At 43.4% G+C, this 54,438-nt stretch carries 57 protein-coding genes; 40 read left to right on the forward strand and 17 right to left on the reverse strand.

Annotated elements, in window-relative coordinates; translation table 11 throughout:
- Positions 1 to 179 precede the first annotated feature (179 nt).
- The 3 genes from ANME2D_RS13585 (at position 180) to ANME2D_RS13595 (ending at position 2,684) form a co-directional block, all read left to right on the forward strand.
- Positions 180 to 1,151, forward strand: a complete 972-nt coding sequence (locus ANME2D_RS13585) for a hypothetical protein (protein ID WP_048092740.1) — start codon at positions 180 to 182, stop codon at positions 1,149 to 1,151.
- 91 nt (positions 1,152 to 1,242) lie between these two features.
- Positions 1,243 to 2,031 carry a signal peptidase I gene (locus ANME2D_RS13590; RefSeq protein WP_048092743.1) on the forward strand — a complete coding sequence of 263 codons (789 nt, stop codon included), beginning with the start codon at positions 1,243 to 1,245 and terminating at the stop codon, positions 2,029 to 2,031.
- A complete protein-coding gene (locus ANME2D_RS13595) occupies positions 2,028 to 2,684 on the forward strand; it encodes a hypothetical protein (protein ID WP_048092745.1) in 657 nt (218 codons plus the stop codon). The genes ANME2D_RS13590 and ANME2D_RS13595 overlap by 4 nt, the downstream gene beginning before the upstream one ends.
- A 6-nt stretch (positions 2,685 to 2,690) precedes the next feature.
- Here ANME2D_RS13595 and ANME2D_RS13600 read toward each other — a convergent pair whose 3' ends face one another.
- On the reverse strand, positions 2,691 to 3,398 hold the full coding sequence (locus ANME2D_RS13600; protein WP_052368937.1) for an HhH-GDP family DNA glycosylase: 708 nt from the start codon (positions 3,396 to 3,398) through the stop codon (positions 2,691 to 2,693).
- Between the two features lie 93 nt (positions 3,399 to 3,491).
- Between ANME2D_RS13600 and ANME2D_RS13605 the strand changes: the two genes are divergently transcribed.
- Positions 3,492 to 5,036 carry a stage II sporulation protein M gene (locus ANME2D_RS13605; protein ID WP_048092747.1) on the forward strand — a complete coding sequence of 515 codons (1,545 nt, stop codon included), beginning with the start codon at positions 3,492 to 3,494 and terminating at the stop codon, positions 5,034 to 5,036.
- A 23-nt stretch (positions 5,037 to 5,059) separates the two neighbouring features.
- A complete protein-coding gene (locus ANME2D_RS13610) occupies positions 5,060 to 5,872 on the forward strand; it encodes a lipoate--protein ligase family protein (protein ID WP_048092753.1) in 813 nt (270 codons plus the stop codon).
- Here ANME2D_RS13610 and larC read toward each other — a convergent pair.
- A complete protein-coding gene (gene larC, locus ANME2D_RS13615; protein WP_048092755.1) occupies positions 5,829 to 7,019 on the reverse strand; it encodes a nickel pincer cofactor biosynthesis protein LarC in 1,191 nt (396 codons plus the stop codon). The two genes, ANME2D_RS13610 and larC, sit on opposite strands and share 44 nt — an antisense overlap.
- 341 nt (positions 7,020 to 7,360) lie before the next feature.
- Between larC and ANME2D_RS13620 the strand changes: the two genes are divergently transcribed.
- The 21 genes from ANME2D_RS13620 to ANME2D_RS13715 all read left to right on the forward strand — a co-directional run bounded on the left by ANME2D_RS13620 (position 7,361) and on the right by ANME2D_RS13715 (position 27,949).
- Positions 7,361 to 7,666, forward strand: a complete 306-nt coding sequence (locus ANME2D_RS13620) for a PBECR2 nuclease fold domain-containing protein (protein WP_048092757.1) — start codon at positions 7,361 to 7,363, stop codon at positions 7,664 to 7,666.
- A complete protein-coding gene (locus tag ANME2D_RS13625; RefSeq protein WP_081810297.1) occupies positions 7,654 to 7,917 on the forward strand; it encodes a DUF2283 domain-containing protein in 264 nt (87 codons plus the stop codon). The genes ANME2D_RS13620 and ANME2D_RS13625 overlap by 13 nt, the downstream gene beginning before the upstream one ends.
- 59 nt (positions 7,918 to 7,976) lie before the next feature.
- Complete coding sequence (locus ANME2D_RS13630) at positions 7,977 to 8,198, forward strand: type II toxin-antitoxin system HicB family antitoxin (protein WP_048092759.1); 222 nt, start codon at positions 7,977 to 7,979, stop codon at positions 8,196 to 8,198.
- Positions 8,199 to 8,227: 29 nt separating this feature from the next.
- The gene (locus tag ANME2D_RS13635; protein ID WP_048092763.1) at positions 8,228 to 8,428 is read left to right on the forward strand and encodes a type II toxin-antitoxin system HicA family toxin; all 201 of its coding nucleotides are present in this window, start codon (positions 8,228 to 8,230) and stop codon (positions 8,426 to 8,428) included.
- 341 nt (positions 8,429 to 8,769) lie between these two features.
- Positions 8,770 to 9,540 carry a hypothetical protein gene (locus ANME2D_RS13640; RefSeq protein ID WP_048092765.1) on the forward strand — a complete coding sequence of 257 codons (771 nt, stop codon included), beginning with the start codon at positions 8,770 to 8,772 and terminating at the stop codon, positions 9,538 to 9,540.
- 214 nt (positions 9,541 to 9,754) lie between these two features.
- Complete coding sequence (locus ANME2D_RS13645) at positions 9,755 to 11,146, forward strand: carboxypeptidase-like regulatory domain-containing protein (protein WP_048092767.1); 1,392 nt, start codon at positions 9,755 to 9,757, stop codon at positions 11,144 to 11,146.
- 2 nt (positions 11,147 to 11,148) lie between these two features.
- Positions 11,149 to 15,264, forward strand: coding sequence for a CARDB domain-containing protein (locus ANME2D_RS13650; RefSeq protein ID WP_048092769.1), 4,116 nt, complete (start codon positions 11,149 to 11,151; stop codon positions 15,262 to 15,264).
- An 8-nt stretch (positions 15,265 to 15,272) separates the two neighbouring features.
- Positions 15,273 to 15,827 (forward strand): hypothetical protein, encoded by a 555-nt coding sequence (locus tag ANME2D_RS13655; RefSeq protein WP_048092770.1) that lies wholly within the window; start codon positions 15,273 to 15,275, stop codon positions 15,825 to 15,827.
- A gap of 38 nt (positions 15,828 to 15,865) precedes the next feature.
- Complete coding sequence (locus ANME2D_RS13660) at positions 15,866 to 16,216, forward strand: hypothetical protein (RefSeq protein WP_048092772.1); 351 nt, start codon at positions 15,866 to 15,868, stop codon at positions 16,214 to 16,216.
- On the forward strand, positions 16,216 to 16,671 hold the full coding sequence (locus ANME2D_RS13665; RefSeq protein WP_048092777.1) for a hypothetical protein: 456 nt from the start codon (positions 16,216 to 16,218) through the stop codon (positions 16,669 to 16,671). The genes ANME2D_RS13660 and ANME2D_RS13665 overlap by 1 nt, the downstream gene beginning before the upstream one ends.
- Before the next feature lie 222 nt (positions 16,672 to 16,893).
- Positions 16,894 to 17,061, forward strand: a complete 168-nt coding sequence (locus ANME2D_RS18180) for a hypothetical protein (RefSeq protein ID WP_157834131.1) — start codon at positions 16,894 to 16,896, stop codon at positions 17,059 to 17,061.
- 148 nt (positions 17,062 to 17,209) lie between these two features.
- Positions 17,210 to 20,023: a CARDB domain-containing protein gene (locus ANME2D_RS13670; protein WP_048092779.1), complete on the forward strand. Its 2,814-nt coding sequence runs from the start codon at positions 17,210 to 17,212 to the stop codon at positions 20,021 to 20,023.
- A gap of 8 nt (positions 20,024 to 20,031) precedes the next feature.
- Positions 20,032 to 20,520, forward strand: a complete 489-nt coding sequence (locus tag ANME2D_RS13675) for a hypothetical protein (protein WP_048092781.1) — start codon at positions 20,032 to 20,034, stop codon at positions 20,518 to 20,520.
- 48 nt (positions 20,521 to 20,568) lie between these two features.
- Positions 20,569 to 21,036 (forward strand): hypothetical protein, encoded by a 468-nt coding sequence (locus tag ANME2D_RS13680; protein ID WP_048092783.1) that lies wholly within the window; start codon positions 20,569 to 20,571, stop codon positions 21,034 to 21,036.
- 126 nt (positions 21,037 to 21,162) lie between these two features.
- The gene (locus tag ANME2D_RS13685; RefSeq protein ID WP_206741778.1) at positions 21,163 to 22,473 is read left to right on the forward strand and encodes a hypothetical protein; all 1,311 of its coding nucleotides are present in this window, start codon (positions 21,163 to 21,165) and stop codon (positions 22,471 to 22,473) included.
- Positions 22,461 to 23,225, forward strand: a complete 765-nt coding sequence (locus ANME2D_RS13690) for a hypothetical protein (protein ID WP_048092787.1) — start codon at positions 22,461 to 22,463, stop codon at positions 23,223 to 23,225. Before ANME2D_RS13685 ends, ANME2D_RS13690 begins: the two co-directional genes overlap by 13 nt.
- A gap of 166 nt (positions 23,226 to 23,391) precedes the next feature.
- A complete protein-coding gene (queA, locus tag ANME2D_RS13695) occupies positions 23,392 to 24,396 on the forward strand; it encodes a tRNA preQ1(34) S-adenosylmethionine ribosyltransferase-isomerase QueA (protein ID WP_048092792.1) in 1,005 nt (334 codons plus the stop codon).
- 1 nt (position 24,397) lies between these two features.
- Positions 24,398 to 25,495: a tRNA guanosine(34) transglycosylase Tgt gene (tgt, locus tag ANME2D_RS13700; protein WP_048092794.1), complete on the forward strand. Its 1,098-nt coding sequence runs from the start codon at positions 24,398 to 24,400 to the stop codon at positions 25,493 to 25,495.
- Positions 25,496 to 25,655: 160 nt separating this feature from the next.
- Complete coding sequence (locus ANME2D_RS13705; protein WP_048092796.1) at positions 25,656 to 26,900, forward strand: glycosyltransferase family 4 protein; 1,245 nt, start codon at positions 25,656 to 25,658, stop codon at positions 26,898 to 26,900.
- Complete coding sequence (locus tag ANME2D_RS13710) at positions 26,866 to 27,585, forward strand: polysaccharide deacetylase family protein (RefSeq protein ID WP_048092798.1); 720 nt, start codon at positions 26,866 to 26,868, stop codon at positions 27,583 to 27,585. Before ANME2D_RS13705 ends, ANME2D_RS13710 begins: the two co-directional genes overlap by 35 nt.
- A gap of 79 nt (positions 27,586 to 27,664) precedes the next feature.
- Complete coding sequence (locus tag ANME2D_RS13715; protein WP_048092800.1) at positions 27,665 to 27,949, forward strand: DUF1540 domain-containing protein; 285 nt, start codon at positions 27,665 to 27,667, stop codon at positions 27,947 to 27,949.
- A gap of 203 nt (positions 27,950 to 28,152) precedes the next feature.
- Here the strand turns inward: ANME2D_RS13715 and ANME2D_RS18185 are convergent, their stop codons facing one another.
- The 5 genes from ANME2D_RS18185 to ANME2D_RS17520 form a co-directional block, all read right to left on the reverse strand.
- Positions 28,153 to 28,323 (reverse strand): hypothetical protein, encoded by a 171-nt coding sequence (locus ANME2D_RS18185; RefSeq protein ID WP_157834132.1) that lies wholly within the window; start codon positions 28,321 to 28,323, stop codon positions 28,153 to 28,155.
- Between the two features lie 95 nt (positions 28,324 to 28,418).
- Positions 28,419 to 29,192 (reverse strand): phosphonate ABC transporter, permease protein PhnE, encoded by a 774-nt coding sequence (gene phnE, locus ANME2D_RS13720; RefSeq protein ID WP_048092807.1) that lies wholly within the window; start codon positions 29,190 to 29,192, stop codon positions 28,419 to 28,421.
- Positions 29,192 to 29,908 (reverse strand): phosphonate ABC transporter ATP-binding protein, encoded by a 717-nt coding sequence (locus ANME2D_RS13725; protein ID WP_052368938.1) that lies wholly within the window; start codon positions 29,906 to 29,908, stop codon positions 29,192 to 29,194. The genes phnE and ANME2D_RS13725 overlap by 1 nt, the downstream gene beginning before the upstream one ends.
- Before the next feature lie 4 nt (positions 29,909 to 29,912).
- Complete coding sequence (locus ANME2D_RS13730) at positions 29,913 to 30,863, reverse strand: phosphate/phosphite/phosphonate ABC transporter substrate-binding protein (RefSeq protein WP_048092811.1); 951 nt, start codon at positions 30,861 to 30,863, stop codon at positions 29,913 to 29,915.
- A gap of 83 nt (positions 30,864 to 30,946) precedes the next feature.
- Complete coding sequence (locus ANME2D_RS17520) at positions 30,947 to 31,408, reverse strand: DUF1894 domain-containing protein (RefSeq protein WP_081810298.1); 462 nt, start codon at positions 31,406 to 31,408, stop codon at positions 30,947 to 30,949.
- Positions 31,409 to 31,655: 247 nt separating this feature from the next.
- On the opposite strand from ANME2D_RS17520, the gene ANME2D_RS13740 reads away from it, so the two are divergent.
- Complete coding sequence (locus tag ANME2D_RS13740) at positions 31,656 to 32,864, forward strand: hypothetical protein (protein WP_048092813.1); 1,209 nt, start codon at positions 31,656 to 31,658, stop codon at positions 32,862 to 32,864.
- A gap of 152 nt (positions 32,865 to 33,016) precedes the next feature.
- Here the strand turns inward: ANME2D_RS13740 and ANME2D_RS13745 are convergent, their stop codons facing one another.
- The 3 genes from ANME2D_RS13745 to ANME2D_RS13755 all read right to left on the reverse strand — a co-directional run bounded on the left by ANME2D_RS13745 (position 33,017) and on the right by ANME2D_RS13755 (position 35,980).
- Positions 33,017 to 33,829 (reverse strand): ZIP family metal transporter, encoded by an 813-nt coding sequence (locus ANME2D_RS13745; protein ID WP_048092815.1) that lies wholly within the window; start codon positions 33,827 to 33,829, stop codon positions 33,017 to 33,019.
- A gap of 75 nt (positions 33,830 to 33,904) precedes the next feature.
- Positions 33,905 to 34,465, reverse strand: a complete 561-nt coding sequence (gene dps / locus ANME2D_RS13750; protein WP_048092817.1) for a DNA protection during starvation protein — start codon at positions 34,463 to 34,465, stop codon at positions 33,905 to 33,907.
- 225 nt (positions 34,466 to 34,690) lie between these two features.
- A complete protein-coding gene (locus tag ANME2D_RS13755; RefSeq protein WP_048092819.1) occupies positions 34,691 to 35,980 on the reverse strand; it encodes a Fe-S-containing protein in 1,290 nt (429 codons plus the stop codon).
- A gap of 282 nt (positions 35,981 to 36,262) precedes the next feature.
- Here ANME2D_RS13755 and ANME2D_RS13760 point away from each other — a divergent pair, with 282 nt between their 5' ends.
- Positions 36,263 to 37,408, forward strand: a complete 1,146-nt coding sequence (locus ANME2D_RS13760; RefSeq protein WP_048092821.1) for a TolB family protein — start codon at positions 36,263 to 36,265, stop codon at positions 37,406 to 37,408.
- Here ANME2D_RS13760 and ANME2D_RS13765 read toward each other — a convergent pair whose 3' ends face one another.
- A complete protein-coding gene (locus tag ANME2D_RS13765; protein ID WP_052368939.1) occupies positions 37,409 to 38,524 on the reverse strand; it encodes a CorA family divalent cation transporter in 1,116 nt (371 codons plus the stop codon).
- Positions 38,525 to 38,916: 392 nt separating this feature from the next.
- Between ANME2D_RS13765 and ANME2D_RS13770 the strand changes: the two genes are divergently transcribed.
- The 5 genes from ANME2D_RS13770 (at position 38,917) to ANME2D_RS17085 (ending at position 44,714) form a co-directional block, all read left to right on the forward strand.
- Positions 38,917 to 39,954, forward strand: coding sequence for a flippase-like domain-containing protein (locus ANME2D_RS13770; RefSeq protein ID WP_081810299.1), 1,038 nt, complete (start codon positions 38,917 to 38,919; stop codon positions 39,952 to 39,954).
- Positions 39,951 to 40,490, forward strand: a complete 540-nt coding sequence (locus ANME2D_RS13775; RefSeq protein ID WP_048092824.1) for a cob(I)yrinic acid a,c-diamide adenosyltransferase — start codon at positions 39,951 to 39,953, stop codon at positions 40,488 to 40,490. The genes ANME2D_RS13770 and ANME2D_RS13775 overlap by 4 nt, the downstream gene beginning before the upstream one ends.
- 85 nt (positions 40,491 to 40,575) lie before the next feature.
- Positions 40,576 to 40,935 carry a nucleotidyltransferase domain-containing protein gene (locus ANME2D_RS13780; RefSeq protein WP_048092826.1) on the forward strand — a complete coding sequence of 120 codons (360 nt, stop codon included), beginning with the start codon at positions 40,576 to 40,578 and terminating at the stop codon, positions 40,933 to 40,935.
- The gene (locus ANME2D_RS13785; protein ID WP_048092829.1) at positions 40,907 to 41,326 is read left to right on the forward strand and encodes a HEPN domain-containing protein; all 420 of its coding nucleotides are present in this window, start codon (positions 40,907 to 40,909) and stop codon (positions 41,324 to 41,326) included. The genes ANME2D_RS13780 and ANME2D_RS13785 overlap by 29 nt, the downstream gene beginning before the upstream one ends.
- A 64-nt stretch (positions 41,327 to 41,390) precedes the next feature.
- Positions 41,391 to 44,714: a TIR domain-containing protein gene (locus ANME2D_RS17085; protein ID WP_052368940.1), complete on the forward strand. Its 3,324-nt coding sequence runs from the start codon at positions 41,391 to 41,393 to the stop codon at positions 44,712 to 44,714.
- Positions 44,715 to 44,724: 10 nt separating this feature from the next.
- On the opposite strand, the gene ANME2D_RS13795 is transcribed toward ANME2D_RS17085, so the two are convergent.
- Positions 44,725 to 45,057 carry a hypothetical protein gene (locus ANME2D_RS13795; RefSeq protein WP_157834133.1) on the reverse strand — a complete coding sequence of 111 codons (333 nt, stop codon included), beginning with the start codon at positions 45,055 to 45,057 and terminating at the stop codon, positions 44,725 to 44,727.
- 95 nt (positions 45,058 to 45,152) lie between these two features.
- Between ANME2D_RS13795 and ANME2D_RS13800 the strand changes: the two genes are divergently transcribed.
- The 4 genes from ANME2D_RS13800 to ANME2D_RS13815 all read left to right on the forward strand — a co-directional run bounded on the left by ANME2D_RS13800 (position 45,153) and on the right by ANME2D_RS13815 (position 49,051).
- Positions 45,153 to 45,362 (forward strand): hypothetical protein, encoded by a 210-nt coding sequence (locus ANME2D_RS13800; protein ID WP_048092838.1) that lies wholly within the window; start codon positions 45,153 to 45,155, stop codon positions 45,360 to 45,362.
- An 84-nt stretch (positions 45,363 to 45,446) separates the two neighbouring features.
- The gene (locus tag ANME2D_RS13805) at positions 45,447 to 46,784 is read left to right on the forward strand and encodes a DEAD/DEAH box helicase (RefSeq protein WP_048092841.1); all 1,338 of its coding nucleotides are present in this window, start codon (positions 45,447 to 45,449) and stop codon (positions 46,782 to 46,784) included.
- A gap of 2 nt (positions 46,785 to 46,786) precedes the next feature.
- Positions 46,787 to 48,271 (forward strand): DUF790 family protein, encoded by a 1,485-nt coding sequence (locus ANME2D_RS13810; protein ID WP_048092844.1) that lies wholly within the window; start codon positions 46,787 to 46,789, stop codon positions 48,269 to 48,271.
- Positions 48,272 to 48,376: 105 nt separating this feature from the next.
- Positions 48,377 to 49,051 carry a DUF1614 domain-containing protein gene (locus ANME2D_RS13815; protein WP_052368941.1) on the forward strand — a complete coding sequence of 225 codons (675 nt, stop codon included), beginning with the start codon at positions 48,377 to 48,379 and terminating at the stop codon, positions 49,049 to 49,051.
- Positions 49,052 to 49,056: 5 nt separating this feature from the next.
- Here the strand turns inward: ANME2D_RS13815 and ANME2D_RS13820 are convergent, their stop codons facing one another.
- Positions 49,057 to 49,677 carry an NAD(P)/FAD-dependent oxidoreductase gene (locus ANME2D_RS13820; protein ID WP_048092846.1) on the reverse strand — a complete coding sequence of 207 codons (621 nt, stop codon included), beginning with the start codon at positions 49,675 to 49,677 and terminating at the stop codon, positions 49,057 to 49,059.
- 11 nt (positions 49,678 to 49,688) lie between these two features.
- The gene (locus ANME2D_RS13825; protein ID WP_048092848.1) at positions 49,689 to 50,108 is read right to left on the reverse strand and encodes a ferritin-like domain-containing protein; all 420 of its coding nucleotides are present in this window, start codon (positions 50,106 to 50,108) and stop codon (positions 49,689 to 49,691) included.
- 91 nt (positions 50,109 to 50,199) lie between these two features.
- Here ANME2D_RS13825 and ANME2D_RS13830 point away from each other — a divergent pair, with 91 nt between their 5' ends.
- Positions 50,200 to 50,967, forward strand: coding sequence for a V4R domain-containing protein (locus ANME2D_RS13830; protein ID WP_048092850.1), 768 nt, complete (start codon positions 50,200 to 50,202; stop codon positions 50,965 to 50,967).
- Positions 50,968 to 50,993: 26 nt separating this feature from the next.
- On the opposite strand, the gene ANME2D_RS13835 is transcribed toward ANME2D_RS13830, so the two are convergent.
- Together ANME2D_RS13835 and ANME2D_RS13840 are read right to left on the reverse strand one after the other, a co-directional pair.
- On the reverse strand, positions 50,994 to 52,133 hold the full coding sequence (locus ANME2D_RS13835) for a bactofilin family protein (protein ID WP_048092851.1): 1,140 nt from the start codon (positions 52,131 to 52,133) through the stop codon (positions 50,994 to 50,996).
- Between the two features lie 65 nt (positions 52,134 to 52,198).
- The gene (locus ANME2D_RS13840; protein WP_048092853.1) at positions 52,199 to 52,609 is read right to left on the reverse strand and encodes a ferritin-like domain-containing protein; all 411 of its coding nucleotides are present in this window, start codon (positions 52,607 to 52,609) and stop codon (positions 52,199 to 52,201) included.
- A gap of 74 nt (positions 52,610 to 52,683) precedes the next feature.
- On the opposite strand from ANME2D_RS13840, the gene ANME2D_RS13845 reads away from it, so the two are divergent.
- On the forward strand, positions 52,684 to 53,139 hold the full coding sequence (locus ANME2D_RS13845; RefSeq protein WP_048092855.1) for a YqaA family protein: 456 nt from the start codon (positions 52,684 to 52,686) through the stop codon (positions 53,137 to 53,139).
- Here ANME2D_RS13845 and ANME2D_RS13850 read toward each other — a convergent pair.
- Positions 53,126 to 53,893: a DUF166 domain-containing protein gene (locus ANME2D_RS13850; RefSeq protein WP_052368942.1), complete on the reverse strand. Its 768-nt coding sequence runs from the start codon at positions 53,891 to 53,893 to the stop codon at positions 53,126 to 53,128. The two genes, ANME2D_RS13845 and ANME2D_RS13850, sit on opposite strands and share 14 nt — an antisense overlap.
- A gap of 218 nt (positions 53,894 to 54,111) precedes the next feature.
- Between ANME2D_RS13850 and ANME2D_RS18500 the strand changes: the two genes are divergently transcribed.
- Positions 54,112 to 54,438: COG3415 family protein (locus ANME2D_RS18500; protein WP_048092857.1), on the forward strand; the 327-nt coding region annotated here is incomplete at its 3' end.

Genomic DNA, 54,438 nt, shown 5'->3' on the forward strand with positions numbered 1-54,438 from the left:
CCCCATTTAATAATCTGCTTGATGGTTCTTAAAAATTACGGAGAACTTAGAATCATGCTATAGGATGTAAGGGTATCATACCTTTCTACATTCTTATGCCAGAAAAACGGCATAGGTGCAGACTTGGCATAAGCTAGGGATGCATTTTCGCCTTGAATATAGGATAGAGGTGAATAGAAATGGGAAACACTAAATATTTAATGGTGCTTGCCATAGCTGCAGTTGGGCTTTTTGCGATGCCTAACCTGCTTGCTACATATGCAGGCACACACACGGTTGAATATAACGATCCCAACATAGCTTCGGGATCAAGTGGTAAGGCTCTTGATTGCAGAGAATGCCACCAGTACATTTTTGATGCTGCGGCTTTAGCAAGTGCTAATGCTGGAAGTATATGGGTCAAGCATGGTCAGGCAGCAGATGATACGAATTACACCACATATGTTGCATACTATGGAACTGACATGAATAACGACTCGGCAAACATCTCAGCATATCCAGGATATAACCTCTTCTTCACTGCAAATGCACAGCAGTCAAGCGGTAAGGTTAAACCCGGCGATATACTGGGCCGAAACGCAACTGGTGCCTGGATAGTAGTTAGCAATGCTGGAGGAGGCGTGATTGGCCAGGTTGCAACCGACAGTTACGGCGGCAAGGAATGGAGTGCTTGCTTGGTCTGCCACAGAGCAGCATACTTCTACGGCGGCACGCACACCAGGGTTCAGGTAAGAGGCTGTACCAATGAATGGTGCCACGGTGCAAACACCACTGTTAGCAATCCTTCCACTGGCAGGGACGCCGGAGTATCGTACATGGCTGACATATCCAAGTTTGCCTCCTCAAAGGCTGCACAGACAGGCAAGCAGTTGAACAGGAGCGTGGATGCACACAACAAGTGGTTCAGAGCTTCAGCAGAACAGCCGGACTATTACAAGAATGCTTTAACAGGGGAACAACTTAACCAGGACTACTATACCTGTATGGGGTGCCATACACATGCAAACGTCCAGCTTAATATAGAGAAGTCGACAGGCTTCGATGCAAATCTGACATCTATGGGAACTGGCGCAATAACAGTAGATTATACAGTCAATACAACCAACACAACAGTACTGACATCCACAAAGTATGGTGGAGCCTTCAAGTAAATAATCAATATGAGGTTTTAAAACCTCATCTTTTCTTTTTTGACTTTGTGGGGAAAACATTTAAGCTTGAGCTTAAAATAAGATATTAAGCATGGTACTTGACCAGATAATCCCGGAGAGCATAATATCCATATTGAAGGACCTGACAGAGACCAGGGCATTTTACTTAACAATGGTCTATCCTGCTGCAACATCAATAATTGCGGGGATCACATTCTATCTTCTAATAACAAGGCAGAAATTCACCTATCCTGAGGCAGCTAAGGCAATAAAGTTACTAACTAAAACCTGGGAATACCTGAAGAGGAGACAAAACGAGGCAAAAATCAGATACATCTCTAAATCTATGGAAAAGAAAAGGATACTCCGCAACACTGTGTTCTTCGAGATGGGAAGCCTGGTGCTAAGCGGAACCTTAATAATCCTGATACTCACCAAGACTCTCTTCCTCGCCATGGTTACCACCCAGTCCATGGCACCTCTTATAATGCCCGGTGATCTCATTGTGACAGAGGCGCTGACTAAGAACATAACAGTGGGAGATGTTATAGTCTTCATTCCACCGGATAACGATATGATGTACGTACACCGGGTCACCAGTGTCTCAGAGAATGAGATAAGGACAAAGGGGGATAACGCATTACCAGATACCTGGAGACTCACTAAAGATAACATAAAAGGTAAAGCAATATCTCTAAACCAGAAACCAATAGTTATAAAAGGCTTAGGCTACTACTTCATGCCTATCGATAACCCTATCAGGGCTCAGGACCCTACCTTAAAAGCGATCAGAGGTAACATTCAAACGATGCAGACCTACGGGCCTTTGATATCAATAATGATAATCTTATTTGTACTTCTGACCATGATTAAAAAATGATAAAAAAAATAATCATCATGACCCTTCTCATCTTTATCTGGGCAGATATAGCTACCGCACCTTCGATGAGTGATTATGATTTTGGTAGAGACCACACAGGAAGGTATTGCGCTGAATGCCACACGATAGGGGCATGCTCAGGTAACTGCCATATCTCAGACGACAGCGTAAGCTATACAGGTGTCCATATTAACCCGACTATATGCAGCAGATGCCACGGGGAACAGGTCAAGAACCCGGATCTCCATGCAATCCACGGGAAAAAAAACTGCACCACCTGTCACTCATCAGGAGGATGGAATTCCACGATTGCAAAGATACCTCCAGGTGGAAGCGGTGACTCAATGGTGATACCAAAAAGCAAAGAGTGCAGCTACTGCCACAGCTTCAATAACGATAGAAGACTCCACGGTATCCACAGGCCTTTTCTGGTTGAGGAAAAATGCCCCAGATGCCACGGCGACGTTTCGCCTTCAAGAGAGGAGATACTAAGAGTAACAGGCAAAGAACCCAGAGCATCAACTGCACTGCCTGATAGCCTGAACAGTGTAGTAAATCCTGAGATCAGGGAGGCGGTCATGGCGCCTATAAACGTCATTATAGATTTATTCAACAGTATTGCCAGTATCTGGATGAAGATACTTGGAGTATAACTATAATTAACCTCCTTTATTTTTCCTGTACTTGCTTCGTCGAGACTCAATCCCGAATCTAACAAGGGCAGCCTCAAAATCAGAAAAACGATAGGGAAGGTTCGCCTGATCCCAGAGCTCTTCAAGCTCAAGGAGAATCTTCTTTTTCTCCTCATCATTCCCTCCCTCCAGTTCTGTAAGCCCTAAACTTCGGGCTGCAGTAATAACAGGATCACCGGGCAGCGGGTCGGCTTTTTTCCAGATTCCTCGAAGCTCACGGAGGAATATATTCACAGTTACATGACCCACACCTTTGAACTCCATGAGTTTTGATTCCAGATCCCGTGGGTCGCTTGCTTCTTCATGGAGTAAATTCAAATCGCCATTATACTGTTTGTTCAGCATCTGTGCAATACCAAGCAGTTTTGTCGCTGTCTTAAAGTCATAGCGCGCATACCCGCCTTCGTCCAGAATTTTTACAAGACTATCCCAGCCTGTACTGAGAATTGCTTCAGGCGTGAGCACATTTTGCTTCTCAAACTCATGGTATGTCTTTATTGCCGCATCCTTCCTTATCCTGGCGCCAAAAAGAATCGAGGCCAGGAACCACTTGAATATCTCTTCTGAGCTGCCTGACTCTATATCAATGCCAAGTTCATCAGAGAACCTGCCGCCCCGCTCCTCCATGAGTCGCCTGAGGATTTCTCTCTTGCTCTCATGCTCATGTATACCCATAACACTCTTCCATATGCATAGAAGGATTATATAAGGGCAAAGTAATATATGCTAGTTCGGATCGATTGACTTATTAAAATAAATTGAGGTTTCGTGGCACAGGATGCAGGTTCATACTTTAAATCAGGATACCACCAGCTTAAGTACGCTCCAGGACTCATAATTCCTTTCCTGATCTCTGAGGCATTGTTTTATGCATTAGCATGGACAATCATATTCACCTTTGCATTATTTGCATTACCTATTTTAGAAAAAGTTCTACCCATTATTGAGAAAAACCAGGATCTACTCTCTGAGATTATGATGGATAACAGGGTTGGGAATGTTGTAAATTATACCGATCCGCGAATACAGGAATTAGAGAGAGAATTTTCCAGCCTGTTTCCTGAGATGGCATATATTTTAATCGTTTTTTTTGTTTTACTTTTTATATTTATGATCCTGTCCTTTGTTTTATATGCATGGGCAAGGGCAGGAACTATAGGATATATCTGGCAGGGGATCACTACTTCACTGGATTTCAAAAACTTCCGGTATTATGCTAAACAAAATCTATATCGTATAGCAGGACTGTGGGTCTTAATAATCGTATTTTCTGTTATACTCTTTTTTATGCCGTTTTTCACGTTTGTAATCATTCCTTCACCTGTAAATGTTATTATATTTATACTCCTGATGCTGGTATTTTTTATTATATGGATCATAGCAATGATATTATTGTTTTTTGCTGAGGAATCCATTGTAATCGAGAATAAAGGTATAATAGAGGCGATTAGACGAAGCAAAGAGATAGTCGCTGGAGATATCGGATCTATCTTACTTTTCATTTTTATTCTGATCAGCGTTGTTGCAATATACACTATTACATCCGGTGTATTTAATCTGATAGCAGTGATATTTAATTCCAGTCTTTCAGAATTTTTCAATCTTCTTTTCCTGGTTTTTCTGAATCCATTGCTGCAGTTAGCCAAGCTAAATTTCTTCCTCGATAAAACCGGGAGAACCGTCAGGGTAATGGAAAAGGAGATTGAGTTTATTAAGGCAGCGAAAGAATTTATAATAGAGTCACCCCGGATTTTAGTTAATTTTGCTAAAAAGAATATTAGCTATATTCTTCTATCTCTTTATTTTTATGTGATAGGATTCGGTATAGGGTATTACATAGGGAACTCGTTTTCTTTTCTAAGTGAAGGGTTTATGAAACTCATATCAACAGGATATACAGAGAGCAGGTTAATCGGTCCTTACATTTCAATGCCATTCATTGACTTAGTATATTATTTCTCAAATAATAGCATGGTAGCATTAAATCAGGGGTTAAGTGGTCTCTTTTTTGTAATACCATCTGTACTGGGCATAGCAGTTACTGGAATTATAATTGGATTATTTTATGGAGTATTACCTGCAGAAACAGCATCAGCTTTTATTGCTGTGCATGGCGTCTTTGAGATAACGGCATTCGTGATTGCTACAGCCGCTGGTATAAGGCTGGGAGTAAAATTCATAAAAGGTTTAGAAAACGAAAATGAGATTATCGATGAGGCCCTTAAGGTCGTGCTTGCTGCATTATTGTTGATAGGCATTGCTGCATTTCTTGAAGCTTTTATTAGCCCGATCGTGGCTTTATTAGTGGTCTAAGCAAAAAGGAGAAAAAAAGTTAAATGGAAAACGAATCGTGGCGCTTCCTTGACCCTGATAGGATCGATGGCTTCTGTAGCGCAGCACTTTTTGAATCCATTGCCAGACATGTCGGTGCAGGCCTGGTTCCTGAAACCATCCTTTTCTGGCGCGTGCGCTCACCTGTTGTATATCTTGGCTATCACCAGTGTGTTGAGGATGAGGTTAACGCTGATTTTTGCAGACAGAGCAATATCGGGATAGTGCGCAGGACACTGGGTGGGGGGTGCGGTTTCTGCGATGAGAAACAGATACTTTACTCTGTGATCGGCAGGGAGGAGGGCGTTATACCCGGGGATATCCAGGCCGCATATATAAAAGTTCTGGGCGGTGTAGTCACAGCGCTTGAGGTCATCGGGCCGGGAGGGGAGATCGAACCTGCCCGCAATGCTGTTTATTCAAGGGGCAGAAAGATCTCCGGGAATGCGCAGGGGCGTTTTGATGGTGCTGTACTGGTAAACGGCAGCATGTTGGTGGATTTTGATTTTGAGCTAATGGATAAGGTCCTTAAAAATCCGACAAAGAACCTGCGCCCTGTTGAGCGCGCAAGTGATGGGATGATAACCCTGAAGGAGACAGGCATTACTGATATCGAAACTATTAAAAAAGCACTGAGACATGGATTTGAGGAGGCACTTGGAATAACATTGAAAAATGGCATATTAACAGATGGTGAAGTAAATATGGCAAATCAGTTACTGGATAAGTACCTGAGGCATGACTGGGTATACAGGATGGATATCAAACGCGCGCTCAGGAAACGGTCTTCCGCGCCTCCTCCTCTGCAATCCGAATAACATCCCTTACAGGAATACCGGACTCATGCGCCGCCCTTTTACAGTCCTCAAATTCAGCCGAGATATTAAGTAGAACCCCGCGCAGATCCCTGGCAATCTTGATGGATATTGGAAAAATTTTGTTATCTATAGCGATCTCCACTTTGCCAATCTCCCTATGGGCGATCAATCTGTGTTTTATCGGGATTATCCTGACGCCCAGAGAACCTGTCTCTTCTATTATCCTACGCACAAGCTTCTCAGAGTCACCTGGTTTTGCAACTACCTGGATGATATGGCCGCTTCGTCCTTTTTTCATGGTAGCGGGTATTATGGCAACATCCAGAGCCCCTGCCCTGAGCAATTCATCAATAAGGTTCCCAAGCACCTGACCTGTGACATCATCAACATTTGTTTCAAGCACCTCGATCCTATCCGAGATGAGCGCTTCATCGATCTCACCAGAGATCACGCGAAGGACATTTGGCACAGCAGTATCCCTGCTCCCTGCTCCATAACCGATCAGTTCTGTCCTCACTGGAGGATATGTCCCGGCCTCATTGACAAAATGGGCAAGCAGCGCTGCGCCTGTGGGTGTGAGCAATTCTCCTTCTACTGGCCCGTGCTGCCACGGCAGTGAGTATTCCTTCAAAATCTCAAGCGCAGCAGGTGCAGGCACAGGAAATTTCCCATGCGAGAACTCAATAAATCCCATTCCAACAGATATGGGTGTGCAGTAGATCCTGTGCTGTTTTAGTCCGAGCTCATGAAAGGCAGTACATGCTCCAATAATATCAGCAATAGCATCCTCCTGCCCGAGCTCATGGAAATGTAATTCATCAAGGGCTACACCGTGGATTTTAGCTTCTGCTTTTCCCAGGATGTTAAAGACCGAGATCGCATCCGATATGATCTCCTGAGGAAGGCCCAGGGGTTTGATACGCTCCAGGATTTGCGCAAGTGTTAGACTACCTTCTTTTTTTGTTGCTACATTAACCGAGTGTGCCGAGATTCCTTTCCTGGTGGTTTTAGAGATCTCAACATCCACGCAGGCGGCCAGTTCCATGGCTTCTCTGATTTTGTCGGCATCTGCTCCAAGATCAATCAGGCTGCTGATTATCATATCGCCTGAGGCGCCGGAGAATGGGTCGAACAGGATTGCTTTCATGTTATCAGTAGTTACTATAGTCCTGTTGTTATAAAAATTCACCCGACAGGTTGTAGGGATGGGATTTCTTGAATTACCCCGCTCCCTCAACCTGAATATAGCATGACTGGCATTTCAAGCAAAAAACCCGACTGACAGAGGAACAGATTCTTTTAATCCGCCCCAGTCTAACAAGAGTTATAATGCAACTCACGGATAGACAGCTTATACAGGCATTGCGCATTTGTATGGGGATACCGTGACTGCCTGAAGGGCTAATTCTCATGCTCCCATAATGAGAATTGAGAGATGAACCAAGAAGCAGAGAAAAAAATTAATACTGCGAAAGAAATTGGGAGAATATGGATGTGGTCAAATCTAAAAATGATGTATCAATCAGATTAACAGAAGAGAGGTGGTTTCATGTCACAGAGGAACACTCAGAGATGGCAGGCTATTATTTTGAGGTTCTAGAAACGGTAGAGGAGCCGGATGCAATTTATGAAGGCAAAGCGGGAGAGTGTATAGCCATTAGAGAGATAGAAGACGGTAAAAATATAGTAGTAGTATATAGAGAGCTAAGTAAAGAAGATGGATTTGTTATTACTGCCTTTCTGACGAAACGGAAAAAGCAATTTGAAAGGAGGCGAAAGATATGGAAGCAGTAGAGGTAAAAAAAATATTACCAATTATACCAGAACTATTGGAGGTTCCCCATTCAAGAATCTGGACATCCTACGATAAGGACGCAGATGTTTTGTATATTAATTTTAAAAAGCCAAGTCATGCAGATGATTCCGAGCTTACCGATGATGATATCATAATTCGATACGAAAAAGGAGAAATTATAGGAATCACCATACTTAATGCGAGTAAAAGAAAGATAGAACATAGACACTATACCTGCGCGCCTGAATAAAATAAAGTATAAGACAAATTAGTACCTATAAATCAATCTGATATTACCGAGGTTTACAAATGCCTACAATAACTGCATATATCGAAAAAGATCCAGAAACTGGCTTATACGTGGCAATAGTTCCGGGAATTCGTGGCGCCCATACGCAGGCAGAAACCCTCGATGAGCTTCAAAACAATCTTAAGGAGGTATTGGAGCTGTGCCTTGAAGAAATGGAGCCTGAGACCAAACAACATTTACCTCAATTTGTCGGAATCCAGCAAGTTGAGGTGAGTGGTTAAGCAGGCTTCAAATAATTGATGCCAGAAAAATGGAAAAATTGCTGCTTAAACTGAGTTTTGAGAGGGCTCGCCAGAAGGGGAGTCATGTGTTCTACAGGCATCCTGATGGAAGAACCACCACAGTCCCGCATCACAGGGGAAGGGATTTAGCACGCCCATTAATAAAAGAGATTTTAAAGGAGATAGAACTCAGTGATGGGGAATATGAAGAGTATATGAAGAAGTTGTGATACCCTTTCATTATCGCCAGTAAATCAGAAATGATTACTCACACCCCGCTCTCTCAACACAAATATAGCATGACTGGCATTTCAAGAAAAAAACCCGACTGCCAGAGGAACAGATTCTTTTAATCCACCCCGACCTGAAAATCAGGTGCATATCTTGCAGGAAGATTAAAAAGTACCTGGATATCGTGCGCCCTAAATAATCAGGATAACATATAGAAATACTTAACTCTGATTGAAGACTAAAAGAATACTGCATGAACAAAAGATTTTTCGCGAAGGTTCTGGCAGATGATAGCAGGAAGCAAGATGCCTAGAAAGACTTCTGGGAAGGAAGGAATAAAATGATACAAATTGTTCTCACACCAGCAGCAGGGAAAAGATTGATTGCAAAAGCAATTGCAACACTTCCTGCAATACAAGCAGCTCTTCAATCAGGTACGATTGTAATTGTTGCAGGAACGACAAATGGTTATGTTGCCGAGGAGATTCTGGCACTAATCGATCAATCCAATGGTTTTAATCGAAAACGGTTCTTTCGCGGTATAACACTCCCACCATCCAAACCGACAACTGAAACAGGAAGACTTCCAGATGAAATGGGATTCCCAGGAGATGTAGTTATTGTTAAGGGTAAATGGCAGCAGGGTAAGACGATTTTTGATGTTGTAGACGATCTGAAGCAGGGAGACGTTATTTTGAAAGGTGCTAATGCCATCGACATATCGCAGAGGCGAGCAGCAATTCTAATCGGCCATCCCAAAGGTGGTACGATCGCAGTTGCTTTACAGGCTGTGATCGGCAGGCGGGTACACCTGATTCTTCCGGTTGGACTGGAAAAGCGAATCTCTGGTAATCTTGATGAAATAGCTTTAAGGCTTAATGCTCCTGAGGCTTCTGGACCACGGCTTTTGCCTGTTCCAGGAGAGATTTTTACTGAAATCGAAGCAATAACACTACTTTCAGGAGCAACCGCAGAACTCGTTGCAGGTGGTGGCGTTTCTGGGGCTGAAGGCTCAATCTGGCTTGCTATCAGTGGAGGGACGTCAAAGGAGACTTCTATAAAAGAGATAATTGCATCTCTTTTGAACGAACCATCTTTTGAGTTGATTTAAATTCCATAAAAACTTGAGTTCTCGCTGCCGAAAGGGATATACGACTGCTGTTTTGAGGGAGTATATGAAGGGATAGCACTCCGATTAGTTTTCTTCATCCGAAAGACCTGGTAGATACTGAATAAAAGGAAGCGTGATTATAATTATTATAGTTATAATTATAATTATGCTAATGACTAATATTATATAGCTAAACAGTCTAAACTTGCCAGGTATGGCAGACAAAGTAAAAATCATCATATTATGTATGCTCTCAGTACAACTTTTAATATCGCCTTCGAACGCCGAAATTTCACAAAGCAGCGATCCTTCTTATACCCTTATGGCAACCGGGAAGAACTATACAGCCTATTTCAGCCACATGAACACGAACGGCTTTAAATTCGTAATCAATGACCACAGTTTCTTATTCCTCCCAAGAGACATATCCTATACGAACGATTCAGGCGAAACATCCATGCTTCTCGGTTCTGCCCGGAATACACAGATACAGAATACAAGCGATATGGTCTATTTTGATAATGCATACGGCATGGGCAGTCAATTACGGTATCTTTTGAACCCGCTTATGGTTAAAGAAGTATATGTGTTGAATGAACTGCCCTCGCCTGTAAGCAGAAGCGACTGGATGACTCTATCATCAATAGCCATATATAATAACGATTTAAAATTAAAGTATATCGATGAAAACGGCATTGAAAACGGCTGGAACGGGACGAAAACAAAAACGAATGAAATAAAGTTCTATGATAGTTCAGATATGTTCCAGTTCGAGCTCCCGCAGCCTCTTGCCAGGGACGCATCAAATAACACAGTATCCGGGCATTATTTGATTTACAAAAGAGACGGGATACTTTACATTTCTGCAAGATTTTCTTATGCATCCCTGGCGAACATGACCCTGCCGATATACCTTGATCTGAGTTTAGCTGAAGGTCAGGTTGCTTTTGGTAAGGCTGAATATATACTTGGGGAAACCCTTGACATATGGGACAGGGGATTTACATGGTCAGATGAAAGGACGCTGCTCTACAATCCATCAAACCAGGTGGTTGCGACTTTCGACTTGCCAAATTACGTCGATGGATGGACATCAAAATACACATATACAGCCGATGCAGTGGGCTGGTGGAAGGCTGAACTCCAGACAAAGCCGTTCCTGTGGGGAGACTGGACGGGACAGGACACTGATTACACTTATGTTAAAGCGGCACCGACACCTACCCCAACGCCGCTGCCTACTCCCACTCCGACGCCGACACCTGTGCCAACAACACCGCCGGGTCCGTCAGGAGTGCTGCACGGTACTATCTACGATACCTCGGGGAATACTATTCGCGGGGCGACCATAACAATTGATACGGGACAAACATATAATAACCCGAGCAGTTACAATTATGCTCTTTCCGTGCCCAGCGGTGTCAGGGCAGTAACCGTTACGGCAAGCGGCTATGTTTCTCAAACGCAGACTATAAATGTAGTAGCGGACAGCTTTAACCAGCTGGACTTCAATCTCCGTCCTGTAGTGACTCCCACGCCAACACCACAGCCCCTTCCAGACCTTTCCATAGCACCGATTGATATCATTTTCGAAAAGGTGATCTAACCATGGGCAATATGCGGATTTTAAGCAAATTACTATCTATCCTGCTTATAATAATCCTCATTACAGCCCCAATAGGCAGTGCTCTATCTGCCGGATATACCCGGAATGATAATGACGAAAAACCGCATAAGAGTCTAAAAGACCATCTGAGCTCGCTTCAGCCTGATCCTGCCTCTCCTTTGACCTTGAAGCAGCAGGCATACAGGAACCTCATATCGATAGCGCCTCCTGAAAATAAAAACAACAAAGACATAATCAAAAAACTGGATAACGCTAAACTCTACATAACAAAAAGTATTGACAGCGGATTATGGTACGATAAAAATCATCTAAAACCTGTGCAGAAGCCAGATGATGACAGCGCAGATAAGGACGAAGATGACGAGGAGCCTGAATTTGATATTAAGACGACTGTATTCAAATCTGAGAAGACAGCAGCCCAGAACATCCTGGAGGTTATTTCAAAGAACAAAGAAAATGCCACTTACAATGATGTACTTATAGAAGCCCTCATAAATCTCGTACAGGCTGACAGGAACATAGCGCAGACGGCTATCACGGACGCGCAGCGCGCAGCTTCATACCATGATGCTTACCCGCAAAATAATGAAAAAGAAAAGCACAGGGATCTTGAAAAGGCACAAAAAGAGTTCGACAAAGCTATTGAGAAGATACAGAAAGGCGAGCCCATCGATGCAATCGAGCATTTTGAAAAAGCATGGAAGTACGCTACTGCTGAACTTCTCAGGCTGGATGAGGCAACAACTCCTGTGATCGTATTTGATTCAATTCACAGCAGGTATGTAAACCGCACGAATATAATCCTATCAGGGCATGTGGAGGATGCAGCGGTCTATACAATACCTGACATTACCCTTATGGTAAACGGCGTTTCCTCCACGCTTAACCTGACAGATGGCATGTTCCAATTAACCCTGATACTGAATGAAGGTGAAAACTACATTAATGCGACCACTATTGATCACTTCGGCAATACAGGTACAAATAACATTACCCTTATTGCGGATACTACCCCGCCTGAAGTGGCAATCATCTCGCCTGTGAACAGAAGCTTAGTCAGAAGTATAATCAACATAGCTGCGGATATTTATGATCTCAACCTTGCAAATACCACCCTTGCTATTAACGGCATATTCGTCTCAAATAATTACTCGTATGCCTGGAATACCACAGGCTATCAAGACGGGTGGTACAGGATAACGGCAAATGCTATGGATCTGGCAGGGAACGCGGCGCAGAAGGAGGTATGGGTGGAAGTGGATAATACGCCGCCTATATTGATAGTTAATGAACTTACTGAAAATCCAACACTTGACAATCCAGAGTATTCATTATTTATCCTGACTGACATAGGCGCTAATGTAACAGTTAATGGACAACCCATAAGCCTCACGGATGGCTCAACCATATACGACAGAAATATTACAGAAGGTCGTAATTCTTTTGAAATTACTGCTTCAGACACCATCGGAAATCTAGCTACATGGAATATTACCCGACTTATAGATTCTGATTCACTGCCGGATTACTATGAGATAAACGTAACAGGAACCGATCCTCTGAACGGGGATTCAGATTCCTCTATAACTGCTGTGAATGAAGCTCACAACGGTATCCCTGACGATAAAGAGGATTTCGATGGAGATTTATTACCTAACAATATTGAAATGAGGCTTGGAACTAATCCCTTCTCAGATGATACTGATGGGGATGGACTTGTCGATTTGTTCGAAGTATATTTCTCAGGAACAAACCCAACTATTGTTGATACAGACGGCGATGGCATTAAAGACGGAGATGAAGATATCGATCTGGATGGTCTGACCAATCTCGAAGAGCAAAATTTCGGGACAAATCCTGATGATAGAGATACTGATGGTGATAATCTGTTTGATGGGAAAGAAATCGCTCTAGGAACAAATCCACTTAATCCAGATTCTGATGGTGACGGACTCCAAGATGGCATGGAGGTAGATACAGGAAGTAACCCTCTTTTGAAAGATTCTGATCAGGACGGCATTCCAGATGGAAAAGAGACCATTACCCAGGAAATAGTAAGAGGAGAGGTAAATTTAACTATAACAGGCGAAGGAGAGATTTTCAACACTCTCAGGGTTTATAATCTTTCAAGACTTGAGGTGTTTTCAGGAATGTCTGGAAACATTGGCAAAGTCTTTGAAATTAGAACAAATTCTTCATTTGAATCTGCCACAATAAAGATACCTTACGATGAATCTGCTCTTGGTGATATACCTGAAAACGATTTAAGGATTTTCACGGTAAATGAGACCACCCATAGGGTTGATTTCCTCCCTACAATTGTAAACACGACAAATAACTATGTTCAGGCCACTACAAATCACTTCAGCTTTTATGGAGTAGCAGGGTATACGAAGTGGTTAACCACATGGAGTTCTGGTAGCAATCCCACGACCCCAGAATTCAAGATGGGTGATAAAATAAATATCAAAGCAATGGTTCACAATACAGGTGACGCCTCAGTCACAAGCAGTGTCCCCGTCTATTTCTACGAAGGCGATCCAGATGCCGGAGGAAATTACATTGGCAGTGCCACGATAACTGGCGGCATCGCCCAGGGTAGTTCAAAAGTTGCTATACTCTACGGGTATGCCATTAAATCTTCCTCAATTGATATTTATGTCAAAGTTGATCCGCTGAACAGCATAGCCGAAAAAAGTGAATTGAACAACAAGGCATTTAAGACACTAAGTATCGGTCCGCAGAATTTCGACTCGGATGGCGATGGTCTCACTGACTGGGATGAGGTTAACGGTATGAGAACATACCTTGGAATAATCAAAACCGATCCGTATAACAACGATACCGATGGCGATGGATTAACAGATGGGATTGAGATGGGAATGAGATTCACTGATTTCTATCTGTTATACTCCAACCCGAATATAAAAGATAGCGATAATGATGGTCTCAACGACTATGAAGAGTATTCCCTGAACACTGAACCGCTATTCGATAAAGACTCTGACAATGACGGTCTGTGGGATGGAGAAGAGGTTCATGTAACAAAAACAAGTCCTACGAGTAGAGATACAGATGGAGATGGTATCTGGGACGGAACCGAATATCTCTATTCCCTTGGGTACACACCGCAGAATAATAAAATCTTTATCAACGGCAACGCAAACAATCTGCTTCCAGCAGGTTCAGAAGCGCCAGTAACGGTTGAAGATATAGATATGGATTGGCGGCCTACCCTTGAGATGGCTTATAGCCTTGGGTTTGAGGGTGTGAAGCTATTCTGTCTAGGAGATTTCGCTGAAGGGGAGATCACTGTAAGCGGAGCTATTGATACGGGTTTATGTGCAGTCGATGTTGGCGCTATAATTATTCCGGCAGACGGTCCGTTTGGAGAGGCTGCTATTACCTCGGTAAAGACAGCCCGATTTATCCACGGAGTTAAGACATGGTTCAATTTCCAGAGGGTTCCAAATGTTTTATACAAGCTTCAAAAGGCTAACAAAGCCCTGCTCAGGTTCAAATATGTTGTAAAAGGCAAAACAGAATCTATATCAAAGGAACTTTCAAAAGGAGCAATTCAAGGAGCTTCGGATTTGGGTATAATCTGGCAGAAGGGAGCACATGGTGAAATATTGGATGCCTACGGCAACCTGCTGAAGAATTACGCTGATGATAGCGGCACTATCTACTATAAGATCAGGGAACTTGCCAGTAAAAAAGTTCTCGTCAAAGATATGGAACGGGTTTACGAGAATGGAGGCGACCTGAAAAAGACGATGAATGTTGTTGAGAGAACTGAGGATGGCAAGAGCGTTATAAGATGGCTGGAAGAAGGGACTGATACCTCTGGATGGCTTCATATACTAAAGAAACATATTACAGGAGAAATTCCAGGTGGCTCAAAATTCCCCAGTTCGATGAACGTGGATCAAGTTAAAGAATTAATATACAATTCTATTAAGAAAGGAACTAAGACGGAAACAACAGATATAACAGGACGAAAAACTATTTTATATGAGTATATTGATGAGATGGGGCTTAAGGTTAAAACAATTGTAGGAGATAATGGGTATATAGTAACATCTTATCCTATATAGGTGAAAATATGCATGATTTTAAATTTAATATGGAAACTAATTTATCCAACTATGTTAAATCTGATAGCACTATCAAAAGGTATCCAAATATTTCAGATCAAGAGGCAGAATTAATTAATTGGGATATTTTTGGTGACATTTGTATCTCGTATGACAACATAATACTTACAAGTGCAATAGATTCTACATCGGATTGTATAAATGAGTACATATGGCAGTTTATAACGAGTCTTCATATGCAAATACCAAAGTTATTAAAGGGAGATGAGGTTGAACAAACTTTCTTTGATAATCCCGATACTCTGGTATTCGTACCTGAAGGTAAACAGATTAAAATCATATTCAAATGTGGGTGTAAAAATCATCGACCATGGCAAGAACTTAAAGTACCTATTTTAGAAGTGTTTTCTGCTTTACTTAGAGTAACAAAACAACTTACGGATCAACTACTTTTTTTAAATCCAGAACTGGAAAAAAGTAGAGAAGTGATAGCTCTAATTGAATCCCACAATAAAACGAAAAACTTACTTATAAAACATGGTTATAATATCTCATCAGTTTAGGCTAACTTTCAAAAGGAACAATTCAAGGAGCTTTAGATTTGGGTGTCATCTGGCAGAAGGGAGCACAGCTTGAAAATGGAAAACTTGGTAGCGCTTCAAATAGTAATGTGTGGATAGAAGATGTAGGTGGGTCCGGTTGGGAGCATATAAGGCATAATCATGTAATACACCCAAGAGGCAATCAGTTTTTAAGATACGGAGAAAAATATGCTGATGAAGCAGAGATACAAAATTTAATTATGGATTCTACGAAAAATGGTGAAAAGATAATTAAAGATGGAGATATGTGGTACATCTATGAGGTTCCTAACTCAGGCGGAAAGAAATTATCAACTTTGGTTGGAAGTAATGGCTATGTAGTTACTAGTATACCTGAGAGCATAATTTAATGGAGGAATCAATGAAAAATTTTTTCCTAAAAGGTAAAATAGCTGGAATAACGCCCGTATCAGTTTATGAAAATAAAGTTTATACACAGAATATTACAGTTGAATTAGAGGATGGTACTAAAATTGAAGTATACGATCCACTTAAACGATGCAAAAAAGATATGGAGGGGAAAATAAAAAATATTCGTATACGTGCTTCTACAGTTCAGCCCATAATCAAAAATGAAAAAAGAGAGATGAAGATAATTCCTTTTAACAAAGCCTCTCACGCTGATATTTATGGGTATATTGAGAAAATATTACCTAACAAGCCTGAAAATCTTGTAATTTTAAAATTTGGGTTAGGAGAAATTGTACTTTTTGCTGATGATAAACAAATTGAGAGTTTATCTGAAAAAGATTATGTTGTTACCAGTGCTAATTTATACTTGGATGAGATAAACGATGCAAAATGATTTTTTTGAGGGAATTGCCTGTATTCCAGCGAGATTTTCAGCGATATCTCGATATAAAACTGTAATTGATGATGATGGAACACTTGGATTCTCTAGCAAAACGATGCGTGCAGTGAGAGATGAAACGCCTATGGCAACCTGCTGAAAAATTATGCTGATGACAGCGGCACTATCTACTATAAGATCAGGGAACTTGCCAGTAAAAAAGTTCTTGTCAAGGATATGGAACGGGTTTACGAGAATGGAGGTGACCTGAAGAAGACGATAAATGCGATTGAGAAGTCCGAGGATGGCAAGAGCGTTATAAGATGGCTGGAGGAAGGGACTGATACCTCTGGATGGCTTCATATACTAAAGAAACATATTACAGGAGAAATTCCAGGTGGCTAGAAATTCCCAGATCGATTAACGTAGATCAAGTTAAAGAATTAATATTACAGCCGATGCCAATGATATCCACCTTGCAGATACGACTTTAGCCATCAACGGTACGTATATCTCCAATACTACATCATACACATGGAATACTACGGGCTATGTGGATGGGTGGTACGATATCACAGCAGTGGCTGTAGATATGGCCATGAATACAGGCCATGACAAAGTACAGGTAGAAGTTGACAATACACCTCCTGCTCTCTATGTTTCTGAATTAAATCTTTACCCAACTATTAATAATCCAGAGTACACACTTTTAGTTAACACAGAAGCAAGTGCAGTAGTCACTGTAAACAATGAGCCTGTTGCTCTGGATAGCGGCTCGGTGATATACAAAACGAACGTGAGCCTGGGAGCCAACAACTTTGTTGTGACTGCTGTTGACCGTGCAGGTAATCCTTCTGTATGGAATAAGATAATCCTTGTGGATGAGGACAGCCTGCCGGATTGGTACGAGGTCAATGTTACTGGCACAGATCCCCTTGATGCTGATTCTGATTCAATAAAAACATCACTGAATGAAGCTGCAAACGGTATTCCCGACGATCAGGAGGATTTTGATAACGACGGCCTGACCAATCTCCAGGAGTTCAGGCTCGGCACCGATCCGTTCTCAAACGATACTGATAACGACGGTCTCACCGATGAATTCGAGGTGTTCAGGACAGGTACCTATCCAACATCGAAAGATTCTGATGGTGATGGTATCTCTGATGCAGACTCAGACCCTGACAATGATGACCTGACCAACTTACAAGAACAAGAAATGGGTACAGACCCGCTTATTGCGGATACAGATGGTGACGGTCTAAATGACGGCTATGAGATCAACGTTTTACATACAAATCCTTTGAGCAAGGATACGGATAACGATGGGCTTACCGATGATAGCGAAATCAGGCTTGGCACAGATCCCCTTAATCCGGACTCTAACGGTAACGGAATACCTGATGGGAACGAGAGCTACACGCAGACATTTAAGAATGAGACTGCCGGTGTTGAAGCAACCATAAATGGTATTGGGGATGTGGGTAAGGACATCGTACTTGCTAAGGATAATTCATCAGTTTTGATGTCCAGCCTGCCCGGAATGGTTAATACTGTTAGTATTACCAGCAGTTCAAAGGTGAATTCGGCAAACCTCAAAATTTACTATAATGAATCTAATCTCGGCGGGATTCCTGAATCCGAACTGAAATTGTTCTACTACAATGAGACCAGTAATTCTATTGAGCTTGTCACAGACCAGGGAGTCAACACAACTGAGAACTATGTCTGGGGCAACACTGATCACCTCTCCATATTCGGAATTGCCACACCCAGAGAGTGGTTCAACAACTGGTATGTTGACTGGAAGAAGCCTGAGCAGGTCTTCAAGATCGGCGACAGGATGAGAATTAAAGCAAATGTCAGGAACGTAGGCGCAGGCTCAGCTTCGAATGTGCAGGTCGAGTTCAGGGAAAGCACCCAGGGCGGCACGTTGATAGGTACGACTACAATCCCGAGCATTGCTGCCGGAAGTTCAGCTTTGACCTCGATTGAGTGGACTGTCAGATCGGGCGTAAACCGGATTTGTGTGAACGTGGACCCAGCTAATTTAATAGCAGAGGTAAGTGAAGGAAATAACAACGCATGTGGCGATTTCTCCCGCCTGCTGGACAGCGATGGAGATGGTTTGACTGACGATGAAGAGACAAGAGGTATGCGTGTGATTTTCCCTTATGCTCCTATCAAGTCGTACCCGATGAATATGCACTCTGATAATGATGGGCTGACTGACGGGCAGGAGATGGGAGAAGTCGTTTACGACCCTGGGAACAAGCTTCTTTACGATTCTCTTGCGACAGTGTACGGCTGGGATAAGTCGCTTTATGACGGCTATCACTACGAGTACAGGGCACATCCGATGATGACGGATACGGATAACGATGGACTGAATGATAAAGAAGAACTTGAACTTGGATTGGATACATTTGTTTACAGTCCATATAACCTGGTAGAGGCGGGATATGGGTTTACTTGCGGCGATTTCTGCTTTAGCGACCCAAGACATGGAAATCTTGCATATCTCGGTGGCTGGCTAGTGAGCGGGTACTTAGTATTTGGGGATATCCGAGACCTGCCAAGTACAGCTTTGCGTGGAGATGCTTTTGATTTTACTACGACATTAGTCGGTCTATTGCTACCAGTAATTGGAGATACAGGGCTGACAGTAAGTAAATTTGTCACGTTTGCCAGGAAATTCCCTGATAAAATATTGGATGTCGCCAAGCTAATAATAAAAACTTTCCCAAGCGAATCAGTGCGAATCTCAGCTTTAGATGAAATTTATGAAGGTGCTGCAAGCGCGCTCAAGGGTAAAGGAGTCTCTGCAGCAAGGATAGATGAGCTTGTTGATAAAGGGATAAATCTACTTAGACATAATAAAGCTATCGACCTAGTGAAGAGTTGGTGGGGCAGGAGAGCTATAAAGGGAGCAGATGATGTTGCTGAGATTCTGGGAGATGAAATTATTAGAACAAGATATCCTGCTTCACAGGGATATGTGGTAAAGTATAGAGTTAAACTATTAGATAATATTGGAAACACAAAAGCGGAACTTGATACCATTGTATTGAATAATGAAGGAAAGCTAATAGCATTTGGTCAGACAAAGAGTACTACTACACAGACCGCTTTTCAAAACGCTGGGGAGCAGATTGCAAATAATATAAGGACTATAAGCCTCAGAGATTTTACCAGAGTCAAAGCAGGTGATGGAAGTGAAATCGATATTTCTAAAGTACATATAGACTATATTCAAGAAACATTTAAGATTGGTCCTGCAGATTCTACATATGCTTACGAATATAAGTTAGCTGAGACTTCTACAGAGCTGAAGGAGATTTACAATACATTCTTAGCAATCAAATAGGTACAAAGATGAGTAAAGATTTGTGGCTTTATGGCGTGGATCCAGAAAATGCATATGTTGATTTAAACGGTTCGAGAATTTATAGTGTTAGTGTAAAATCAAGTAATATTTATGAAATTTCTGAAACACTGAAAAAGCTAGGCTTAGAAACCGAGAAGTTTTTAAGAATATTTAGAGTGTATGAGTTCGATTATTTGAGGAGCTTAAGCCCTGAAGAAAGGAGTAAATTAATTAGCGAGGCTTCAGAATTTATTTTAGAACAAGATGAAATTAAAAAAATAAGGGATTTTTGCAGGAAAGCCATTGCAAAAATAGAAGAAGCTGTAGACACAGAAGATATCTGGAAAAGGATGAAACAAGTACCTCCCGGGGGGAACTTTTACGATTATATCGATAGATTCGAAATGGATTGCTTTGATGCACGGGGAACTCTAAAACCTATGCTCGCCATGTGCGAGAAGGCATTAGAGCTTGGAGTAAAACTTCAGGTCGTATAAGGGACTCAAAACATTATATGGTACACATTCAATGAGGGAATATAAGCTATGGGAGCAGATTTTGCATTAGTCATCCCTGAAAATAGAAAGAATGATAAAAAAGTAATAGATGATTATTATTCTTTTGTTCTTAGTAAAGAGAAGAAGTTTAGACCCGATATTCCCAAAGAAAAATTACCCACAAATTTTAACCACAAGTATAATTTGGATTGGCTTAAGGAGAAGGGATATATTCTGATATTGGAGAGGATTTACAGCGATATAAGCAGTGTTTTAGACTGGCAACGGATATATGAACTCTTTGGAGGCTTATACGAATCAGATAAAACCATAATCTATGGAGATAAAATTAAAGAACTTATTAGGTTATTAAGAGAAGCCGAAGATAAATTGGTCAAAAGCCAGAAAAAAGGAGATCTGGATTGGACGGATTGGGAGGGAACTATGGAAACACAAGTTATTGCTTTATGCGAGTTCGCACTGGAGAATAATTTTGGGATACGGCTGAGCGAGTAATATCTTTTTATAAATAAACCGATGACTCTCCTTGGTATCGCCGCCGGAAGTTCGGCAATGACTTCTCTCGAATGAACTGTCAGCTCAGGCATAACCCAGATCTGCGTGAATGTTGATCCCGCCAATTTGATAGCAGAGGTCAGCGAGGAAAATAACAACGCATGCGGTGATTTCTCACGTTTGCTGGACAGCGATGGAGACGGTTTGACTGACTATGAGGAGACAAGAGGTATGCGTGTTGCATTCTCCAACGCCTATGTAAGGACTTACGCGGGCAATGCACATTCTGATTACGACGGATTGACAGATGGACAGGAAATGGGACGGATTGTTTATGATGCTGACAACAAGCGCCTCTACGATACTCTGGCAACACTTTATGGCTGGGACAAGTCGCTCTATGACGGCTATCACTACGAGTACATAGCAGACCCGATGAAAACAGATACGGATGACGACGGATTAGATGACAAACAGGAGCTTGATGCCGGAACGAATCCACTTGTATCAGAGTATTCATTCCTTATGGAAGCTTCTCTTGGATATGTCTTAGGGGACTTCGGATTAACAAACCCCGCCCACGATAACATGGCATACCTAATAGGCACAGTTGCCTCAGGTCTTACGCCCCTTGTTGAGTGGGTCGCAACAGTCAGGGATGTAGTAGCGAACGCTTGGAACCGCGACTGGTTCAATACTGGCATTACAGCAGGGACAGGGTTATTATCCGTCTTACCGGTTACAGTAGTTGCAGATGAAGTGCCAGAGATTGCCGCAAAGATGTTGAAATTTGTAAGGGCATTCCCGCATAAGATAACAGAAGTAGGAAAATACATTGTAAACGTCATACCCGATCATGCCATACGCCTGCTGGATGAGATTTACCAGGGAGCGGTGACGATACTCAAAGGCTCCTATGGATTTTCAGATGAAATTGTTAAGAAGTATGCACATGAGGGAATCGATCTTGGAGACCTTAGGAAGGGCTTGGATAATCAGCTCACCCTCCATAACCAGGGAGATAGTTATTTAAATCAAAGGACTTTAGGTAAAATAGCAGAATTTGAGTTACCATTAAAAAAGATTGAAGTTACAGGTTCTGGTAAAGGTGGAGATGTTATTGCTACTACCTTTGATGGAAGGACTATAGGAAGAGAAATAAAAACAATAAATAAAGGTGGAGAAACCCTTTTAGGATTTAAGGGTAAAGTAGGTGACGCAGTCGATACAGCAAGAGGACAGATAGCAAATAGTAATATAAGAGAGGTACATATTCAAGTAAATAGTGGCACAGAATTTACAAATAATGCCGTACTACGTGAAATAATGGACTCGTTCCCGATAAACTATATGGGAGATCCCGAAGCGATTGTTCCTCTGGAAAGAGTTATGTTGTATGATTCAGCAGGAAATATATTGGCACAATGGGTAAGGTAGTAAAGATGGGTGAGCATTTTTCAATTAACTTGATATTTAGTGATAAACTGGATACGACAGAGGCGCTACCTCATCTTTTTGGTAATTGTTTAAAAGGTTTTTTTAATCCTGCTAGCGTATTCTATGGGTTCGTTGATAAAAATGGAGAATATTTCAAAGGAGTTCTAGGAGAAGAGCCGGAAACTTTAAGTTTTAACAGCCCTATATTAGAAAAAGAGGAGCTAGTAGAGGATTTATACCTCACAAAGTACAATGGTAGCGGTTGCTTAGATGATCTATTAAAAATTATTTCTTCAAAAAACATTGATAAAGGCATCCTGAAGGCCTATGGTACTGCAAACATATTTTACCAAAAAAATTCAGAAATATTTAAAGACTGGTACTTACGAGAAAAGAAGTTAAGTAAGACTTATATAATCGAAGCCTTTAAAAAAGGAAGAATAGAATATACAGAATATCTTTCACCTATACTTGAGATTGGATTGACGAATCCAGAAAAATTTAGAATTTTACATTTTTATCCTCATGGTGATGTATTTTTGAAAAATCGAGAAGCTGTTCCAATTAGTAACATCAAAGCGGGAGAATTAAATTTTAGTGAATTAACTGAGAGAGTTTCAAAATTTTGTAACAGACGTGTTGAATACCTGCAAACTGCTGAGTACACATTTGAAGGGGAGAAATATTCAAAAGAGAGAGACTGGATAGAAGAGAAGTTAAAATCGATCCCTAAATTTAGCGGCTTTGTTTGATAGAAAATGGTGTATGTTAGAAATAGGATGATATCATGGCAGTACCACTCCTTGTACAGATGCCGTGGTTGTTTCAATATCCCTTATGATGCCATAATCAACATCTGATTTTGAATGGAATTTACATTAGAAAAATTACTTAAGCCCTGCTGCTGATTTGGCAGCAATGAAACTTTGCGATTTTGATTACTATCTTCCAAAAGAATTGATCGCACAGTCTCCCGTAGAACCGAGGGATTCATCCAGGCTAATGGTGCTCGGGCAGGGTATTGAGCATCGATATTTTACTGATATTATCGATTATTTTGAAGATGGCGATACCCTTGTGCTCAATGATTCAAAGGTAATTCCTGCAAAGCTTGCAGGTAAAAAAAGTACAGGCGGTCATGTGGAAGCGCTCGTAATTTCAAAAAATATCTCAGGTTATGAATGCCTGATACGGGGCAAGAATATCCATGAGGGCACAAGACTTCACTTTGGCGAGCTTGAAGCAAGAATCCTTGGAGTTATAAAAAGTGAGAACACAGGCAGGTACCTGGTAGAATTCAACTGCAACGGGAACCTGAACGATATTCTTGAAAAGATAGGGGAAGCGCCTCTCCCGCCCTATATCAAGAAAAAGCTTGAGGATAGGAACCGCTACCAGACAGTATATTCAAAGATAAAGGGCTCAATTGCTGCGCCCACAGCAGGCTTGCATTTCACAGATGGATTACTGGAGAAAATAATAGAGAGAGGAGTTAATATCGCCTGTGTCACTCTTCATGTAGGGATCGGCACGTTCTCACCTGTCAGATATGAGAACCTGGAGGATCACAGGATGGAGCCTGAATATATCTCTATCAGCGCTGAGAGTGCAGAGATAATCAATAGAACAGAAGGAAAGCTCATAGCCTCTGGAACAACTGCCGTGAAAGCACTTGAAAGCTCATGTATCAATGGAAAGATCACTGCGAAAGAAGGATTCAGCGAGCTTTTCATTTACCCGCCTTATCACTTTAAGTCAGGGATCGATGGAATAATTACTAACTTCCATCTCCCTAAATCCACGCTTCTTATGCTGGTGAGCGCATTTGCAGGCAGTGAGAGGCTGATAACTGCATATAATGAGGCAATATCAAACTCATACAGGTTCTATAGTTTTGGCGATGCGATGCTGATCTTCAGGTAATATGTACGAACTGATACACAGAGATAAAAATACAGGAGCAAGGGCAGGAGAACTAAAAACCAACCACGGGATCATAGAGACCCCTGCATTCATGCCTGTTGCCACTAAAGGGACTGTGAAGACGCTCATCCCCGAAGAGCTATATGACATGGGTACACAGGTGCTTATCAGTAACGCCTTTCATCTTTTTCTCTCTCCGGGAATGGACGCGATCCAGAGATCCGGGGGATTGCACAGGTTCATGAACTGGGAGAGGGCAGTTTTCACAGACAGCGGCGGTTTCCAGATGATACGCAAGGATTTTCCTTTCAAGATCACGGATGAAGGGATCACATATAAAAATCCGCGTGATGGGAAGAAATACTCCTATACGCCGGAGATCTGCATGAGCAACCAAAAGATCCTGGGTTCTGATGTCGCCATGGTACTCGATGAGTGCCCACCATATGGAAGTGAATACAGCGCTGTAGAAGCCTCGGTTGAGAGGACAGTACGATGGGCGAAACGATCAAAAGAAGTGGAGAAAAATGAAGGCCAGCTCTTTTTTGCAATACTGCAGGGGGGGACATTCGCAGACCTGAGAAAAAAATGCGCAGATCAACTGATCGCAATGGATTTTGACGGCTACGGGATAGGCGGGTTATCCATAGGCGAGCCAAAGGAAATAATGAATGAGGTATTGAGATATAATGTTCCGCTTGTTCCTGAGGATAAGCCGCGCTATCTCATGGGCGTTGGTTCACCTGCTGAACTGCTTGGCGCAATTGAGTCAGGTATCGATATCTTTGATAGTGCCTTCCCAACAAGGAATGCAAGGCACCAGACCCTGATGACCACAAAGGGAAATATAGACATAGCGCGCGGGAAGTATGCCCTGGATTTTGAGCCAGTTGATAAGGATTGTGAGTGCTATACATGTAAAAACTATACAAGAGCGTATCTATATCACCTCTTTCGGGAATCGGAACTGCTTGCACTGAGGCTGGCATCGATTCATAACCTCTATTTTATACAATCCATAATAAAGGGCGCCAGGGAGGCAATACTGGCTGATAGGTTTTCTGAATTTAGAAAAGACATAGTTATAAATAATCGATAAAACAGGCCTGATCGCACTTCGATCCAGATTATCTGGTAATTTATTTATATTATGCAATGGTATTTTAAGAGGATTTATGGTAAATAGAATATAGATATTATATAGGGTGTTGAACGCCAGCAGAGGAGGTTAGAGTATCGAAACCAGAAAGATATGTTTTGTGAGCGACTGGTATTATCCAAAGATCGGGGGTGTGGAGAGCCATATAGATTACCTGTCCGAACTTATGGCCAGGCGCGGTAACGAAGTGCATATATTGACCCACAGGCACAAGGATCTGAAGGGCAAAGTCGCAGAACATGATGCACAGAAGAGGCAGAGAGGAATAACGATTCACAGGATAAAAGGCCATGCTGTCAGAAGATGGGGTGCAGTAGTTGATCCGAGAACTCCATGGATTGTAAACGATGTTATAAGAAGAGAGAAGTTTGAGCTTATACATGCCCACAGTATCTATTCGCCAATAGCTATGGTGACGGCATATGCTGGCAAGACCCTGAGGAATATACCGACACTTGCCACGAACCATTCACTATGGGGGGATGATGTGCATATGGGCAATCTGCTCACGCACCTGCTGCGTGAGGAGTTTACAAGATTGGATGCATTGATTGCGGTAAGCAATGCAGTGAAAAAAGATACAGAGCGTTTTTGCATGGATAAACCTGTATTTGTTATTCCAAATGGTGTAGATTGCGATAAGTTCTACCCTGATGCAAAAAATAGACGGGATATCCGCAGATCATTCGGATTCAGTGATGACGATATTGTGATCATCACAGTAGGCAGACTGGTGCACAGGAAAAGGATGCATGAGCTGATACAGATAATGCCTGATCTAACTAAAAGATATGATGTTAAATTGCTAGTCGTGGGCGATGGTCCAGAAAAAGATAAACTGATTGATCTCTCAAAATCGTTGAACTTGAATGGACATATAACTTTTACAGGTTATGTATCAGACCCCCGCGATTATCTGAACGCATCCGATATCTTCGCTCTATGTTCTGTGGACGAGGCACTTGGAATATCCATACTCGAAGCTATGGCATGTGAACTTCCTGTAGTTGTAAAGGATGTAAATGGCATACGTGATATATTGAACGGCAACAGCAGCCTTCCACCAGCCAGAGATGCGGTTGATATAAAGAATAATATCGAGCTTTTGATCCAGAACGAGGAGATCAGATCAAAACTGGCAAAAAATAACAGGAAACATGTCCTCTCAAATTTTGCCTGGGACATTGTCTGTGAGAAGACACTCGATGTTTATGAATTTATAGAGCAGGTGGCTCAAGCTGATGCACATAAATATTATGATATGAAGCTTGCAAAAATGGGAAGGATTGTCAAAAGGTTATCGCCCGGCTATGAAAAGAACCATAACCATAACGGTAGATGTTGAGCCTGACTGCCCTCCATACCTTCGAACATACAGAGGTATAGAATCAGGGCTTCCAGAGCTACTTCAGGTTCTGGAAAAATATGGCATAGAAGCGACATTTTTTATAACAGGGGAAGTGGCCTCAAAATACCCGATGCAGATAAAAGAGATAGCAAAGCATCATGAGATCGGATGTCACGGTTACTCTCATACACGTTTTGACAGGATGACCTATAGAGAAGCCGTGTATGAGATAGAGAAAAGTACCGAGGTATTGTGCAGGCTCACAGGTCAGGAGAGTATAACCTCTTTCAGAGCGCCTAACCTCATATTTCCTGAGAGGTTTCTGGGGATCTTGAAAGATAATGGATATCTAATTGATTCATCTATTGCTGGATATAAAATTGGTGATTTATACAGGGCAAAGATGAGCAATTTAAGTAATGGACTGTTAAGAATCCCGGCATCCGCCACCTCATCCCTGCTGCGTTTGCCTTTTGGCAATGAAATAATCAGGCGTATGCGACCGCCGATAGTCCTGTTTTTCCATCCCTGGGAGTTCGTGGAAATGTATGGCGAGCCTGTCAGGTGGGACTGCAAAGTTAACACTGGAAAAAGAGCGCTGCAGAACCTTGAGTTATTGATCAAGATATTTAAAAACAAGCACTATCGATTCTGTACGATATCCAGCTTTCTGGCTCATTGAGAAGATATAGTATTTTGTCGAGATCGATGCAAGGGATTAAATACGTTTGACGCCATCCAAAATATGGGAGGTGAGAGGAATGGAGATATCCAGTATTGCCAGTTGCGATATGACCGCTTGTTCTTACAATATGAAAAACCAGTGTCATACTTTTGCCATAACAGTGGGCGCACATGCAGAGTGTGATACCCTCTACTACAGGGCAAAGAGGCAGGGCGGAATTGAGGAAACCGAAGGGAAAATAGGAGCATGCATTGCGTCAGAATGCAAATTCAACGAACGCCTGGAGTGCCAGGCCGGCAGGATAGACGTAGGCTCACATGAGGCCCATGCTGACTGCAAGACATTTGAGCCGAGAGCCTGAGACAGGCCCCCGGCCATCTTTTATTTTTTAACGTATAGGAAAGTATAAACGCATTTCTTCCTCCTCATCTTGAAATCTGATAGTCTAAAAACAACGAACATAAACGAACTGGAACGAACTCCAAGAGTTCGTTTTGAGTTAGTATAAGTTCGTTGTTAATAATTTTGCCCCCGCAGGGGCTTTCTTGATGCAGGGAATGTTCATCAGTCCACAAAGATACGAACCACTGTAGTTCTGGGGTTATATTTAAAGAGTTCTTCCATAATCTCAACACTTTTAGCCTTATCATCACGATTTATCTGGGCGAGTATTCTTCCGATTACAAGCTCTGCATCCTTTTCACTCCTCAGATTTATTCTCACTGCTTCTATCATACTATCATCCCGTAATAAGATCAGATCTAACAAACAGTATTCATCCTTTCACCATATAAAATCTTCGGTTATCCGAATTTATAAATTAGATTAACCTAATAAGATGAACGTGTTAAAAATCTGTCCCTTATCCTGGCGCTTACAGAGTCTATAATCAATACCACTGCAAGCGTGAGCAGTACAGCAGTTGTGAGCCTCTGGTACTGGAAAAGCTGGATATAGTTAATCATATAGAATCCGATTCCACCCGCACCCACAAAACCCAGTATGGCAGAAGACCTGACATTGTACTCAAACATGAAGAACAACTGGCTCAGGATATGGTTCATGGATTCCGGAAGCACCACAAAGCGTATCTCCTTAAGGCGCGATATGCCAATCGCTCTCACAGCATCGAGAATCTCCTGATCTACTGCCTCAAAGGCCTCATAGTAGAGCTTGCTCAGGTAGCCAACAGAGTATATAGCCAGTCCCAGCGTTCCGGGCAGGGGTCCAAGGCCGAAGGCAACCACAAATATAATAGCCCAGAGAAGGGCAGGTATAGTCCTGATACCCCCCAGGAAGAGGCGAGTGACCGCACTTATATTCCTTCCCGATATGTTCCTTGCTCCAAGAAGCCCGAGCGGCAGGGCGGCAATAAATCCCAGGATTGTTCCCATAAGTGCCATCTGGATAGTTTCTAATATTGAGTATAGAAGCGTCTCAGTGACACTCAGATCAGGTGGAAAAAGGTCAGCAGCAAAGATAAAGAGATTGCTCACTCCGCGGGTGAGCCTATCAATATCAAAAAAACCAATTGAATTGGCCAGGTATAGTATTATTCCTGAAAAAATCACGGCTTGAAGAAAGCCTTCTCTTGAATGATTCATTATGTAAATATGTCCCTTACCCTGTCATAATCAAGCTCATATGAGCATATCTCATCGATCTTGACTCCATTCTTTATGATCACGGTCATATCACAGTAGTCGCGGGCCAGGCTGATATCATGTGTTGCAATAACCAGGGTGGTGTCTTTTTCTTTTATTTTTTTCATCATATCCATGATCTCCTTTGCAGTTACAATATCGAGGTTGGATACGAACTCATCTGCAAGGATGATCTCAGGCTCCTGCATCAATGCCCTTGCTATCGCTACCCTCTGCCTCTCTCCACCGCTTAAGGTATACACTTTCTTATCTGCCTTACCTGCTATACCTGCCATATCCAGGTACTTCATAGCAAGCTCAATCTCTTTTTCCGGGAATACTCCAAGCAGAGTACCTGCGAACCCTATTCTGGAATGTGCGCCGACAAGTACATTCTCAAGAGCCGTCAGGCCGCGCACCAGGCCGAGCTGCTGCGGGATATATCCCACCTCATGCCTCTCAAGATCACCGTTGCTGCCTCTGATACTTATCGAGCCACTGCACGGTCTTATCAGGCGGCAGATGATCTTTAATAGCGTTGTCTTGCCCGAGCCGCTTGGCCCTATAAGTGCCAGTAAAGCGCCGCGCTTAACCTTAAGGTCAATGTCTTTTAAAATGTGGTTACTCCCGTTATGGGAATACCACACATTATGAAGCTCAACCGCGTACTCAGCCACAGCCTCACCCGAGTTTTTCTGTGAATTTGTAGCCTGTGGTATTCAGGGTAGTTGTTAGACCTGCAAGATGCTCCTCGTTGCTTGTCCTCTTGAATCCCACGAAAATCGCTGAGACTAATTTTCGCATCAGGTCCTGATGCTCTGGCTCATTCAGTTCAAGGAAAGCATCTATTAGCTCAGATCGAAGAGGTTCCTTGAGATCTTTACTGAATACTACACCGTGGGATGGGATCGGTCCCTGGGTTTCTATTATCCGCGTATTATCCATTACCTCATTGAATAGTTTCTCTGACACATCACCTGCTATTACCCCTGCATCAGCCTGCCCCCGCTTCAGGGCATCCCACGCAGTACCGTATCCGCCAGGAGTCGCCACCGTGCCAAAGAACTCCTTTGGATCAGCTTCCTTACCCGGGGCTGGTGTTGATATCAGGCCTTTATCAATAAGTTTCGCTACAGGGAACAGGTAGCCTGAAGTAGAGGTCAGGCTTGCGTATGCCATTCTTTTTCCTCTCAGATCCTCAAGTTCAGTATAACTTGAGTTCTTCATAACAATATAGTGAGAATAATAATATGTTTCATTGGTTTTTTTCCCGTCGATCATGACCTCCCTTACCTCGGCTAATACGACATCGGTTCCGGCAAGTTCTGCAGAGACAGCGGAAGGCCATGCGCTCATCAAGCCCACCTGCGAATGCCCAAATCTGAGAGATTCAACAACCGCAGAATAGCTCATCGGCACATAGATCTCAATATCTGCATTTACCCTTTTTTCTAAGAAAGCTTCAAGCTCCTTTGCACTTGATATTATCTCATCTGCCTGCTGGGTGGGCTGAATAGCGATCGTTATTTTAGGTCTGGTTGCCTGATCTGCTGGTGCCTGTGACTGGAGACATCCTGATAAAAACACAGCAGCTATCAGTATCAGTACAGTAATTACAATAGTTTTTTTCATCTTTTACCTCCTTTTATAAGGTTAACCTAATAACTTATACCGTAAAGTTTATATTAAAGCTTTCGGTCATCCGAATAAATAATTTAGGATTTCCTGAGCATTTCCAGGGATTTGATAGTTACCTCAACTAACTTAGAGGAAAGGCTGGGTCTTTTTAAGTTCTGCACAAGACGGTATCCCTCAATAAAAGCTCTTTTTCTCGGACATTTCTCACAAATGTTTCCATCCCAGCATATCACCTCATAATTGATTCCATCAAACTCGATGACTTCTTTCTTTGAGGTTCTCAAAAAAAGAAGCTCATTTATTCCTTGGATCTTTAAAACAAAGCTTCCGCGGCAGGGTTTTAAATAAGGGAGTACTATATTCTCAGCATCCACGCCAACAGGTATGGGTGGAATCCCAATTAAATGCAGATCGAATATCCGATAACCAGGCATAACATAATAAATTTCATTGAAGTTTGCTTTTATATAATCCGCACATTCCCTGTAGGAACTGTTTCCCAATAGTATCTCGTAATTTAATTCCTCAATACATGCCATGTATATCAATCCATGAAGATGTGAAGTGTTATTCTTGGTACTTCCATCATGCTATCACCCTGTGATAGGGGTATACCTAATCCCAAAGAATAGTTCATGAATCAGGATCAGATAGGAGTGGGAATCAGGCATACTAAACAATCATTGTCTTCCTGACATATAAATCCTTCGGATATCCTAATAATTATGTTCGGTTATCCGAAATGTTTATGTAGCAAAAGTACAATCTCGGTGGTGGAGGAAAATTATGGTAAATGTTAAAAAACCCACTTTGTTGAGGGTCACTGCTCTAATAGTGGTTTCCACACTATTTGTAGTGGCTCTTCAACTGCCGTATTTCGCATCTGCACAGCATATGAAAGGAGATATGGAAGAGGAAGAAATAATCCGCGAAGCAAGAAAAGCGGAGATAATAAGCAGCGACATAACTGACATGTCAAGTTCAGTAAGAAAGGTTGAAAACACTCGTAAGACGATACCAGAACCCCAGATAATAAATCAAAGCGTAACTGGCGTTCTTGTATATACCCATGCAGTACCGAACGATCCACTTGGATTTGAACCTGGTAATGACAAGATCACTGCTATCGAGAATGACCTGGAAAAACTCCAAATACGATCTGAAAAGATTTTACACATGCCCTATACATGGAACTTTGGATTAATGAGCCTTGGTAAAAGCGGAGTAAAGTACTCTATTTTCCTGTACACTGACATGTTCGGTCCGAATTCAACAGTCATACATAATGTCACCCGCATCTTCGCAGGTATAGATGACGTTGATACATGCCCGGGTTTACTCATAAACGAATCCAATGCCGGAAGGTTTAATTATACAAGAATCGTGCAAAAGTACGGCCCTATATGCTCATACATGGGAGCAATCACAATACCAGCGCCAACATTCAGTGATTCCACGATTGTACTGGCAGAGCCAGCCAGACCAGATCACCCCATACTGAGGGAGATATTTGTAAAGCAGGTAAAATCAGTAAGTCAGGATCCGAAGAATGAGATCATAGTGCTAGTGGGTCATGGAGCAAGGAATGATTTCAATGACGAAGCTCAGAAAAAGGAACTTTCAAATGCAGCAAGCTATGTTAAAAGTAAGATGGGATTTGCAGGTTCTACAGGAGTAACTGCCAGGGAAGACTGGCCCGATTTATATAAAATCGCAGTCCCAGAAGCTGTCTCAACAATAAAATCTCTGTTGAACGATACTGGAGCTAAAAAGGTGATACTTGTACCTGCAACCGGCGGTCATGGTTTCGATATGATTGCAGAGGCACTCGACAGCGAAGGTATCAATTATGTCAGTGCACCGGAAACGCTTCCAATAGGAGAAAAGGAATTCAGAGACTGGGCGCTTAAAACAGTAAGAGAAACAATAGACTTTATCAAAAAAGAAAGGCCGACAGAATCCACCATCACTCCTTACTGGAACAGGACGTATTGACACCTTCGACACTCGACTGAATGAACCAATCCAATAAATAGACGGGATAACAGGATTAACAGGATGAAGTGCAAAAAATCTATCCTGTCAATTCTGTTAATCCTGTCCATCGGCTGAATTTTAACTTTAAAACAATACTTCAAGTTTGAGATTTATCCAGATGCAACATCAAGTACCATCATTATTGCAAAACCTACCATAGCACCCATGGTTGCCAGATCCGCATTACCATTGTTCTGAGATTCAGGGATCACTTCCTCAACAACAACAAAGATCATGGCTCCTGCTGCAAAGCCCAGGGCATAGGGCAGAACAGGTTTTGCAATATTAACGGCGATAGCACCAAGAACAGCAGCGATAGGCTCAACAATTGCGGATAACTGTCCATACCAGAAGCTCTTCAAACTGGACATTCCATCACGTTTAAGAGGCATTGAAACCGCAAGTCCTTCAGGAAAGTTCTGTATCCCGATGCCGACAGCAAGAGCTATAGCTGCAGGTAAAGTGGCAGAAGGAAAACCAGTGGCAACTGCTCCAAAAGCAACCCCTATCGCAAGACCTTCGGGTATGTTATGCAGCGTTATGGCGAGAATTAGCAGAGTACTGCGCTTCCATGTGGTCTTGATGCCTTCAGCCTTTTCTATTGGAGAGCCAAAATGGAGATGCGGAAGTACTTTATCAATACCACCCAAGAAAATACCGCCGACGAGAAAACCTACAACAGCAGGAAACCAGGCGGGAATATCTTTGCCTTCTGACATCTCAATAGCTGGAGCAAGCAAGGAGAAGAAGCTTGCAGATATCATAACTCCGCCTGCAAAACCAAGCATTCCATCAAGCGCCCTCTTGCTTATGTCCTTAGACATGAACACAGCAGATGCGCCAAGTGCAGTCATGCCCCAGGTAAATACTGTACCAAGTAGAGCCTGTGTAACAGGCTCAAGGTTTTGAAAAAAATCAATCATTTTTTTAGAGCTACCAGAAAAATAATCGATAACCTCCATGCTTTAGCCGCAGAGAGGTTTAGCATTGTCAACAAGCTATTCAATATGCCTGAATCTTTGGGTGTATGGTCCTTCCCCTGGCACTCGTCTCCTGAAATGACCAGATGGTCCCTCACCCAGCAGCTCCTCAAACCAAGACTCGTGCTCTACCTCCTCATGCAGGATAGCTAGCGAGATGTCATATGTTCTGGGGTCTTTACCCTGTGTGTAATTACAGATATCGGTATAGATCCGGACAGCGCATCTTTCAGCTCCTACAAGAACTTTGAGTATTGCTTTGATATCAGTTACATCTTCTGGCAGATAGGCTGCCGCACATGCTGCATCATCATGCAATTCTTTTAGGTCTCTGTAAAGCTCTCCCCCAAGCTCATAGATTCTTGGAACAAGCGTCTCGAAGTGGAGACGGTCTTCCAGGCGTGCATCCTCAGCAATCTCCTTGAAAGCTTCTCCTTCGGGACCGGTAAGGTGCATCCTTAGAAGCGTGTAATAGTAGTAAGTGGTGAGTTCAGCAGCCGCCGCCTTCTTTAATTTGTCGATCAGGACATTTATGTCGATTCCTGCATTCTGTATTAGTTCTCTGTTTACTTTAGCCATTCTATCACTCCCCAATTACTTGTTTTTTAAAAATTCTATTTAATTCTTTGCTTGCTACTACTCACTTTTATATCTCATTCAGTATTTTTTTCCAGCACTATTAGCTGAAACATGAGATATCGATAGAACTCAGTGTCGCGCTGTAATACATGAGGCGAATAAAGGAAATCGTGGGAGGAATATGATAAGTCAATAAGTTGACTTATCATCCTCTTTTAATTTTGTTTAATTCTTGAACAGATCAGCTTTCTCTCCAATATCTTCAGTCTTTATTACAATCTCATTTCCCTCAACTATATACGGAAGCACGATCGGATTGCATCCCCCTCCCAGATCTATTGTATTCGGATCGATAGGTGCCCCGCACCGCTTGCATATGAGCAGATCACCTTCCTGTACGTAGCCTGCAGCGCCGCACAGGGCGCAGGCATCGTAAGCGACTGCAACACCTCCATCAGTTTTCTGTATTGCAAGAATCCTGACATCAGCCCTGCCATCGCTGCCGTGCATGGGACAGTCTGCAGGATGGTTCTGTGCATCACAGATGTATTTATGAAGATCGCCATCAGCAGCGCTCGCCACCGGAATCCTTACCTCTTCTCCTGTCACGCTTATTTTTTCAGGCTTTGGATCCACGCCCTGCGGCAGTGCTGATATCTGGGCGCTCACAAAAGCAAGTATTAAAAATGCGGCTACGATGCCTGTTGTGATTTTCCTGTTTCTCTCTTTGCGCACAGCAGCGAGCGCTTTTCTTTTTTCAATGCCTTCAATACCCTCGGTGTTAATATGCTTCCACGGAACCATTACAAACAGCAGCACAAGGAAACTGAGCATGATGCCTGTAAAAACGATGGATGCGGATTCCTTCACAAGCGGGCCTATGATCGCCATCCCTGTCTGGCTCAGGTTTATAATCCCGACCTCAGACCATTCGTGGATTCCGCCAACTATCAACTGGAATATTATTACGGCCAGCATCATCCCTGTTATCTTGAAGAACCTTCCAAGGTTCATCTTCATGCTGCCTTTAATGAACAGGTAGCCGAACAATACTGCCAGTATAAGGCCTGCTGCTCCTTCCAGTGCAATAAACGGGCTTGCCTCTTTTACAGTTGCAGAGAGGAACAGTACTATTTCTGCCCCCTCTCTGAAAATCATAAAAAAGGTAAGCGCCAGTACCCCGAGTGCCTGCCACTTACTGAATGCGCTCTCAACACCCTGCTCGATATCCTGCCTGATATGCTTTGAGGTGCGGTGCATCCAGAAGAGCATCGTAGCCAGGAAAAATGCAGCTATGAAGAACATCAGGCCCTCCATGAACTCGCTCCATTCTGCCATGAGCATCTGGATTGCTACAGCAGTCGCGAGGCTTCCTGCTATAGCAGCGATCATGCCTGCATATACATATTTTTTCATCTCTGGCTTATTGGTCTTGCCAAGGTATGCAAGTATAATACCAATAACAAGAGCAGCTTCTATTCCTTCCCTTAAAGTAATCGTTAAAGTTTCAAACATACTTTCTGCCTCTTATTAGGTTTACCTAAGGTATTATAATACAATAACATATATTAAACATTTCGGTTATCCGAATATTATAGTTCTATTGACCTTATTATAGCATTTTTGGCTCGGGTGAGACCATCCGCTAATTCAAAAGCTTAAAAAGGGTGTGGTCATAACGGAGACAAAGGTTGCTTCACTGATACAGAAAATAATCAAAATGGTATCTGAGCAATCTCAAGATATTTATTTAATGTTACGCAACATTTATCATGCTTTGCATACTACTCATGTCCAATGAGTAAAGTACCCTTGCTTATCAGCCTTATTCTATTACTTACCTCGATCAGTGCAGCAGGTGCAATTTCAGTAGAGAACGTGATAAAACTCAATGTCACTGAAACAGAACTATGGGACCCGGTTATCAGCCCGGATGGAACAAAGGTCGCCTATATTGCATATGATGATCAACACATCCAGCAGGTATTTGTAATAAACACGGACGGCACAGAGAGAACAAAGCTTACCAGCGATGGATTTAAAAAATGGGGACTCGCGTGGGAACCTGATAAGATCGCATATGTTTCATTCGGGAAAGACGGGCTGGAGAAGATATTTGTTATAAACCCTGATGGCACTGAGAACAAACAGCTCATTCCTGATAACACAAGGCAGGGAAATTCGATCGAAAGACCAGTATGGGCTGCTCCATCATGGAGTCCCGATGGGGAATTCCTGGTGTACACGTCACTGGATGAGATGGCAAATCCGAAGATGTACATAGTCAACGCAGATGGCACAGGAAAGAGACTGGTTTTTAACGACACATTCAAGCAATGGAGCCCTTCAATAAGCCAGGATGGAAAAAGTATAGTATATGTATCATACAATGATAGACTTAGAGAAGAGCTTTTTATAGTAGATATAGTGGACGAAGCAGGAACCGGGAGAAGACAGCTCACCTTTGATGAGATAAAAAAGAACAATCCGGTCTGGGGGCCGGCTGGCACAATAACATATGTCTCCTACGAAGATGTGACTTCATCCGCTGAGAAGATCTTTGCAATCAACACTGATGGGACCAGCAGGAGATTGTTCATTGATTCGGATTATAGACAGATAAGCCCGGCATTTAGCCATGATGGTGAAAAATTCTCATATGCAGCGATAGACAGCTCTGGTACAGTGAGAATTGCAGTGGGAGATATTGCTGGTATAACAGCTGCTGTACCAATTGCTACTCCTGCTGAAACCGCTCAGGCAGTAACAACACAGACTGTAGCCCCGACTGCACCTGCTATTGAGACCCCGATACTGGAAGGAATCAAAGAGAAGCAAGAAGAAGAAGGGGGCGTTTTATGGACTATGTTTATGGTACTGGCTGTAATAATCATAGTACTGCTTGTTCTTCTGGTGGTCTCGGATATCCTCTCTAAGAACTGATCAATCCACTTCGAAGGGCATCAGACCCTTCTTTTTTACCCACCAGTAGGCAGCCCATGTTGAAAGGATCGTTGATACAACAAGGAGGGCTGAATACCATATCCTGTCCTCAGGCCCAAGATCAAAAGCCGAATTACTGAGAATAGTTGCAAGGGTGTTTGGTACAAGCACTGCTGTCCCTATTATAGTAAGCCAGGTCAGGACAAGAGCAAGCCTGTTGTTCACGATCTGGAGCTGGTTGTTGTAGATGCTCTGCAGCACCTCCAGTCCTGAGGCCAGTACCTCGGACATGTGCTCGCTAAGGGATATATGCCTGTTGACATCATCAGATAGTATACCCACGCGGGCAAGCAGCTTGCTGTTGTCCGTCATAAGTTCAGCATCGCCATGCCGGAGTGAGTTCACGACATCAAGTGTGGCCCACAGCGTATCCAGATAGCTTATAAGGGCATGTTTCATATTGTATATCTCTGGAGCGATCATTCCCCTTGGTGTCATGGGGTCCATCAGGATCTTGCTGAGTTCATCTCCCCTGGATTCTATCTCACGCAGATGGTCAAAATTCCTGGTAATATTTACATCAATAATTCTTGTAAGAATGATTGTCAATTTATCCTGCTGCAGGAGGTTAGGTTTGATCTTTCTCATAAAAGCATCTGCATACCTTGAGAAACGCACCAGGCGGCTCACGGTTTGATTATGAATCGTGAGAATCAGGTCCTTTCTTATTAGAATTAATATCGGGCTGACATTAACTTCAAATTCCTTTACTGATACAGCAGGGAGCATTAATCCCAGTTCAGTATCGCGGTCCTCATAAGCAGATAGATAATTTGAGAGGATAATGGGTACAAGGGTAGAACTAAATCCAAGATTAATTGCAATGACCTCTGCATCTTTCTCTATATCCTGTACAGGGAAATTCAACCATGCAATAGAAGACTCTTTAAGGAACGGTATAAACTCATGCGGACTATCTCCTATAAATTTTAACGGCTTGCCCCCAGAGACCGGAAGCGCCACGCAAAGCGCGCGTGAACCGTTATTTTGAGGGACAGTATTCTGTTCTTTATTCCCTTCAATAAGTATCGTGTTTGCCTGTTTTTCCTCGTTCATACCGTCTCCTTAATAAACCTGATCCGCAGGATTATCTCTTGTATTAATCTATTCTATTGTTATAAAATATTATTTTAAATAAATTGTTGTACCTGTTTTTGTATAAAGAACCTATTCCGTCCATATATGTAGATAATACCTAAAATACGTTCGCTCGATAGGTTCTAAGTAAGTCCGCACGATAGTTAAGGGGAAGCTATTCAGGAAATTATAAATCTCTTGAATACTATGTATTAGAGAGGAGTATCTGTAATTATAAGGGGAGGACAGGATGAATAATGGATAGGATAACGCATATCGCCAATCGGTTACCCGGAATTGGTAGACTTAATGAGATGGAATCTAAATGAATATCGTTTGCTAACATCGCACTCTTTTCAATTGCAGTGAGTATGAGTGCAGAGAACCTCATGAGAGGGTTCAAAACACGAAATATATGGTTTGTATTTGTAGTCGGTGCTGCTATTTTTGTAATTTTTATAAACGAAATAGGGTATGGGAGGCTTCTGCTTTTAATAAGTAATGCCAATAAACAGCTTGTGCCTCTTGTAATTCTGCTGAATATACTCAATCTCACAGCCTTCACAATGAGCTGGAAATACCTGATACCTGTGGATATCAGTTTCTATAAATTGTTTAAATTTTATACAGCAGGAACATTTATAAACAATATAACCCCCACATTCGGGGTAGGCGGTGAACCAGTAAAGGCGATACTTCTTGGAAAGGAGATCGGTGCCAGTAAATCATTCTGCTTTGCGAGTGTTGTATCCCAGAGGATGTTGAACATGTTCACGTTTTTGGTCATCGAGCTTATGGGTATAACGCTCCTGTTCTACAGCCCGGAACTCAGGCTCGGGATATGGCAGATACTGGCATTGCTCTTCTCTATTGAGCTTGGTTTTATCGCTTTTGGTTTACTCGTTTATTTCTATATCAGGAAAGACAGATTCTCCTCATTTATCCACTCAATAATCCGGTTCTCTGCACCTTTTATAAGGCTGGTGAGAAGGGGTTTTGATCACAGGGCGCACGCTGATGCCGTGGAGAGATCTATTGATTCTTTTCATATCGGTCTTAAGGATATACGTCGGAATAGAAGCGGTCTTGCCAATACAATAATCTTCTCTTCTCTTGGCTGGACTTTTGATATTATGGCAATATATGTTGTATTTCTTTCCCTGGGAGAAGCGCATATAGGCATCAGCGTACTGATAATCACCTATACCATCTCTATGATCAGCGGATGGCTTCCTCTTTTTCTTCCAGGCGGCCTTGGTATCGTGGACGGTACTATGGCTGCCCTTTTCATACTAAGCGGGGTGCCGACTGATGTTGCACTGCTTGCAACACTGTTCTACAGGCTCGGATCCTACTGGTTTAACACAGTGTTCGGAGCCTTTTACTTCATGGGGGCATTGAGGTTATGAAGCTCTATACAGGAAGGGGAGATAAAGGAGAAACAGATCTTCTTGAAGGCGGGAGAATCAAGAAGAGCGCTTTGAGAGTAGAGGCCTATGGTACGGTTGATGAGCTGAATTCATTAGTGGGTCTTTCAAGGCTGTACGTGGAAGATAAAGAGATTAACAATTTGCTCTTCCAGATACAGGAGAAACTGTTCATCCTGGGCTCTGACCTGGCAGTAGCTAAAGGGGAAAATACTCCCCGCTTAACAGAGAAGGACAAAAAATGGATCGAGAGGATAATAGATGAAATTTCACACGAACTTAAGCCGATAGACCGGCTCGTTTTCCCCGGCGCAAGTCTGGCATCGGCATATCTGCAACTCTGCAGAGCCGTATCCCGGAGAATGGAGAGGCGGATCCAGGCGCTTTCGATGAGCGAGCCGATAAATGAATATGCATACGTCTTCACTAACCGCCTCTCAAGCCTGCTGTACGGGTTAGCATTGATGGTGAACCAGAGGCTGGGAGTGGAAGAGGTGGAATGGGTATATAAGGGATAGAAGGATTTTGAAAAATTATAAACTCGATAAAACCTTTAAGTACATGATAATCAATTCTTATTTACCGTGATAAACTTTAAAATATATGCAAGAAAAAAATCGAATTTATAGGGCAAGAAAAGCGCTTGATAATATCGTAAACAGGCTCGAGCAGGACTATGACCCTGAGCAGATAATCCTTTTTGGTTCGTATGCATACGGTAATCCGACCGAAGAAAGCGATCTTGACCTGCTGATAGTAAAAGATACCGCTGAACCTGTTCTTGCGCGCTGGACAAGGGTTAGAAAGCTAGTCTCGGATCTAAGGAAGGGTATAGCCTTCTCACCGGTTATTATTACTCCCTCTGAGCTTAAGAATAGACTTGAAAAAAGAGATCCATTTTTTGAAGAGATTATCAGAAGAGGCAAGAAGCTTTATGTCAGACAAGGAATCAAGCCTGCCTGAGGACTGGTTTAAAAAAGGGGCTGAGGATAATCAGGCTGTTAGGATTCTGTTAAAGCATGGAGGAAGCAGCTCTGTAGCAGCCTATCTCATACAGCAGATGTTAGAGAAATACATGAAGGGGTTTTTACTATCGAAAGGTTGGAGGCTCAAACGAACCCATGACCTTGAGGAGCTCCTTGATGTGTCGGTTGAGTTTGATCAATCCTTTGAAGAATTCAGGGAACTTTCTCAAAAAGCCACTGCATTTTATTTTTTGGAGCGGTATCCGTTCTTTGCCGGAGAACTCAGCAGGGAAGAGGTCAAGAGCGCTTATCTTGAGTCTCAAAAGTTAATCGAGAAGATAGAAAAATCATATAGGCAAAGTAAAAGAGATTCTCAAAATAGCCCTTAGAAAAGATTAAGTGCATTGCAGAAGATTTGTTGGATGTATCAGATTGAGGTGGTAAAAACTAAAAATGACCGAGACTTTCACCTATGACGTTTTCATAAGCCACAGTTCCAGGGACAAGCTGGTCGTGCGCGAACTGGCGCAGCAGTTGAAGATGGACGGCCTGCGCGTCTGGTTCGATGAATGGGAAATCAAGCCCGGCGATATGATCGGTCTCAGGATAGAGCAGGGGCTGGAGCAGTCACGCTGCCTGATACTTGTAATGTCGAGCAATGCCTTTGCATCCGAGTGGGTGGCGCTTGAGCGACATACGGCATTGTTCCGCGATCCCACAAATGCCCGGCGCCGCTTCATTCCTTTGCGATTGGATGATGCAGAGATCAAGGACATCCTGAAGCAGTTTGCGTATGTGGACTGGCGGCAGAGATCCGACGAGCAGTATGTGAAATTGCTTGAAGCGTGCAGGCCGCCTGTGGTCGCGACCAAACCTACAGGAATACAAAAACAGCAATCTATCAAAACCCTCAAAGGGCATACCAGGGGGGTATGGGAAGTGGCAGTGACACCGGATTGTCGACTGGCTGTCTCTGCTTCTGCTGATACTACCGTGCGGGTATGGAACCTGGATTCCGGGAAGTGCACAGCCACACTCAAAGGACATACCGGGCCGGTATTTGGAGTGGCGGTGACGGCTGATGGCCGACTGGCCGTCTCTGCTTCTGCTGATACTACCGTGCGGGTATGGAACCTGGATTCCGGGAAGTGCACAGCCACACTCATAGGGTATTCCGGACCGGTAGTTGGAGTGGCGGTGACCGCAGACGGCCGACTGGCCGTCTCTGCTTCTGCTGATACTACCGTGCGGGTATGGAACCTGGATTCCGGGAAGTGCACAGCCACACTCAAAGGGCATACCGGGCCGGTAGTGGGAGTGGCGGTGACGGCTGATGGCCGACTGGCCGTCTCTGCTTCATATGATTCTACCATGCGGGTATGGAACCTGAATTCCGGGGAGTGCACAGCCATACTCAAAGGGCATACCGGGCCGGTAGTTGGAGTGGCGGTGACCGCAGACGGCCGACTGGCCGTCTCTGCTTCTGCTGATAAAACTGTGCGGGTATGGAACTTGGATTCCGGGAAGTGCACAGCCACACTCGAAGGACATACCGGGCTGATAGTGAGAGTAGCGGTGACCGCAGACGGCCGGCTGGCCGTCTCTGCTTCTGCTGATAAAACTGTGCGGGTATGGAACCTGGATTCCGGAGAATGTATAGCTACACTCAAAGGGCATACAGGGGAGGTATGGGGAGTGGCGGTGACGGCTGATTGCCGGCTGGCAGTTTCTGCTTCTGCTGATAATACCATGCGGGTATGGAACATTCCACTTATTGAAAAGTCTATCAAAGTATCCGAATCAACCCGCTACGCCAATGCCAAGGTCGTACTGTTAGGCGAAACGGGTGTGGGAAAAACTGGTCTTGCCCTGCGCCTGTGCGAGAACCGCTGGGAACCCACCGAATCTACCCACGGTATGCTTGTTTCGCAGCTCAAGCTGCCTCCGGGCAATGGGTCATCAGGTATCGAGCGCGAGGTATGGCTGTGGGATTTTGCAGGTCAACCCGATTACAGGCTGATCCACCAGCTTTACATGGATGAAACCGCGCTGGGCCTGCTGGTGTTTGATCCCCAGGATGACAACCCCTTTGAAGACCTGGGACACTGGGAGAAAGCCCTGCATGCCGCTGCAAAACATAATCCTGCAAAGCTTCTTGTCGCTGCCCGGTGCGACCGCGGCGGGATCACGATCAGCAATAAGCGGTTCGAGCAGTTCTGCAAAGAGCACGATTTCTCTGGCTTCCTGACCACAGGCGCCAAGATCGGTGAAGGCTGCGAGGAACTCAAGGAGGCAATCGCCAGGCATATTCCCTGGGATCGGCTGCAGTGGACTTCGACCACGCGGCTGTTCAAGACGCTAAAAGATGCCATTCTTAAGCTCAAAGAAGAGGGAGCGCCGCTGGTGCGGCTAGCTGAGTTAAATCAGCGTTTGCAGCTAATGCTGCCTGGTGAGACAATAGGTGAGAAGGAACTTCGCGCCGTTGTTGGATTGATGCAGGGACAGGGCGTGGTGCAAATGCTGAATTTCGGTGATTTTGTGCTCCTGCAGCCCGAGCAGATCAACCGCTACGCATCTGTGGTCGTGCGTATGGCGCGCGAGCATGTGGATGAGATGGGAATCGTGCCTGAGCATCAGGTGCTTGATGGGGGGCTGGACTACAAGGACATGAAGCGCCTGGCCGAGGCGGATGAAAAGATTCTCCTTCGTGCCATGGTGCAGACGTTCCTTGACCGGGCGCTGTGCCTGCGCGAACAGACCCCGAAGGGAACTATGCTTGTATTCCCGTCATATTTCCGGCGTGACAAGCCGGATTTACTGGAGCATCCGAACGTATTTGTGACCTACGGCTTTGCCGGGCCTCTGGATGAGATATATGCAACGCTTGTGGTGAAGCTGAGCTACTCGGATAATTTCAGGAATGATCAACTGTGGAAGAACGCTGCTGACTTCAAGACCCACGGAGGTAAACGCGTGGGACTGGCTATGAAGAAGAAGGCCGAGGGGGCGGCAGAGATCGTGGTATATTTCGAAGGTGGAGTGCCTGACGACACAAAAGTCACATTCATCAAGTACGTACATGAGCATCTGTTACAGCGGGCGCAGGATGTGACCCGGGTACGGACATACGTGTGCCCTCACTGCGACACGCCTGTAGAGAACCGCAAGGCGATCCAGATCAGACTACAAAAAGGTTTTAAAGATATCGTCTGTGCAATCTGCGAGGAGCGCGTGGTATTGCTCGATCTGATCGAAGATAAGTTCGCCTCAGATGAGTTCCTGCTACGGGTACGTGAGATGGATAAGAAGGCGAAGATCAACCTGGACAACGAGAGCCGGGAACTGATATTGATCGGGCACGCGACCGCTATCGCGGGTGAGGCTGGGCAGATCTTCCGGCCGACTCCCAACTCCGACTGGGGTATCGATGGCGAGATCGAGTTCAAGGATTATGCCGGAAATGCCAGCGGCAAGCGCGTCTACTTGCAGCTTAAATCGGGCGATTCGTACCTGTATAAGCGAAAGAAGGATGGGGTCGAAGTGTTCGCGATCAAGAACCTCCGCCACGCCGAATACTGGCAGCAGCAGGCCTATCCCGTGATGCTCGTGGTCCGCACTTCTGACGGCTCCATACGCTGGATGGATATCAGCGCATATCTCAAAGAGCAGAGCAAAGGAAGAACAACGCCAGTCAAGCAGATAATCTTCAAGGGCGAACTGTTCACTGCCCTCAATCTTCAGCGCCTGCGGGATAAACTGATCCCGCCACCAATATAAAGCGCTGATTCTAGCCTGAACTTCCACCATTGGCCGGCAATACACTTGCTAACATCGCCAGAACTGGCCCCACCAGTAGACCGGCCCACGCAAAAAGAGCAATGAGCCCAAGGATAGCCAGGTATGCTCTCTTTCGAATATTGATTTTTTCTTTGCTTTTCAATACAAGACGAAGGACAGCAGCGCCTAACAGAATCTGCACCGTGGCAAGAGTAATGGTGACTGCAACCTCCGGCACAAGCGGTGAATGGGCCTGAGCTTCTGGCAGCAGGCAGATGATAGCGATAGTCAGGATTAAAATAATACTCATAGATTGCATAATATATGCGCAGGATCTGCTCAATCAGTTATTCACCCCTACTTTTCGATTCTATTTGCCCTGCATAAACATATCACCCGCGAGTCTATAAAGATGAGGGTCAATTTGATTGGGCTTATATGAACTGGCTTATCTTTGCGCTCATCGGTACGGCCTCATTCGCTGCGACAGGCATACTTGATAAATTCATCCTGAACCGCTACATCGAGAATTCGGCAGCATACCTAGTCGCTTTAATCATCATACAGCAGATCTTCGCTATCCTTATTCTCATCTTCAAATTCGCCGCTGCTATACTTGTGGTTATAGGAATGTACATTATAACTTGATTTTTGTGGTCGGATCTGGGTTGCTTATAATTGGTTTTTCACATCGCAAGCCTTTTCTATACGGTTTCCATCTAACTACTTATCATGCATCTTGAATTTAACAGGGGTACTATCATTATCCGGGGCAATGCCAGGGTCCCCAACTCCACATGGGATGAACGCTCAAGAAGCTTCAGGGCTATGGCCCTGTACTACAAAGACATTATTGATTATCTCAGGTCATCCGGCCTTGAATTCATAGATAACGTTCTTGATCTTATGCCGTGCCCTGAGCTTAAAAGCGGAATGGTACTGAGGGATTACCAGGAGCAGGCACTCGATGCCTGGATTGCCAATGATAAACGCGGCGTTGTTGTTCTTCCTACAGGAAGCGGCAAGACAATACTTGGAATAAGGGCTATATCCCTGCTGAATACACCGGCGATCGTAGTAGCACCGACCATTGATCTTATGAACCAGTGGCGCACAAGGCTAAAAGAAGAGTTTAAAATAGATATCGGAATCCTTGGTGGAGGTGAGCAGGAGATCAGGGCGATAACCGTATCCACGTACGACTCTGCGTATATCCATGCTGAGAGGCTGGGGAACAGATTCGGCCTCATAATCTTTGATGAGGTGCACCATCTCCCTGCTGAGGGCTACAGGCACATAGCCCTGATGTTTGCCTCTCCTTTTCGAATGGGCCTGACAGCCACATACGAGCGCGAGGACGGATTACATACAGAGCTTAACAGGCTTGTGGGTGGAAAGGTCTTTGAGAAAAAGGTAAAAGAGCTTGCAGGAGAACATCTCTCACCCTACAGGCTTGAGAAGATTTCTGTTGAGCTTATCAGGGAAGAGAAAGAGGAATATAACCTGAACCATGGGATATTCTCGGAATATCTTAAGAAAAATAACATCATGATCAGGAATCCTTCTGATTTCCAGGAACTTGTGATCAGAAGCGGAAGAGACCCTGGCGCAAGAGCCGCCCTGCTTGCAAGAAATACGGCAAGGGATATCGCCCTGAACAGCGCATCGAAAGTAGAGAAGCTTGCTGAGATCCTGAAAAAGCACGGAGAGGGCAGAGTATTCATTTTCACAGAGCACAATAAGCTGGTTTACAGAATATCCAGGGAGTTCCTGATACCTGCCATTACATACAGGACAGCAAGCAAAGAGAGAAATGAGATCCTGGAGCGGTTCAAATCTGGCATTTATAAAGCAGTTGTTACATCAAAAGTCCTGGATGAGGGCATAGATGTCCCGGATGCCGATGTGGGCATAATCATAAGCGGGACAGGCAGCGAACGGGCCTTTGTACAGAGGCTTGGGAGGATCCTCAGAAAGAAGAGAGGAAAGGAGGCTATCCTGTATGAGATCGTATCATCAGAGACAAGCGAGATCGGTACTGCAAGAAGGAGAACAAAATCCATGAGGTAATAATGCTGACAGGCGACCTGCTCGTTACAAGAATACATAAGGGAAAGATAGAGCCTGTTTATGCTGCTCTTGATCAGGAGTACATTGAGATTGCAGGCTCGGTTATTGATATATTCCAGAGGCATGTTGGAGAAACCTATGGGGAACTGCTTGAGGAAATAGGGGACTTTGAAGAGATCAACTACCGCCTGGTGAGAGGACTTGCTGCACTTCTTGAGAGAAGATGTGTAATTGATACAGATGCAGCCATTGATCCCATCATTGCCAGGAGAGCGGTTTTTGAGGAGTGCAAAGAGATTGTCACAGCCCCGGAAGAGAGACAGAAAATCCTGTCCAGGACAGCAGATAAACTCTCGATCAGACCGGAGCATTTAGAGAAAGCTCTCTGGGCAGATCAGGAAGAAAATCTACTGATCAGGGAATTTCAAACAATCACTCCAGAGAACCTGCTCATGCAGTATAACCTATCCCTTACCCAGACGCTCCTGTTTCGGGCCGTGGGAATGGAGATCCAGATCGAGGATAACTACCAGCATGTGTTCAGGAAGATAAAGCAGCTCGGGCTCATGTACTCTATTGAGCAGGGTAAAATATACCTTGATGGGCCTATCTCTTTATTCAAATTGACTGAGAGGTATGGTACATCCCTTGCAAAACTTCTTCCGGCTATTATAAGATCAAGCAGATGGAGCCTGAGTGCAAGCATATTGAAGAAAACCATGCAGGGAAAAAGAATTTTTGATTTTGTTCTGGATCATACCAGGCAGGTATTCAATACTGATATCTTTGAGGAAGCATTTGACAGCGCCATTGAGAAGGAGTTCTCCCTGCTTAGTTTCAATGACTGGTCTATCAGGCGGGAGCCTGCGGTACTGAAGGCAGGCCAGTACGCCTTTATCCCCGATTTCTCACTTGAGCGAAACGCAAGCAGGGTATATGTTGAGATCGTCGGCTTCTGGACACCTGAGTATCTTAAAAATAAAACACAGAAGATCAATCAGCTAAAAGAAAGTATTATTCTTCTGGTGGACAGGAACCTTGCATGCTCAGGCTCAGAATTCAAAACTGATAACCTGATCTTCTATGATAAAAAGATCCCGTATCTTGAGATAATAAGAATACTGAGAAAATACGAAGAAGAACAATTGCTGGAAGAATCTACAAAGCTTGAGAATATAGAAATTTCTTTAGACGGCGATGTTATCAACATAGATGAAGTGGCCAGAAGATACAGCGTGAGTGCAGAGGCTCTGAAGAGAATAATAACTCACAGCAGCAGGGATTATCTACTTTTTGGAGATCAGCTTGTTAATAGTAAGATCATAAAGGAGATCAGGAGTGAACTGAATAGCGTGAAAAAACATAACGATGCAATCAAAATTTTTGAGAAATACGGGCTGAAAGGACACTGCCAGATACTTGAATTCCTTGGTTATAGAGTAAAATGGAGCGGGCTTGATCCGGATAATGCAGAGATAGTAGCATAAATTCTGGTCCGCAAATGTATATCGTAAGCTATCTTATTAGCACATGTATCATGTTCGAAACCTTAATTACCCTACCAGATAGAAACCTATACCTGTGAGGGTCAGATGTCCAGTATATTCTACTCAAGACTTGCCGCATCAGTTATAGCCGTATTATTCTTCATTCTCTTTGTGCTTTTTCTCCTTGTAGGCCTGGGTCTAATAGGTATTGCCTTCAATAAGCTGGGTTTTCCTCCAGGGTACGCTATACTTATACTTTTCTTATCTCTGCTTGGTAGCTATGTGAACATACCTATTAAGCAGATAGTATCCCGGACTACCGTAGTCTCAGGTATAGAGATCGATTCTTACTGGTTCAGGTATGTGGTCCCTCTTGTGAAAGAGCAGCGTACAGTCATAGCTGTCAATCTGGGAGGTGCCGTGATCCCTGTAATAATATCCGGTCTTCTGATCTTCAGGGCTAACCCGGTCGAAGTACTGCTCGGGGTCTCTGTCATGACGCTTATGATCCATATGATTGCGCGACCCATAAAAGGGCTTGGTATCGCTGTCCCTGCGCTTCTCCCCCCTGTAATGTCAGCAGCAGTGGCGCTCATAATCTCACCACAGAATGCTCCCATCATTGCATATATCTCAGGTACACTTGGCAGTCTGATCGGCGCTGATCTTCTCAACCTGAAAAAAATTCCGGATCTGGGTGCTCCGGTTGCTTCTATCGGAGGGGCCGGGACATTTGATGGGATATTCCTTACCGGGATAATATCAGTACTGCTCGCATAGCCTGATCAGAACACATCAAGCCCGAGTCGTTCAATTACCTGATAGAGATGTTCACCGTCTTTTCCATAAGTGTTAAATTTATCCACTATCTCTTTCACCACGCTTACTGCATCCTCTTTCGACACATTTTTCAATTTTTGCCCTATACGCGGGTTTCTGCCCGCATCGCCTCCTATATAAACATCATACCCATCTTTGGTTCCAACTAATCCTATATCCACGACCTTGCTCCATGCACATGAGTTCTGGCATCCACTCACTCCGATCTTTACCTGCCTGGGAGCTTTTGTACCTGCATGTGCGGCAATTGCGATTGCATCTGCAAGAGCATCCTGCCTTGCGTACTTACACAGTGCGCCCGTGCATCCCATAGGGTTCCAGACCTCCCTTTTTCCGACAACACCGATCTTCATATCCACCCCAGCAAGTTCGTCTCTAACTGAATCGATCTGCTCTTTTTTCACAAGTATAGCCATTCTCTGCATGGATGTGAGTTTTACAAGCCCTGCACCATCATTTGCGATTTTTGCTATTTTTTCAAGCTGCTTTGATGTAATCAATCCTGCAGGTGTGGCAGGTAATATCGCTACTACTCCATTTGTTTGCTCTGCTATTGCATCAACCATTTCTTTCACCTCTATTTGAAATACCTGTCCAGCATGCCTTTTATGGCTCTTGCATGTCTTGCCTCATCCCGCGCCGAGACATCAAAGAAGTCGTGGGCTTCATCAATTCCTGCTTCTTTTGACCTCACAGCCGATTCTCGCTTGTATCTATTCGCGCCCTCCTCACCTTTGAGCATCCTCTGGAGATTCTCTTTTGTGCTGCTTGAAATCCTGCCTGTAAGCTCAGCATATCCTGCTGCGTGCCATGCTTCTTCTATAGCTATTGTTTTTAGCACTTCTGCTATCTCAGGGTAACCTTCACGCTGAGCCTGTCTTGCCATCGCAAGATACAGCCCGACTTCACCGGTCTCACCTTTGAAGTTGCTCTCAGCAGCTTCTTCCACAACCGTTCCTTTGACAATCCCGATTTTGTTCTCGCTTATCAAATCCATATTCTCATCCTTTAGTTAGATCTAAATCTAACTGTTAGGTTCATATATAACCATTTCCATATATAAGATTTACCCTGAGGATTGCAGGAATATGAAGTATATACTAAAACCAGATTTTACTATTGCAAAATTATTTTCTGATAAAACAAGACAGAGAATAATAGAACTCCTCTCTGAGAGAGAGATGACTAACGCACAATTAGCCAGCCAGATGCAGCTTAGCAAGCCAACATTATCACATCATTTAAAACTTCTGTCAGATAATAAAATCATCAAAGTTTCAAGGATAGAACATGAGGTTCACGGCATACCTATGAAATATTACTCACTCAACCCAGAGATGATAACAATCTCTGATGATAGACAGATCAATGAAGATGTTAAAAAAGAGCTTTTCAAGAGCCTGTTTGGTGGACAGACAAGAGAAGAGCTCGGTGATAAGGTATCCCTTGTTTTTTTGCGTCTGTTGAAATCTTCGATCATTGAGTCCGGGATCGAGCTTGACAGGCCGATGTATCACGCGGGCTATAACCTGGGAAAGAATGTTTTCTCAAAACAGATTAAAACATCTGAATTTGATTCAGTTATCAAGGAGATCGCTGATATCTGGAGTGAGCTAAAATTAGGTAAAGTTGAGCAGATCGGGAAGGATAGGATCCGTGTCAGGGATTGCTACCAGTGCCATAAAATGCCTGATGTCGGAAAACCCTTATGCCCGAGTGATGAGGGAATAATCGCCGGAATACTGGACACCGTTCTTGGGAAATCCCATTACGTAAGAGAGGTAAAATGCTGGGGTACAGGTTACGATTATTGTGAATTCGAAATTCGGGTGGATTCCCATGCATATGATCGCTAAGTGCATACATGAGTCCCGCCAGACTTTCAAATAGACTTTTGTTCTTTGTAACTCTTATAGTAACCATATGCAGTCAATACGATAGCTCCGAGCCCAAGAACAATAACTATGAAATGAATAAATATTCCGAGAATCGGTAAGTTAATCCCGATAAAGACTATCAATAGCCCGATGGCAAAGGATAATATCCTATAGCTTGTCTTTTTTTCCGATGCTTTAAATATATACTGCCCAACCCAGAGCCCGACAAAAATCCTACTAATATATAAACTAATTATATAGATTACCATCAATATCAGGCCAAGAGGGATACCGATTATAGTTATTAAAAGTATTACTGCCAGGATAGGTGTTACTATCAGGAACAGGATCCCCCACAAGAGATTTTTTAACGGGTTAGCAGAGATATTATCAGTGATCCTCTGAGATACCACGGGGGCGATAACAAGGAACAATATCCCGACCAATAAGAGCCAGAGATACCCTATTATTCCACCTATTATCCCGAATACATCCCTTCGTTCATCAGGTGGCTCTCGATGGATTATCTCTCCGGAAACGACATCTTCAGCAATCTCAGCCGGTCTGGGTGCTGTATACTCCAGATTTCCGCCTATTCTTGCACCCGGCAGTATCCTCATGTTATCTCCTATATCCATGGTGACATTGCCCATGGCTGTACCCCTCATTTCCATACTCGAGGCCCCTCCGTTGATATCCCTGTTTACAGTTCCATCAATTACAGCGCTGCCAGCACCAACAGTCAAATCTCTGTTTATACTTGCGTTTCTTCCTAAAATGAAGTTCCCACCAAAGACAAGAGCATTATCCCCCACATTACCATTGATTGTAATGGTACCGCCAGCAGCCCTGATATCATCTGTGATATTACCATTGACTGAAATTGATCCCCCTGCTGCCGCAAGACTCCCATTTATAATCCCGTTTACCCTGATCTCGCCCCCAGCAGCGATGAGATCACCATTAATAATGCCGTCTACGGTTATTGAATTCCCTGTAAAGTAAAGATCATCATTTATTATCTCGCCTTCAGCGATTACCAGCCTTTCCTCAGCCCTGAAGTCAGAAGCACCTGCCGCTGATGAAAAGATCAGGAGAAGAGCGAACAAAATAATAATAAACCTAACGGAATATTTCACTGACATAACACTCGCCATTAAAAAATTGGTGTCTGCTATATTAAACGTTTTGATATATATAAGGGCTCGATCTACACTGTAATCCTCTTAAGCCTCATACTGAACTCTTTTCTGTGCCGTTTCTCCTCATCAAGGATATGCTTCAGGACTCCTGCCACTTCAGGATCATCTATGATCTCGATCTGCTTTTTGTACCTCTCAATAGCCCCTGTTTCAAGAGCTTTTTGCAGCTCTAACTGGCTTTTCAGGTCATCTCCTCCGAAAACAAGTTCTCTGTGCTCCATACTCGGCTTTCCTCCTCTTTTGACGATCAGGTCTGCAAGCCAGTTCATATGCCTCATCTCATCAATGGATATGGCCTCTGTAACTCTGCTTGAATCGCATTCTGACATAACAAAAGCATTTCGAACATATACCATTGTGGCTTCTATCTCATGCACAAAGTCTTCATTCAATAGGCGGATTATTTCTTCAGGGTTCAAATATTATTCCTCCATCTGATACGAATTAAGTACATGACTATTTATCTTTGATTGAATGCTATAAGAGCCATTCTATGTTAGAACCCCTTGAAGGCGTATTATCGAGTTATGGCTACCCCGGCCTGTTTACTGTAAGTTTTTTAGCTTCAACAATACTTCCCCTTGGCAGTGAGGGGTTTGTAGTGTTTCTTATCTCACGGGGATTTAATCTCAGCGCTGTTGTTCTTGTAGCCTCTATTGGCAACTTCCTTGGCGCCTGCACCAGTTATTATATAGGTTTTAAGGGGCGGGATTATATAGAGAAATATCTTCGGATTGAACCTGGACAGATCGAGAGGGCTGAGAGATACTTTTCAAAATACGGCTCTTACGTGCTGCTGTTCACATGGCTTCCCCTGATAGGGGATGCTCTCACGGTAGTCAGCGGAATCCTGCGCCTCAAGTTCCTTATATTCTCGGTCTTTGTATTCACAGGCAAGTTCTTGAGATACCTGGCTGTAGCATACATGACAGGAGCTATTTTATTATAGCATCATGAACCGCTTCTCTTATAATATATCCCGCTTTATGCAGGATTGTATCTTTTAGTTCTGCATCCCTTTCCATACCCGCAGTGCAGGGATATGCATGGTGCGCTTTTGATATTACCTCGTCCAGTCTATCATCTACAGGAACATTCTTAAGTTTCTGTGCTACATAATAGGCACATCCGCATGGCTGGCTGCATAAAATCTGTACTGTTATAATATTGTTATCTTTAACCCCGATTTTAAATTCAGGGAAACCTATCTTGAAATACTCTATAAAATGATCTATTAATGGATCTTCCCCTCTTTTGAGAGAGCAGAATGGTTTCGGGGCAGTAAAAACAATACCAAGCTTTTCGCATTTCTCCTTGATCTGGTTTTTTAATCCCCCTGACAGCCAGCCAGGCTCTTCAATGGGAGCTATAATCAAACGAGTGCCTGAATCCTTTGCAAGGCCAGGAAGTTCGCTTATAATATCGGGATGCAGATTTATAGCTAACAATACATCGTTCTCTGGCAGGTCAGGAGGCATGTATTTTGCCGGTTCTTCTATATACACAGGCAGACTCGAAGGCTGGGTATAGATTCCCGTAATGTTATCTGCAAAATTAAGTGTTTTATCATCCCTGCAAAAGATACACAATTTATCACAGGAGGTGCAGAAATTCCTGTAATTTATCAGGTTCCCTATTACGCGTTCTCCAAATTTGCCGTTATATGCCACATATGTTCGCATTATGAGATTATCCTCTTTCATTCTGTTCTTTCGTATTCTCTCTCAAAACACTGCGTGAAGATCCTGGTATTAATATGTGGGTGTATCCTGGCTTTGTCATAGCTCTATTATTTATACCATAACTTAAGAATATTGCCTCTATAACTCAATTCCAACTTTGATATTCTTATAGCATGATTCTAAGTTCTCCGTAAATTTTAAGAACCATCAAGCAGATTATTTAATGGGGGAGTGTTTAGATGACAATAACTCCAAGAGGTGAATCATTTCTTCCAAACATTTCTATAGATGAGTTGAACGACCTTTATCAAAAAGAGGGAGATCCAAAAGCTAAAATAAGGCTTCTTGCAGCGATTTTACGCAAGGAGGGTAGGACTCTTGAAGAAGTAAGCTTTACTATAAAACATCCACTAACAACCGTTGGCGACTGGCTACGCCGTCTGCACACAGAGGGGATTTCAAGAAAGAATAATAAAAAGCAATCTGGAAGACCAAAAAGATTGGCAGATAAACAGATAGAAAATCTAAAGCCAATTCTTTTCAAATCTCCCCAGGAGCAGGGCTTT

It is taken from the genome of Candidatus Methanoperedens nitratireducens (assembly GCF_000685155.1).
GTDB lineage: Archaea > Halobacteriota > Methanosarcinia > Methanosarcinales > Methanoperedenaceae > Methanoperedens > Methanoperedens nitratireducens.

Excerpts from the sequence above, each read along its gene's own strand:
- larC (WP_048092755.1), bottom strand. The coding sequence starts at position 7,019 with ATGAAAGCAATCCTGTTCGACCCATTCTCCGGCGCCTCAGGCGATATG.
- ANME2D_RS13830 (WP_048092850.1), top strand. The coding sequence starts at position 50,200 with ATGAAGTATATACTAAAACCAGATTTTACTATTGCAAAATTATTTTCT.
- ANME2D_RS13765 (WP_052368939.1), bottom strand. The coding sequence starts at position 38,524 with ATGAACGAGGAAAAACAGGCAAACACGATACTTATTGAAGGGAATAAA.
- ANME2D_RS13690 (WP_048092787.1), top strand. The coding sequence starts at position 22,461 with ATGGGTAAGGTAGTAAAGATGGGTGAGCATTTTTCAATTAACTTGATA.
- ANME2D_RS13780 (WP_048092826.1), top strand. The coding sequence starts at position 40,576 with ATGCAAGAAAAAAATCGAATTTATAGGGCAAGAAAAGCGCTTGATAAT.
- ANME2D_RS13745 (WP_048092815.1), bottom strand. The coding sequence starts at position 33,829 with ATGATTGATTTTTTTCAAAACCTTGAGCCTGTTACACAGGCTCTACTT.
- dps (WP_048092817.1), bottom strand. The coding sequence starts at position 34,465 with ATGGCTAAAGTAAACAGAGAACTAATACAGAATGCAGGAATCGACATA.
- ANME2D_RS13755 (WP_048092819.1), bottom strand. The coding sequence starts at position 35,980 with ATGTTTGAAACTTTAACGATTACTTTAAGGGAAGGAATAGAAGCTGCT.
- ANME2D_RS13820 (WP_048092846.1), bottom strand. The coding sequence starts at position 49,677 with ATGGTTGATGCAATAGCAGAGCAAACAAATGGAGTAGTAGCGATATTA.
- ANME2D_RS13625 (WP_081810297.1), top strand. The coding sequence starts at position 7,654 with ATGGAAGCAGTAGAGGTAAAAAAAATATTACCAATTATACCAGAACTA.
- ANME2D_RS13800 (WP_048092838.1), top strand. The coding sequence starts at position 45,153 with ATGAACTGGCTTATCTTTGCGCTCATCGGTACGGCCTCATTCGCTGCG.
- ANME2D_RS13770 (WP_081810299.1), top strand. The coding sequence starts at position 38,917 with ATGAGTGCAGAGAACCTCATGAGAGGGTTCAAAACACGAAATATATGG.
- ANME2D_RS13595 (WP_048092745.1), top strand. The coding sequence starts at position 2,028 with ATGATAAAAAAAATAATCATCATGACCCTTCTCATCTTTATCTGGGCA.
- ANME2D_RS17085 (WP_052368940.1), top strand. The coding sequence starts at position 41,391 with ATGACCGAGACTTTCACCTATGACGTTTTCATAAGCCACAGTTCCAGG.
- ANME2D_RS13775 (WP_048092824.1), top strand. The coding sequence starts at position 39,951 with ATGAAGCTCTATACAGGAAGGGGAGATAAAGGAGAAACAGATCTTCTT.
- ANME2D_RS13730 (WP_048092811.1), bottom strand. The coding sequence starts at position 30,863 with ATGAAAAAAACTATTGTAATTACTGTACTGATACTGATAGCTGCTGTG.
- ANME2D_RS13710 (WP_048092798.1), top strand. The coding sequence starts at position 26,866 with ATGAAAAGAACCATAACCATAACGGTAGATGTTGAGCCTGACTGCCCT.
- ANME2D_RS13585 (WP_048092740.1), top strand. The coding sequence starts at position 180 with ATGGGAAACACTAAATATTTAATGGTGCTTGCCATAGCTGCAGTTGGG.
- ANME2D_RS13810 (WP_048092844.1), top strand. The coding sequence starts at position 46,787 with ATGCTGACAGGCGACCTGCTCGTTACAAGAATACATAAGGGAAAGATA.
- ANME2D_RS13635 (WP_048092763.1), top strand. The coding sequence starts at position 8,228 with ATGGAAAAATTGCTGCTTAAACTGAGTTTTGAGAGGGCTCGCCAGAAG.
- ANME2D_RS13665 (WP_048092777.1), top strand. The coding sequence starts at position 16,216 with ATGGAGGAATCAATGAAAAATTTTTTCCTAAAAGGTAAAATAGCTGGA.
- queA (WP_048092792.1), top strand. The coding sequence starts at position 23,392 with ATGAAACTTTGCGATTTTGATTACTATCTTCCAAAAGAATTGATCGCA.
- ANME2D_RS18180 (WP_157834131.1), top strand. The coding sequence starts at position 16,894 with ATGGAACGGGTTTACGAGAATGGAGGTGACCTGAAGAAGACGATAAAT.
- ANME2D_RS13620 (WP_048092757.1), top strand. The coding sequence starts at position 7,361 with ATGGATGTGGTCAAATCTAAAAATGATGTATCAATCAGATTAACAGAA.
- tgt (WP_048092794.1), top strand. The coding sequence starts at position 24,398 with ATGTACGAACTGATACACAGAGATAAAAATACAGGAGCAAGGGCAGGA.
- ANME2D_RS13835 (WP_048092851.1), bottom strand. The coding sequence starts at position 52,133 with ATGTCAGTGAAATATTCCGTTAGGTTTATTATTATTTTGTTCGCTCTT.
- ANME2D_RS13640 (WP_048092765.1), top strand. The coding sequence starts at position 8,770 with ATGATACAAATTGTTCTCACACCAGCAGCAGGGAAAAGATTGATTGCA.
- ANME2D_RS13785 (WP_048092829.1), top strand. The coding sequence starts at position 40,907 with ATGTCAGACAAGGAATCAAGCCTGCCTGAGGACTGGTTTAAAAAAGGG.
- ANME2D_RS13590 (WP_048092743.1), top strand. The coding sequence starts at position 1,243 with ATGGTACTTGACCAGATAATCCCGGAGAGCATAATATCCATATTGAAG.
- ANME2D_RS13650 (WP_048092769.1), top strand. The coding sequence starts at position 11,149 with ATGGGCAATATGCGGATTTTAAGCAAATTACTATCTATCCTGCTTATA.
- ANME2D_RS13630 (WP_048092759.1), top strand. The coding sequence starts at position 7,977 with ATGCCTACAATAACTGCATATATCGAAAAAGATCCAGAAACTGGCTTA.
- ANME2D_RS13655 (WP_048092770.1), top strand. The coding sequence starts at position 15,273 with ATGCATGATTTTAAATTTAATATGGAAACTAATTTATCCAACTATGTT.
- ANME2D_RS13850 (WP_052368942.1), bottom strand. The coding sequence starts at position 53,893 with ATGAAAGAGGATAATCTCATAATGCGAACATATGTGGCATATAACGGC.
- phnE (WP_048092807.1), bottom strand. The coding sequence starts at position 29,192 with ATGAATCATTCAAGAGAAGGCTTTCTTCAAGCCGTGATTTTTTCAGGA.
- ANME2D_RS13680 (WP_048092783.1), top strand. The coding sequence starts at position 20,569 with ATGGGAGCAGATTTTGCATTAGTCATCCCTGAAAATAGAAAGAATGAT.
- ANME2D_RS17520 (WP_081810298.1), bottom strand. The coding sequence starts at position 31,408 with ATGGCATGTATTGAGGAATTAAATTACGAGATACTATTGGGAAACAGT.
- ANME2D_RS18185 (WP_157834132.1), bottom strand. The coding sequence starts at position 28,323 with ATGATAGAAGCAGTGAGAATAAATCTGAGGAGTGAAAAGGATGCAGAG.
- ANME2D_RS13815 (WP_052368941.1), top strand. The coding sequence starts at position 48,377 with ATGTCCAGTATATTCTACTCAAGACTTGCCGCATCAGTTATAGCCGTA.
- ANME2D_RS13825 (WP_048092848.1), bottom strand. The coding sequence starts at position 50,108 with ATGGATTTGATAAGCGAGAACAAAATCGGGATTGTCAAAGGAACGGTT.
- ANME2D_RS13645 (WP_048092767.1), top strand. The coding sequence starts at position 9,755 with ATGGCAGACAAAGTAAAAATCATCATATTATGTATGCTCTCAGTACAA.
- ANME2D_RS13740 (WP_048092813.1), top strand. The coding sequence starts at position 31,656 with ATGGTAAATGTTAAAAAACCCACTTTGTTGAGGGTCACTGCTCTAATA.
- ANME2D_RS13600 (WP_052368937.1), bottom strand. The coding sequence starts at position 3,398 with ATGGGTATACATGAGCATGAGAGCAAGAGAGAAATCCTCAGGCGACTC.
- ANME2D_RS13805 (WP_048092841.1), top strand. The coding sequence starts at position 45,447 with ATGCATCTTGAATTTAACAGGGGTACTATCATTATCCGGGGCAATGCC.
- ANME2D_RS13760 (WP_048092821.1), top strand. The coding sequence starts at position 36,263 with ATGAGTAAAGTACCCTTGCTTATCAGCCTTATTCTATTACTTACCTCG.
- ANME2D_RS13845 (WP_048092855.1), top strand. The coding sequence starts at position 52,684 with ATGTTAGAACCCCTTGAAGGCGTATTATCGAGTTATGGCTACCCCGGC.
- ANME2D_RS13675 (WP_048092781.1), top strand. The coding sequence starts at position 20,032 with ATGAGTAAAGATTTGTGGCTTTATGGCGTGGATCCAGAAAATGCATAT.
- ANME2D_RS13715 (WP_048092800.1), top strand. The coding sequence starts at position 27,665 with ATGGAGATATCCAGTATTGCCAGTTGCGATATGACCGCTTGTTCTTAC.
- ANME2D_RS13610 (WP_048092753.1), top strand. The coding sequence starts at position 5,060 with ATGGAAAACGAATCGTGGCGCTTCCTTGACCCTGATAGGATCGATGGC.